Genomic DNA, 57,671 nt, shown 5'->3' on the forward strand with positions numbered 1-57,671 from the left:
CATGTGCGCGTGCGGGGCGAGATCTCGGGCTATCGCGGCCCCCACTCCTCCGGACACTGCTATTTCTCGATCAAGGACGAGGGCGCGAAGCTCGACGCGGTAATCTGGCGCGGCAGCTTCGGGCGCCTGCGCTCCAAGATGCAGGAGGGGCTGGAGGTCGTCGTCACCGGCAAGATCACCTCCTATCCGCTCAAGTCCGCCTACCAGATCATTATTGAGTCGATCGAGCCCGCCGGTGCCGGCGCGCTGATGGCGCTGCTGGAGGAGCGGAAGAAGAAGCTCACGGCGGAAGGCCTGTTCGATGCGGCGCGGAAGCGCCCCATCCCTTATTTGCCCACGGTGATCGGCATCGTCACCTCGCCCACGGGAGCCGTGATCCGCGACATTCTGCACCGTCTCAATGAGCGTTTCCCGCGCCATGTCATGGTCTGGCCGGTGCGCGTGCAGGGCGAGACCTGCGCGGCAGAGGTCGCCGCCGCCATCGCCGGTTTCAACGGCATGGCGCGGAAGCCCGACGTCATCATCGTGGCGCGCGGCGGCGGATCGCTCGAGGACCTGTGGGGCTTCAATGAGGAGATCGTGGTGCGCGCCGCCGCGGCGAGCGCCATCCCGGTCATCTCCGCGGTGGGCCATGAGACGGATACGACGCTCATCGATTATGCTGCTGACCTGCGTGCGCCCACCCCCACGGCCGCCGCCGAGAAGGCCGTTCCGGTGCGCGCTGACCTCGTGGCTGAGGTGGCCCGTCTCGATGCCCGCATGAAGGGCGGCCTCAGCCGCGGCATGGATGAGCGCTTAACGCGCGTCCGCTCCGCCGCCCGTGCCCTGCCGCGCCCGGATGAAATCCTCGCTCTCGTGCGCCAGCGTTTCGATTCTGCCTCGGGCCGCCTCGTACTGGCGCTGAAGGCCAATACGCGCGAGCAGGCCGCCCGCCTCAACCGCGTTGCGCCGCGCCTCACGCCCGCCCCCATGCGCGCCATGATCGCCAATGAGCGCCGCTCGCTCGATCTTTCGGGCCGCCGTGCCGCGCAGGCCCTGTCGCGCCTCGTCGCCTTCCAGCGCCAGCGCTTCGATGGCGTGGCGAAGCTCGCGGACTCGCTCTCCTACAGATCCGTACTTCGGCGCGGCTTCGCGTTGGTGCGGGACGAGACGGGCAGGCCGGTGCGCGCCGCGGCCGGCGTCAGTCAGTGGGAAGCTCTTCGCCTTGAGTTCGCCGATGGCGAGGTGAAGGTGCGCGAAGACAGCCCCAGGCAGGGCCGACTTCTTTAGCGCATCAGACCGCCCACTCGCCCTTGCGCATCAGCGGTTCGGCGGAGCCATCCGCCATGATGCCGTCGACGTCCAACTCGCCCGAGCCGATCATCCAGTCCACATGCACGAGGCTCGCATTGGCGCCCAGCGCCGCAAGCTCATCCTTGGAGCGTTTGGAGCCTTCGCGGATGTTCTCGGTGTAGGACTGGCCCACCGCGATGTGGCTCGCCGCATTCTCGTCGAACAGCGTGTTGTTGAAGATGAGGCCGCTCTTCGAGATCGGCGACGAATGCGGCACGAGTGCTACTTCGCCCAGACGCGCCGCCCCTTCATCCGTGTCGATGAGATTGCGAAAGGCATCCTGCCCCTTCTCCGCCGTCATCTCCACGATCTTTCCGCGCTCGAAGCGCACGCGGATGCCGTCGATCAGCGAACCCTGATAGGACAGTGGCTTCGAGGAACACACCACGCCGTCCACCATGTCCTTGTGGGGTGCGGTGAACACCTCCTCGGTCGGGATGTTGGCATTGCAGAACACGCCGTTCAGCGCCTTGCCGCCGCCGCCCTTCCAGTTGTGCTCCCCGGCGAGACCCAGCATGAGATCGGTCCCGGGCCCCTTGTATTTCAACGCGCGGTAGCGCCGGTTGTTGAGGAACGCGGTGCGCCGGCGCAGGTCATTGTTGTGCTTTTCCCATGCCGCGATCGGGTCCGGCAGGTCGGCCTTGGTGCAGGCGAAAATCGCCCGCCACAGCCGGTCCATGGCTTCGGCCTCGGGAATTCCGGGAAACACCGACTGGGCCCACGCAGGCGTTGCCGCCGCGATGACGCACCAGTTGATGGCGAAGCCGGTGATCAGCTCGAGAGCCGGGCGATAGGCCTTTGACCGCGCCTTGTTGGCGCGTGACAGCTTGTCCGGGTCTTGCCCCGCCAGCAGGGCCGGGTTTTCGCCGGCGATGGCCAGCCGCGCGGCGCCGCCGCGGAAGGCCTCTGCCATGCCGTTGAACAGCCAGCCGGGCGCCACGTCGAAGGCTTCCTTTGGGGCATGCCGATAGCGGGCAAGAGTCGTCTCTTCATCGGCGTAGACCGTGGTCACGAGGCTCGCCCCAGCCTCATAGGCGTGCTCGGTGATGCGGCGCACCAATGCCACCGCATCGAGTGGCGCCGTGATCACCAGCTGCTGCCCTCTCTGAAGGTTGAGGCCGGTCCGAACGGCGAGTTTGGCGTAGATGTCGAGAAGCTGTTCGTGGGTGGATGTTTCGCTCATGGCAGTGAATCTAACCGCATCCGATCAGCATTGTCCAAAGTTTCGGCGTCTTCAAATGGGCACAAAACCAGCTAGACTGTCAGCCATGAATTTTCTCGACACGAAGCAACCTCGCCGGGAGGCCGTGATCCGTTACCTCGATGCCGATTTCCAGATCCTGCGGGAGGGGGATTTCGTGCGCTGCGCCGTAACGGGCGATCCTATTCCGCTTGCCAGCCTTCGCTACTGGAACGTCGGCCTGCAGCAGCCCTTTTGCTCGGCAGAGGCCGCCTTTTCGGAACTCCTCAAAACCGTTTCGCAAAGGTTGTCAGATAGTTCTGCACGTCCTGCTGGTAGAGGACGATAATGTTGGCGCCCAGTGCGGCAAGCTGGACCAACAGGGCGGCGGCTGCCGGCATAGGCCGGGCGCCGGAGGCCTTACGGATGGCAAAAATGGCGAGAAATATCGCGTTCAGTACCAGCAGACGGACGAACATGGGCGGAGAGCCGGCGGCAAGGACGTTATATGCTTGGTCTCATCTCGCATGATAAAGATATTCCAGCATCGCCTGTTCGGACCATCCACGCGGGCTGGAATCCTACCGCCAAGCCGTGTATAGGCCAAGCCGATTTTAGAGTTGGAAAGGGTCAATCCCCTTTTGGAGTAAACGAGATGTCGATAAACTGGACGCCTGCGACCTGGCGCAATTTCCCGGCCGTGCAGGTGCCGGATTACGAGGACCAGGCCAAGCTCCAGTCGGTTGAGGAGCAGCTGGCCGGTTACCCACCACTGGTCTTCGCGGGGGAGGCCCGGAAGCTAAAGCGCAAGCTCGCCCGCGTGGCGGAGGGCAAGGGCTTCCTGCTGCAGGGGGGCGATTGCGCGGAAAGCTTCGCCGAGCATTCGGCCGATAACATCCGCGACTTTTTCCGCGTCTTCCTGCAAATGTCGGTTGTGCTCACCTTCGCCGGCGGCCAGCCGGTGGTGAAGGTCGGCCGTATTGCCGGCCAGTTCGCCAAGCCGCGCTCTTCGCCCACCGAAACGATCGGCGGAGTGGAATTGCCGATCTACCGGGGTGACATCGTCAATGGCGCCGAGGCGACGATCGAGGCGCGCCGGCCGGACCCAGAGCGCCAGATCATGGCTTACCGCCAGTCGGCGGCCACCCTCAACCTGCTCCGCGCCTTTGCCCAGGGCGGCTATGCGAACCTCGAGCACGTCCACAAATGGACCCTCGATTTCCTGAAGGATTCGCCCGCCTACGAGCGCTACCAGGAACTCTCTGACCGTATCACCGAGGCGGTGGGCTTCATGCGCGCCTGCGGCATCAACGCCGATACCGCGCCGCAACTGCGCACCACCGATTTCTTCACCAGCCATGAGGCGCTCTTGCTGGGTTATGAGCAGGCCTTGACCCGTGTCGATTCGACAAGCGGGGATTGGTACGCCACATCGGGTCACATGCTGTGGATCGGCGACCGCACCCGCCAGCCTGACCATGCCCACGTCGAGTTCATGCGCGGGGTGAAGAATCCGATCGGCCTCAAATGCGGCCCGTCGCTTAAGGCGGACGAACTGATGCGCCTGATCGACGCGCTGAACCCGGAAAATGAGCCAGGACGCCTGACGTTGATCGCCCGGTTTGGCGCGGACAAGGTCGAAAAACATCTGCCCGACCTGATCCGCGCAGTGAAGCGCGAGGGCAAAGTCGTGGTCTGGTCCTGCGATCCGATGCACGGCAACACGGTGAAGTCGACAAGCGGCTACAAGACACGTCCCTTCGAGGCGGTTCTGGGCGAGGTTCGCCGGTTCATGGGCGTGCACCAAGCCGAAGGCACCCATGCCGGCGGCATCCATGTCGAGATGACCGGCAAGGACGTGACCGAATGCACCGGGGGCCTGCGCGCGCTGCGCGACGAGGACCTGAACGACCGCTACCACACCTTCTGCGACCCCCGCCTCAACGCCGCCCAGGCGCTGGAGCTGTCGTTCTTGGTGGCGGAAGAAATCAAGAAGGAAATGGCCTCCCGCCCCAAGCCGGACGATGAGGATATGGTTGAGGCGGCGGAGTAGGCGATGATCGAGCTCTATCACTGGCCAACCCCCAACGGTCACAAGATCACGATCTTCCTTGAGGAGGCGGGGCTTGCCTACAATCTCCACCCCGTCGATATCGGCAAGGGTGACCAGTTCAAGCCGGAGTTCCTGGCGATTTCGCCGAACAACCGTATTCCGGCCATCATCGACACCGCCCCCGCCGATGGCGGCAAGCCCGTTTCGGTTTTCGAGTCTGGCGCCATTCTCCTCTATCTTGCGGAAAAGACCGGGCTCTTCATCCCGAAGGACTTGCGCGGCCGGGTCGAAGTCCTGCAGTGGCTGTTCTGGCAGATGGGCGGTCTTGGCCCCATGTCCGGCCAGGCCGGGCATTTTGCCATCTATGCGCCGGAGAAGATCCAGTACGGCATCGAGCGCTATACCAAGGAAGTGAACCGCCTTTATGGCGTCATGAACAAGCGACTCGCCGGCCGGCCTTATCTCGCCGGCGAGTATTCCATCGCCGACATGGCTTCCTACCCCTGGGTTGTTCCTCATGAGCGCTACAGCCAGAACCTCGACGATTTCCCCAATCTCAAGCGCTGGTTCGAGGCGATCAAGGCGCGCCCCGCCGTGGCCAAGGTCTATGCCGCGGTGAACCCGTCCTACCAGAAGCCGATGACGGATGAGGAGAAGAAAGTCCTCTTCGGCCAGATGGCCCGCGCATGATTTGGAAGGCTGTTTTCGGCCATGTGTTCGCTCCTGGCTGGAACATACGCTGACCACGGCTTTGCCTGCACCAATCGGCTGGAGACTATGGCACGTCTGTGCTTGCCCACGCTCTTGACCTTGCCGGGCACCTGACGCATGCTGCAGCGCAGAATGATGTTATTCCCCGCCACCGCCACCCTCTGCGGCCTTATCATTTGCTGCTAGTCGATATCAGCTGGCAGGGCGCCGCTTGACCTCATCCAAGATAAAGCGATCCCGGGCCGGCAAGCCTTGAGGACCGACATGCCTTTGCGCCTCTACAACACCCTGACCCGCACCAAGGAGGAGTTCCGCCCGTTGGACTCGAACAACGTGCGCATGTATGTCTGCGGGCCGACGGTGTGGGACTACGCCCATATCGGCAATGCCCGGCCGGTCATCGTCTTCGACCTGCTGTTCCGCCTGCTTCGCCAGCTCTATGGAGAGACCCGCGTCACCTATGTCCGCAACATCACGGATGTGGACGACAAGATCAACGCCAAGGCCCGGGAGGAGGGCGTCTCCATCAGAGATTTGACGGAACGCACGGTGCAGCAGTTCCATGCGGATATCGCCGCCCTTGGCGTCCTGCCCCCAACGGTCGAGCCCCGCGCCACCGAGCATATCGCCGAGATGATCGCCATCATCGAGCGCCTCATCGCCGCGGGCCACGCTTATGCGGCGGACGGCCATGTGCTGTTCGATGTGCCCTCCATGAAGGACTATGGCCAGCTTTCCCGCCGCTCGCTGGACGAGATGATGGCGGGTGCCCGCGTCGATGTCGCGCCCTACAAGCGCGGCGACATGGACTTCGTGTTGTGGAAGCCCTCGGACGCGGAGACGCCCGGCTGGGACAGCCCCTGGGGCCGCGGCCGCCCCGGCTGGCACATCGAATGCTCGGCCATGAGCTGGAAGCATTTGGGCGAAATCTTCGACATCCACGGCGGGGGCATCGACCTCGTCTTCCCCCATCATGAGAACGAGATAGCGCAGACGCGCTGCGCCTTTGGCCACGATGTGATGGCCAACGTCTGGATGCACAACGGCTTCCTGCAGGTGGAAGGCCAGAAGATGTCGAAGAGCCTGGGGAATTTCGTGACCATCAACGAGCTACTCAAGGATTGGCCGGGCGATGTGCTGCGCTTCAATATGCTGCGCACGCACTATCGCCAGCCCATCGACTGGACGTTTCAGTCTCTTCAGGAGACTCGCCGTATTCTTCTTAGCTTCCAGAAGCATTTCGTCCCAGACCTTGACCCAACATATGGCGATGAAGAGCCGGTGGAAGTCTTGGCTGCATTGTCCGATGATCTGAACACGCCTGCCGCGATTGCCGCTTTACACGAAATGGTCTCTGCAATCACAAAACTTGAGCGTGCATGGGACCCTGAGCAGCATCGCATTCGCAGCCGTTTCTCGAATGCTCTGAGATTTCTTGGGTTCGAGCGGCTGGATAAGTTTCATCATCGCGGCATGGGAAATCTTGATGAGGCGGACAAGACAAAAATCGAGGAAATCGAAGCCCTCATCACCGCGCGGCTCGATGCCCGAAAGGCCAAGAACTGGGCCGAGAGCGACCGCATCCGTGATGAGCTCGCCTCCATGGGCATCGCCATCAAGGACAATAAGGACGGCACCACGGGCTGGGAGGTGAAGCGGTGACCCCCGCAGGCTCCCCCAATGTTCCGTCATCCCTGTGAAGGAGTGCATCTGATGGCCCGCGACCGCATCTATCTTTTCGACACCACGCTGCGCGACGGCCAGCAGACGCCGGGCATCGACTTTTCCCTCGAGGATAAGCTCGTCGTCATGGGCCTCTTGGACGAGATGGGGGTGGACTACATCGAGGGCGGCTATCCGGGCGGAAACCCGACCGACACCGCGCTCTTCGCCGCTGAGCGCAACACCCGCGCCACCTTCACCGCCTTCGGCATGACCAAGCGGGCCGGGCGCTCCGTCTCCAATGACGCGGGCCTCCAGCAGCTCCTGCAGGCCAAGTCGAAGGCCGCCTGCTTCGTCGCCAAGTCCTGGGACTATCACGTGCGCGTGGCGCTTGGCTGCACCAACGAGGAGAACCTCGAGTCGATCCGCCAGACCGTCGAGGCGGCACGCGCCGCCGGCAAGGAAGTCTTGATCGACTGCGAGCACTTCTTCGACGGCTTCAAAGCCAACCCCACCTATGCGCTGGCCTGCGCGGAGGAAGCCTACAAGGCCGGCGCCCGCTGGGTCGTGCTGTGCGACACCAACGGCGGCACGCTGCCCTCGGAGGTCGCCGCCATCGTGCGCCATGTGAAGAACCATGTGCCCGGCAGCCATCTCGGCATCCATGCGCACAATGACACCGAACAGGCGGTGGCCAATTCGCTGGCCGCCGTCGATGCAGGCGTGCGCCACATTCAGGGCACGCTTAACGGCATCGGCGAGCGCTGCGGCAATGCCAACCTCGTCTCCATCATCCCGACGCTGGCGTTGAAACCGCATTTTGCCGAGCGCTTCGAAACCGGCATCGACGCCGGGCGCCTGCAGCGCCTCACCCACGTCTCTCGCGCCTTCGACGAGCTCCTCAACCGTTCGCCCAACAAGCAGTCGCCTTACGTTGGCAAAAGTGCCTTTGCCACCAAGGCCGGCATCCATGCCTCGGCGCTGATGAAGGAGCCCGAGACCTATGAGCACGTGCCGCCGGAGTCGGTCGGCAACCGCCGACAGGTGCTGGTGTCGGATCAGGCCGGCAAGTCCAACCTCGTCGCCGCCCTGCAGCGCACCGGGCTCGAAGTCTCCAGGGACGATCCGCGCCTCGACGGGTTGCTGCGCGAGGTGAAGGAGCGCGAGGCTCTGGGCTATGCCTATGACGGGGCGGATGCCTCCTTCGAACTCCTCGCGCGGCGCGCGCTGGGCAGCGTGCCGAAATATTTCGACGTGCTCTCCTTCCGCGTCATCGTCGAGGAGCGCGACAAGGAGATGATTTCCGAAGCCGTGGTCAAGGTTAAGGTGGACGGCCAGGTCTATCTCAACGCCGGCGAAGGCAACGGCCCGGTCAACGCGCTCGACGTGGCTCTGAGAAAGGATCTCGGCAAGTACCAGCGCTTCATCGACGATATGGAGCTCTCGGACTTCAAGGTCCGTATCCTCAACGGCGGCACGGGCGCCACCACCCGCGTGCTGATCGAGAGCCGCGACAGCAAGGGCAACCGCTGGTTCACGGTGGGTGTTTCCCCCAATATCGTGGACGCCTCCTTCCAGGCGCTCTCCGACGCGCTGGTCTACAAGCTGGTACGCGAGGGCGTCTCGAGCACTTGAGTCATGCGCCCTGCACATGTGGCCAAGGCCCCGCCGGGGTTTGTGCCGCATGGGGGGAGGGGTCTAAACGGCCCCGATGGCCGTTATCCACGAGAAGCACGCCGCCCGCTCGTTGAGCAGCGCCGAAATCGGCGTGCTGCTGGCCATTGGCGCGCATCTCGTCTGGGGCGGCATGGCGGTTTACTTCGGCCATATCCGTTACATTTCGCCAATGGAGATTGCCGTCAATCGCGGCGTCTGGGCGCTGCCGATCGCCGCCGCCGTGGTCTGGTACATGGGCCAGTGGGGTGACGTCTGGCGCGCGGTGAAGAACCCCAGGCACCTCGCCATCCTCACCCTCACGGCGGGTCTCATCGTCTTTAACTGGGGCTTCTATGTCTGGTCCATCCAGGTGGGCCGCACGCTGGAATCGAGCTTGGGCTATTTCATCAACCCGCTCCTCAACGTGGTGATGGGCTATCTCTTCCTGGGCGAACGCTTCACCATGCCCCAGAAGGTGGCGCTTGCCCTCGCCACCGTCGCAGTGCTGATCCAGACCTGGGCCCTGGGCCACGTGCCGTGGCTGGGCCTCATGCTGGCCGCCACTTTCTGCCTTTACGGCTTCTTGCGGAAGACGATTCCCGTAGGTCCCACCCAGGGCTTCCTGGTCGAGACCGCCATCGTCACGCCGCCATTGCTGATCGCCGAATGGTATCTCGTGTCGAAGGGCCAGGCCTATTTCGGCACCTCGGCCTATTCGACGCTGATGCTGATGGGCTGCGGCGCCATGACGGCGGCGGCGCTGATCCTGTTCACCGCCTCGATCCGCAGGATCCGCTATTCGACGGCGGGCCTGCTGCAATATATTTCGCCCTCGCTGGTCTTCCTCACGGCCGTCTTCATCTTCCACGAGCCGATGAGCCCTGTGAAGCTCGTGTCCTTCGTCATCATCTGGGTGGCGCTCGCCATCTTTTCGGCCGCCGCGATCCGGGACGACCTTGCGCGGCGCAGGAAGGCCTGAGACCTACATCTTGTTGAGCAGCGGCTGCTCCGGCACCAGCTCCGTCGTGGCCTTTAGGCGGTGCTCGAAGGCCGGCACCACGTCCTCGGCGCGCTTCACCACGTCCATGCCGAATTCGAGTCCCTCGCGGATGAAGCGCTCGGCCCGCATGTGGTCGAACAGCGTGACGAGCGGTTGCCAGTAGTTCTCGATGTTGCACAGGATAATCGGCTTCTTGTGCTGGCCAAGCTGCGCCCAAGTGGAGATCTCCGCCAGCTCCTCCAGCGTGCCCAGCCCGCCGGGCAGCGCGACGAAACCCGAGGAGCGGGCGAACATGGCCATCTTGCGCTCATGCATGTCAGCGGTGACGACGAGGTCGTTGACGTCTGTCAGCATCCGCTCGCGGTTGGCCAGGAATTCGGGGATGATGCCGGTGACGTGGCCGCTGTTCTCCAGCACCGATCGGGCGACCTCGCCCATCAGTCCCAGGCTGCCGCCGCCATAGACGAGGCCGATCCCGGCCTCCGCCATGGCCTTCCCCAGCGTCCGCGCGGCGGCCATATAGGCCGGGTTCCGGCCGTTGCCGGATCCGCAGTAGACGCAAAGTTTACGGGCGGGGCTCATTGATGATCTCCTGACAGGGTCCGAATCGCGGCGGGCCATACCGCCATGCGCTGATTGTTCCCTTCGCAAATCTTTGCGTAAATTGGAACAGCGGCTTATGAAGGGCAAGGAAACCTCCCCGTGAGGGCGAAAAACCGCCCCGGGCGAAACTTGAGTGGGAACGGCAGACGCATGCAAAACAAGACCCCCATCGTGGTGCTTATCGGCCTTGCCATCGTGGTGGCGGCAGCGGTCGCGTGGCTGGCGCGCGGCCAGTGGATGGCCCTAAAGACCGAGACCGTGGCCACCGCCCCCGCGCCGGAAGCCCCCAAGGCACCCGCCCAGCCCGCCACCACGACAGCCGAGGCAACCCAGCCCGCGGCGACCGGCGCGGCCACCTCCGGGCAGGCTGCGTCCACCACCGCCCCCGCGGCGACCGGACAGCCAGCGACGGCCGCCCCGGCCACCCCCGCGACTCCGGAGCAGCCTGCCACTGACACAGCCGGCACGGCCGCGCAGCCGGACTCCATGGCGGCGGCCACCACCGAACAACCCGCCACCGAAGCGCCCAAGAACGCCAGCACCGGCCAGCAGACGGCTGCAACCCAGCCTGAAGCGCAGCCAGAGCAGCCGGCGGCGGGCGCCGCCGCCGCTGCCAAGGTTCCCGCCTTCGACACTGTTCGGGTGGAAAAAACCGGCGAGGCCGTGATCGCCGGAACGGCAGCGCCCGGAGCCGATGTGGTGGTGAAGCTCGACGGCAAGGTGATCGGCGAGACCACCGCCAACAGCGACGGCGCCTTCGTGGTTGTGCCCACGGCCCCGCTTCCCGCCGGCAGCGGCGCCCTGACGCTCGAGTCCAAGGCGCCTGGCGCTGCGGAAGCGACAGTTTCGCAGCAGAGCGTTGCCGTTATCGTGCCCGCCACCGGCACACCGCGCGAAGCGCTCGTGGCCTTGGTCAGCCCGAACCAGCCCACCCGCGTGCTGCAGAAGCCCGAGCCGAAGCAGGACGCCGCCGCGCCCGAGACGCCCGAGCCGAAGCAGGACGCCGCCGCGCCGGAGACGCCCGCCAAGCTCGTCTCCATCGATGCGGTGGACTATGACCCCGCCGGCAACATCGTGTTCTCGGGCCAGGGCAATGCGGGCAACACGGCCCGCGTCTACATCGACAATAATTTTCTGGGCGATGCGCCGGTGGGGACGGACGGCCACTGGACCTTCTCGGCCACTGCCCAGGTAACGCCCGGTGTCCACACGCTCCGTGTTGACGGGCTCGATTCCGCTGGCAAGGTGCTGAACCGTGTCGAAGTGCCCTTCGTGCGCGAGGAGCAGAAGAAGGTGGCGGACGCCAACCAGCAGCAGGCCCAGTCCGGCAGTTCCACCAAAACCGATTCGGAGAACACCCAGCAGCCTGCCACCCAGCAGCAAGCCGCCAACACTCCCGTCAAGCCCAAGGACGGCCGTGTGGTGATCCAGCCGGGCAACAACCTCTGGACGATCGCCCGAGTGCTCTATGGCAGTGGCGCCAAGTTCACTATGCTTTACGAGGCCAACAAGGACCAGATCCGGGACCCTGATCGCATCTATCCGGGCCAGATCTTCAAGACACCGGACGTTGCGGCGAAGCTCGAGTCGATCGATCCGAAGCGCCGCGCACCGCTGAAGCCCGAGGAAAACGCCGTCACGGACCAGTAGCCGCAGCGCAGTTTCCGCTTCGCAAGGGCGCTCCGGCTACCTATATGCTGCTCCCATGAGCCGCCGGACGCCCCCCGCCCAAGACAAGCCCCTCAACGTGGATGGAAACGAATGGTCCATCCTGCGTGACATGTTTCCTTATCTTTGGCCCAAGGGCCAACCGGGGCTCAAGGCGCGGGTGGTCTTCGCACTGGTGGCGCTGGTGCTTTCCAAGGCCGTCACCGTGGCGACGCCCTATGCGTTCAAGTATGCGACCGACGCGCTGACGGGCAAGGCGGATGCCGCGGCCACCGCGGCCACCGTCATCGTGTTCCTAGTGCTCGCCTATGGCGTTGGCCGCATCATGATGGTGGTGCTGGCGCAGATCCGTGACGCGATCTTCGCCAAGGTCAGCCAGCGCGCGGTGAAGGAACTCGCTGTCCGCACCTTCCGCCACCTGCACGCGCTCTCGCTCAAGTTCCATCTCGAGCGCCGCACCGGCGGGCTGTCGCGTATTGTGTCACGCGGCACCATGGGCATCGACACGGTGTTGCGTTTTTCGCTGTTCAACACCTTCCCCACCATTCTCGAGATCGCCCTCGTCGCCGGCATCCTCGCCTGGTCCTATGGTTGGGCCTATGCGGCGGTGATCCTCGGCACCGTGGTCGCCTATATCTGGTTCACCTATGCCGCCACCGAATGGCGCATCAACATCCGGCGCGACATGAACGCCGCCGATACCGAGGCCAACACCAAGGCGGTCGACAGCCTGCTCAACTTCGAGACGGTGAAGTATTTCGGCAACGAGGAGCATGAGGCGAAGCGCTACGCCCGCTCGATGGAGACTTACGAGCAGGCGGCGATCAAGACCTGGGTGTCGCTCGCCGTGCTCAACTCCGGCCAGGCGGTGGTCTATTCGATCGGCCTCACCATCGTCATGATCATGTCGGCGCTCTCGGTCAGGGCGGGGCATTCCTCCGTCGGCGACTTCGTGATGATCAATGCGCTGATGATCCAGCTCTACATGCCCTTGAACTTCATCGGCTCCTCCTACCGCGAGATCAAGCAGGGCCTGATCGACGTCGAGCAGATGTTTACGCTGCTGAAGGTGAATGCCGAAATCGAGGACAGGCCCGGTGCGAAGCCGCTCAAGGTTGGTCCGGCGGAGGTCGTCTTCGAAAACGTCTCCTTCGCCTATGATCCGGAGCGCCCGATCCTCAAGAACCTGTCGCTGCGCGTGCCGCCGGGCAAGACGGTCGCCATCGTCGGTCCCTCGGGTGCGGGCAAGTCGACGATCTCGCGGCTCCTCTACCGCTTTTATGACGTAGACGGCGGCCGCATCCTGATCGACGGCCAGGACATTGCAGACGTGACGCAAAAGTCGCTGCGCGCCGCCGTCGGCATGGTGCCGCAGGATACCGTGCTGTTCAACGACACCATCCGCTACAACATCCGTTACGGCCGCCCCGATGCGACGGATGCCGAGGTGGCCGAGGCCGCCCGCATGGCGCAGATCGACGGTTTCGTGATGAGCCTGCCCAAGGGCTATGACTCGCTTGTCGGCGAGCGCGGCCTCAAGCTCTCGGGCGGCGAGAAGCAGCGCGTCTCCATCGCCCGGACGATCTTGAAAAGCCCCCCCATCCTCATCCTCGACGAGGCGACCTCGGCCCTGGACAGCTTCACCGAGCACCAGATCCAGGCCGCACTCCGCAAGGTTTCCGAGAACCGCACCACGCTGGTCATTGCGCATCGCCTGTCCACCGTGGTCGATGCCGACGAGATCATCGTGCTGGAGCACGGCCAAGTGGCCGAGCGGGGCACCCATGAGCAGCTCTTGGCCGAGAACGGCATCTATGCCGCCATGTGGAACCGCCAGCGCCAAGTGGAACAGGCCCGCGAAATCCTCAAGGAAGCCGAACAGGAAGGCCATCACGTCATCGAACTGAAGGAGGAGGCTGCCAGCAAGGCCGCCATCCTCATGCCGTGACAAAGCCACGTTAACCCGCTAGACGAATGCCCATGTCGATAGCCAAATCCGTTTCCGAAGTCCTGGTCCCCATCCACCGCGAGGGCTATCGCTTTATCGCCATCTTCGGCGGCGTGACGCTGGTGCTGTTCTGGTTACATGCCGGGCCGCTCTTCTGGGTGGGCGTCATCCTAACCCTGTGGTGCGCCTATTTCTTCCGCGATCCTGAGCGCGTGACGCCGGTTCGCGACGGCCTTGTGATCTCCCCCGCCGACGGCCGCATCAGCTCCATCGAGGAGGTCATCCCGCCGGTGGAGCTCGATCTCCCGCGGGAACCCGTCACCCGCATCTCGGTTTTCATGAACGTCTTCGACGTGCATGTGAACCGTTCGCCGCTCGATACCACGATCCGGCGCATCGCATATGTGCCGGGCCTCTTCGTCAATGCCGATCTGGACAAGGCCTCGCTGGACAACGAGCGCCAGGCCTTCACGCTGGAGCGCGCCAATGGCCAGCGCATCGGCGTCGTGCAGATCGCCGGCCTCGTCGCCCGCCGCATCGTGAAGTTCGTCAACGAGGGCGAGCATCTCTCCACCGGCCAGCGCTTGGGCTTGATCCGCTTCGGCAGCCGGGTGGACGTCTACCTGCCCAAGGGGGTGAAGGCGCTCGCCTGCCTCGGCCAGCGCGCCATCGCAGGCGAGACAGTGCTGGCCGATCTCGATTCGCACGAGCCAGAACGCCAGGGGCGCACCGGCTGATGGAACAGGCGCCGGACGGCATGGACAGGGCATTGGCCCCTGGCGGGAACCAGCGCCGCTTCCGCATGGTGCCGGTGCGCTTCCTGCTGCCCAACATGATCACGCTGCTCGCCCTGTGCAGCGGCGTCACCGCGATCCGTTTCGCCTTCGAGGGCCGCTACGAGCTCGCCGTGGCCAGCGTCATGCTCGCCGTCATCCTCGATGCGGTGGATGGCCGCCTGGCGCGCCTGCTCAAGGGCACCTCGCGCTTCGGCGCCGAACTCGACTCGCTCGCCGACTTCGTGAATTTCGGCGTGGCTCCCGCCATCCTGCTCTATGTCTGGTCTCTCAACTCGCTGCACACGCTGGGCTGGGTCATCGCCCTGGTGCTTGCGATCTGCTGCGCGCTGCGGCTGGCGCGCTTCAACGTGGCCCTCGACGATCCGAACAAGCCTGCCTGGGTCAACCGCTTCTTCACCGGCGCGCCGGCGCCAGCCGGTGCCGGGCTTGCGCTGCTGCCCTTCTACCTCGGCTTCCTCGGCATCATCGACGAGGGCCATGGCTGGGCGCTGGTCATCGGGCCCTATGTCGTCTGCATCGCGCTGCTGATGATCAGCCGCGTGCCCACCTTCTCGGGCAAGCACATGGGCCGCATCCGGGGTGACATGGTGCTCCCGGTCCTTGGCCTCGCCGTGCTGGCGGTTGTGATGCTGATGTCCTACCCTTGGGAATTCCTGTCTATCATGAGTGTCGCCTATCTGGCGCTGCTACCGATCAGCGTGCGTTCCTACCGCAAGTTACGCGCGGCGGACAACCGCGGCAGGGAACCCGTCACTCGATAACAAAATGGCGTCAAACGGATGCCGGCACATGACTGCGGAGTTTAGCGACCGTCATGCCGACGGGCGAAATTTCAAGCCTCTGGCGCTAGCGGCCTGCGCTGGCTTTGGCATTCGTCCGGAATGTTGCCGACAGGTTGATGTCGCCTCTCACGGTAAAACTGCAGGTCTGCTTCGGACCCTGACAATAACCTCCCCAGCCCACGAATTCGGAACCGCTTGCGGCAACGGCCGAAACAGATAGTCTGGTTCCATCCGCGATTGTGTTCGTGCAGCTGTCGGTGCAGTTCATCGCGCCGGAACCGCCGTCGGTAACGACGCCGCTGCCAGTGCCTTCTTTGGTGTAGGTGAGAGTATGGATCGGCAGCCTCTCGAAGACCGCCGTCACATTCTTGGCTCTGCCCAGCCGCACCGAGCAATAGGTCTTCGGCCCGCGGCACGTGCCGGACCATCCCTTGAAATAGGACCCCGGGTCCGGCTGTGCGCTGAGCATGATCGTGGCATTCTTCCAGTAGGTCTGGGTACACGTGTCAGAGCAGGTGGCTGTTGAACCCTCTACTGAGAAGCCCACGCTCCCGGTTCCTGCTCCGGCCTTGGTATAAGTCAGAGACAGCGGGTCTCCGATGTAGAAGCTGGCAGTCACGTTACGCTGCTGCGACATCGTGACGGTGCACGTTCCGGAACCTGAGCAGTCGCCGTTCCAGCCAAAAAACTTCACGCCGGAATCCGGGGTTGCGGTAAGCGTCACTGTCGTACCTGGCGCAAACCGGTTGACGCAGTCCTTACGGCAGTTCGCTACGGTGCCCGATGGCGAGAACGATACAGTGCCCTTCGCGGGGCCAGCCTTCACATAGGAAATGGCGCGGCGACCGTCGCTGAACTGCGTCAGGGCCGCGGCTACATTGATGCGCGGTATGGTGATGCCGCTACGATAATCGGTCACGCCCTTGCCAGTCGTCTGCAGGGCGGTAAGGACGTCGTCCACCGTGGCATTCGGCGCCTTCTCCCTTAGGATTGCCCATGCTCCCGCCACATGCGGTGCGGCCATGGAGGTTCCATGTTTGTCGGCGAACTTCCGGTTTGGCACGAGGATGTGATCAGCGAGCCCGGCGCCAGCAGCGACAGGAAATCGGAAGAGTTCGAATAGCACGCCACCTTGTCCACCGCTGCGGGATCACCTGAGCATGCGCCCCATGCGGAATCGGACACCGAACCCACGCTCACTGCCGAAGAGATGCATGCGGGGGCGGAAATGGCATCGGTATAGCCGTCATTGCCGCTGGAGATTACGGTGGCGATGCCGGCCGCCCGCAGGTTGTCGATGATGTCCTTCCGGATGTCGCCGTCGCAATAATCGGTGTAGCGGCCGCTGCCCAGACTCATGTTCACTGCTGCGATGTGGTAGGTGTTCCGCAGCTCATACACGCGTTGCAGCCCGGCGATAATGTCGGAGACATAGGCGCGGGTTTTATTGTCCACCGGGCTGAACACCTGGATGGCGATGAAGCTGGAGTCCTTGGCAACGCCGGAGAATTTCGTGCCCTGGCCAGCCGCGATGCCCGCCACATGGGTGCCGTGATCGCAGTCGGAGCCTGGGCAGGGGCGGCCCGAGCCCGGAGCGGTTGAGCTCATGCTGCCGCCAGGGCACCAGCGTCCGGTCGAGTAGCACGCCTCGGACACCACCTTGCCGAAAAGGAAAGGATGCGCCTTATCAACTCCCGTGTCGATGATTGCAACAGTCTGGCCCAGTCCGCGGTAGCCGGCACTCCAGGCTGCGGTGCCACCGATGAGCGGCACCGACTCCTCGAGCATGGGCTTGTTGAGCTGGTCTTCCTGCACGCTCAGCACATTGGGATCGGAAGCAAGCCTGTCGAGATCATCGAGGGTCACGTCCATGGCCACCAGCGGAAGGGCGTCGAAGGTGCGGATGCGCGCGTCCCCACGGAGGGCGAGTTTGGCGAGAACCGAGGCGCGGGTCCCGGAGATGTCGCTGCGCTGCTGGCGCGCCTCCTGGTCGCTCAGCTTACCTTCAGCCGCGTATGGCACCCGGAGTTCGACGATGATCCGGACCTTGCCTGACTCATCCGCCGTTTTCCGCAACTGCTGAAAGGCTGTTGCGGCTGCCGCACTGGACTTGATGGATTGGGCAAATGGTAGCTTTGCCGGCAGGCGGCGCTCGCCAGCCATCGAGCTGGTGGCAGAAATACCCAGAAGCAAGAGGCAAGCGAGAAGCCCGGGAATTCGACGCACGATATCCACCTCAGGTAATCTTGTCTTCCACTTCGTAATCCATTCATCAGCCTGCGACAAGTCGAAAACTGAGATTATTTCGTTAACCTTATGTTAAAAAACGAAAAGTCCTGTTCCTACAGCACCCGGCTGAGGTCCGCGATGAGGTCGTCCGGGTTCTCGATCCCGACGGAGAGGCGGAACACCCCGTCGCCCGCATAGTCGCGATACCGGCGCAACTGCGTTGCGTCGTGGCGATACGTCGAGGCCTGAATATCGTCCGTGCCGATCCAGTAGACGAGGCTGCGGTGGTGCCCGAGCGACACAGCGTAGTGGATGATCTCGAGCCTTCTCACCATGTCGGCGGCAAGTTCCGGCCCCGGCCGCCTTGTCTGGAAGGTCATCATGCCGGAGAAGTTCCGCATTTGCCGCCGCGCCAGCGCATGTTGCGGGTGGGAGGGAAGGCCGGGGTAAAACACGCGCGACACCGCCGGGTGCTCCTCCAGAAAGCGCGCCACCTTGAAGGCAGCCTCCTCATGGGCCCGCATACGGATGGGCAGAGTGGCAGCACCCCGCAGGATCAGCCACGCGTTGAAGGGCGACAGAACGCCGCCGAAATGAACCGTGGCCTCGAGGTTGAGGGCATCGATATCCGCCTTGCGGCCGATCACCGCGCCCCCCATGGCGTCACCATGGCCGCCAATGTATTTCGTGAGCGAATGCACCACGAAATCCGCCGCCAGCTGCAGGGGCCGGGTGGCGATCGGCGTGGCATAGGTGGAATCGACTGCCACGTCGCGCACGCCGCGCTCATGTGCCAGCTGCGCCAATGCTGCGATATCGCACAGTTTCATGGTCGGGTTGGCCGGCGTCTCCAGCCACAGCATGCGGGTGGCCGGGCGAATGGCCGCTGCCACCTCCTCCGGCCGCGACATATCCACGAAGGATACCTCGATCCCGAAGCGCGGCAGCGTGTCGCGCGTCAGCTCCGCGATGCCGACATAGTTTGCATCCGGTACGATCAGGTGATCGCCGCGGCCGAGCCGGCCGCAAATGAGGGCATGCGCGGCGGCGACGCCTGAGGCGAAACACAGCGCCGCTTCGCCGCCCTCGAGCGCCGCAAGCTTGGCTTCGAGCTGCGCCACGGTGGGACTGCCCACGCGGCTATATATGAAGCCTTCGTAGCCCTGCTCGTCGCGTGCCGAGAAGCCGGTCACCGCCTCGGGCGCGAAGGTAACAGACATGACAAGGTTGGGCGATGACGCGCGGGTTGCCGGATCGACGGACTCACCGGCGTGAACCGCCGTCGTTTCGGTATGCCAGCCGCTGTTGCCACTCGCTTTGCGAGACATGATGCGGTTTTTCCTTTCGCGCGAATTTCGCCTATGATGCGGTTGGTTCGCCGAATCCGCAACTGCCGCTGGGGAGACCTGCAAGACTCGACATGAAGTGGGATCAGCCCCATTGGAGCGGCAAGCCGCAACCAGGCGCCGGGCCGCGGCAAAAGCTGCGCCCCAATGTCTTTGCGCGCGTCGCCCGCGTCTGCGCCGCCTGGCGTCTTGCGGTGGTTGCCGCCGCCGTGCTCCTGGCGGCCGGCTTGTCGGTTTTCGCCGCCACCCGCCTGTCGATCGATCCTGAGCAGCGGCCGCGCATCGGGCTGGACCAGGGCACGGCCAGCCTCCAGGCAGAGCTTGATGCGAAGTTCCCGGGGGTCGAGCAGACGTTCCTTGCGGTAGTCTCCAGCGGCGACCCCGAAACCTCGCGGCAGCAGGCCGAGGCGCTGGCGGCCATGCTGCGGCGGCGCCAGGATTTGTTTCTCTCGGCTTTCGTGCCCGGCACGGGCCCATTCTATGACAGCTACGCTCTGCTCTACCGCGACACCTCCACGGTGCGCGCCCGCGTCGACTCCCTGCTGCAGCTGGAGCCCCTCTACCATGCCATGGCGGCCGCGCCCGATATGGGTGGCTTTGCGGCCCTCGTCACCGAGATCGGCAAGGCTGTGGATCAGGGGCGCTCGCCGCCCGGCCTCGCCACGCTGCTGCTCGCCGCTTCCACCACCATCGAGGCCGAGGTCAAGGGCAAGCCGCGCCCGCTCGACTGGCTGGCGCTTGCCGGCCCCGATGCCGGGACGCAGGCCAGCCGCTGGTATGTCATCGCAGCGCCTGCGCCGGGCCATGAACCGGCCGCCGCTGCTGCAGCCCGCCAGGCCTCGGCCGGAATGGACGGCGTCAGCTGGCTGTGGCCGCGCCGCGCGCTGGCTTCCTCGCCGAGCGAGTTGCGGGACTTCGTGGTCCCGGCCCTGCTGTCGGTCCTCCTCACGCTGGTGCTGCTCCTGGCGGCGCTGGGTTCGCTGCGCCAGGCGCTCGCCGTGCTGCTTACCGGCGCCGTGACGCTGTCGGCGGCCGGGGCCGCGGCCGCCGCCCTCGGACCGCCGCTCGATGGCGCAACATGGTCCTTCGCCCCCGCGGTGCTGTCGCCCGTCATCGTGGCGGGCGGCGTCGTTTGCGTGGCCTTCGGCCGGGGCCGCAGCCGCGGCCTGCCGCCCATGCAGGCCGTCATGCTGGCGTGTCACCGCCAGGGTGGGTACGTCACTGCCGTCATCCTGATCTTCGCCGTGTTCTGGGGCGCCTGGCTGTGTCGTCACCTGCCGTCGCTCAGCCAGTTCGCGATCATCGCGTTGGCGGGCTGCCTTGCCGCATGGATCGCGGCTCTCACAGTGCTTCCGGCGGCGCTCATGCTCACCGCACCGCGCCGCGCCGAAGAGCCTCTTCACTGGCTTGACGAGGCGATGGGGAAGGGGAGAAGCCCCACCGCACGGGGAGCGCTCGATGTGGCCGCAATGGTGCTGCTCGCGGCTGCCGTGTTTTCGGCCGTCTTCCTGCCTGCCATGCGCTTTGGCGAGCGGCAGTTGCCCTCCGCGCCTCCACCGCTCCTCGAAACGCCGGACGCGCGCGGCGCCGTCCACATTCTCTCGCCTGAGTCAGGGGTGAAGGAAATTGTCACGCGGCTCACCGCCCTGCCCGAAGTGGGCGCCATCCGCACTGCCCAGCAATTCCTGCCCCCCGATGTTGCCGGCAAAATCGTCGAGCTGCGCCGCCTTGTGCCGCTCACTGCCTTCAGGCCCGATTTTCAACCCCCGGCCGGCGATGTAAGCCTGCAGCTGGAATTTGCCGGCCTCCAATCGCAGCTCACCTCGATTGCCGCCGCCGCAGCGTCTGCTCCGCAGCTGCGCAGCGCCGCCCTTCGGTTGCGCCGGGCCCTTGAGCTCTTCGTCGCCCCCGAGCCGCCCGATGCGCAGCGCGTGGCCGGGCTGGAAAAGTCGCTGTTCGGGGGGCTCGGGGCCGTTTCGGCCCTAGCCCAGCGTCTGGCGATCATGGCGCCGCCCTCGGTTGGCGATCTTGAGCCGCAGCTGCTGCGCCGTTTCGTGGCGGCGGATGGCACCTGGCGCATCGAAGTCATGCCGCGGTCCGGCAGCGGGGAGTTGTCCTTTGCCGCGGCTCTTCGGCGGGCCGTTCCGCAGGCGGCGGGCGAGCCCGTCGTATCGCTGGTCCGCAACGAAATGATGCACCACGAGGCGATCCTGGCGCTTGCCACCGCGCTGCTTGCGGCGGCGGCTCTGGTGCTGATAGCCTTGCGCAGCCTGCGCGGGGTGCTGCTGTCCATGGCCCCGGCTGCGGCCTTCATCACCCTCACCGCCGGGGTGACAGCGATGCTCGGCATCAGCCTCAACGCCGCCATGCTGTCCGGCATCAGCGCGGCGATTGCGCTGCTTATCGCCTGCTCGATGCTGGTCGCGGTCCGGCTGCGCGGCGGTGGCGCCTATCCGCAGGCCCACATTCTGCCGCTCCGCGCGGTTCTTCTGCCACCCATCACACTGGCGGGAGCCGCGTCCCCTCTGCTTATCTCCTCGCGTCCGGCGGTGGCTGAACTTGGCGCGTCGCTGGCCATGCTGTTCCTGATCGTGGCGCTGCTGATCGCGCTGCTCGTGCCCGCCTTCGCCCGCTGGCTGGACCTTTTGGCCGAGCCGGCGCCCCGGCCCGTTCACCCCCGGGATTGACGTAGCCGACGACAAGCGGAATGCGCGGTGGTAACCTCTTTGGCAGGTGTCACGGCGCGAACACCCCGAAGCAAGTAAATCAGGGAGAACACAATTATGGTATTCCAAGTCAAATTCAGATCCTGGCTCGCCGGCTGCAGCCTGCTGGCGATGACGGCCACCGGGGCCTTCGCCGAAGTGGTCTATAACCGCGGCAATTCGGCCGACCCGGAATCGCTCGATCCGCACAAGACCGCGACCACCTATGAAGCCCACATCCTGCGCGACCTGTTCATGGGCCTCATGATCCAGGACGCGAAGGCGCAAGTGCAGCCGGGTGCGGCTGAGAGCTATACCGTCTCGGCCGATGGCAAGACTTACAGCTTCAAGCTGCGCAAGGGCGCGCTGTGGTCCGACGGCGCGCCGGTGACGGCGGATGACTTCGTCTTCTCCTGGCGCCGCCTGGTCGACCCTGCCACCGCCTCCGAATATGCCTATATGCTGGCCCCGGTGGTCAACGCCGAGGACATCACCGCCGGCAAGATGAAGCCCGACCAGCTCGCGGTGAAGGCCATCGACCCCGGGACCTTCGAGGTGACGCTCAAGGCGCCCACACCCTATTTCCTCGAAATGCTCACCCATCAGTCCACCTATCCGGTGAGCAAGGCCAGTATCGACAAGCTGGGCGCCGACTTCGTGAAGCCCGGCAACCTCGTCTCCAACGGCGCCTTCGTGCTCAAGGAGTTCGTGCCGAACGATCACATCAAGCTCGCCAAGAGCGATACGTTCTACGATGCGGCCAATGTGAAGATCGACACGGTCAACTTCATTCCCACCGAGGACCGCTCTACCGCGATGAAGCGCTTCGAGGCTGGCGAACTCGACTCGAACGACGACCTGCCGACCGAGCAGCTCGCCGACCTCAAGGCCAAGTTCGGCGACCAGATCCGCATCGGACCCTACCTCGGCGCCTACTACTACGCCTTCAAGACCGACAAGAAGCCGTGGGACAACGTCAAGCTCCGCGCCGCGATCTCGGAAGCGATCGACCGCGACTATCTGGCCGAGAAGGTTTGGCAGAACACCATGATCCCGGCCTATTCCTTCGTGCCGCCGGGAATCGCCGGTTATGAGACGCGCGTCACGGACTATGCCGGGAAGTCGCAGCTTGACCGCGAGGACGAGGCCAGGAAGGTGCTGGCCGAACTGGGCTACGGCCCGGAAACGCCGCTGAAGATGGAGATCCGCTTCAACACCTCCGAGAACCACAAGAACACGGCGGTCGCCATCCAGGAACAGTTGAAGCCGCTCGGAATCGAGGTGTCGCTTGTCAACACCGACACCAAGACGCATTACGGGCTCCTCGAGCAGCACGGCGACTTCGACATCGCGCGCGCCGGCTGGATCGCCGACTACAAGGACCCGGAAAATTTCCTGGCCCTGTGCAAGACCGGCACCGGCAACAACTATGCCCTCTATTCCAACAAAGACTATGATGACCTGATGGCCAGGGCTGCTGCCGCTGCCACGCCCGAGGAGCGCATGAAGCTGCTCTCCGACGCGGAGGCCATCGGCGTGGCGCGCGACCATTGCGTGGTGCCGCTGCTCTATTACAGCTATCACAACCTCGTCTCGAACAAGCTCAAGGGCTGGGAGGACAACGTCATGGACGTCCATCCGACCCGCTTCCTCTCCAAGGAATAACCCGCAACAGTGACGGGCCGCCTCGCTCCGCGCGGGGCAGGGCGGCCGCCCACCCTAAGCCCCGAGTTGCGGACCAATGCTGCGTTATGTCCTGAGGCGTTTCCTCACTGCGATCCCGACCTTGTTCGTGATCGTAACCATTTCCTTCTTCTTGATGCGCGTTGCCCCCGGCGGCCCCTTCAACCAGGAAAAGGGCCTGAATCCCGTAATCAAGGCCAATCTCGAGCGGGTCTTCCACTTGGACCAGCCGCTGTGGAAGCAATATCTGCTCTACTTGAACAACCTCCTCCACGGTGACTTCGGCCCCAGCTACAACCTGCCGGACTTCACGGTCGCCGAACTCTTCGCCGACGGTCTGCCGATCTCGATCCAGCTCGGCGGTTCCGCGTTGACCCTCGCGCTTCTCCTCGGCGGCCTTCTCGGCATTATCGCCGCCCTCTACCAGAACAAGCCCGCCGACTATGCCGTGATCGCCACCGCGACGGCAGGCTCGACGATCCCGGCTTTCGTCATCGCACCCCTTTTCCAGCTGTTCTTCGCGCTCACCCTCAAATGGGTCCCGGTCGGCGGCTGGGGCGATGGCGCGCTCATCAACAAGGTGGGTCCGGTGCTCACCCTCATGCTGCCGCAGCTCGCCATCGTGGCCCGCCTGATGCGCGGCTCGATGATCGAGTCGCTGCGCTCGCACCACATCCGCACCGCGCGGGCGCTGGGCCTCTCCGACTATTCCGTCGTCGTCAAGCACGCGCTGAGGGGCGCGCTGCTGCCCATCATTTCCTATGCCGGCCCCGCCGCGGCGGGATTGCTCACCGGGTCCATCATCGTCGAATCCATCTTCTCCATCCCCGGTGTGGGCCGTTACTTCGTCGAGGCGGCGCTGAACCGCGACTATACGCTGGTGATGGGCACGGTCGTCGTGATCGCCCTCTTCACCATCGTCTTCAACCTCGTCGTCGACATTCTCTATGCCGTTGTCGATCCGCGGGTGCGCTATGACTGATGCAACGTTCCCGGCCGCCGCCACCAAGGGCCGCTCGCTGTGGGCCGATGCCTGGAACCGTCTCAAGGCCAACAAGGCCGCCATGGTGAGCATCTGGTATCTTGCCTTCATGGCGCTGATCTGCGCCGTGGGTCCCTGGTTCACGCCGCATGACTTCACCACGATCTACCAAGACTATACCCGCGTGCCGCCCAGCCTCGAGGCCTATCCCAAGCCCGATGCCATCGGCCTCGCGGTCAAGGATGCGGTGAAGCGTTCGCGCCTCAGCCTTGGAGGCTGGAAGGAGAAGGACGGCAAGATCTTCATCACTGTCACCTCGGCCAAGCCCATCGACGAGCGCGTGACGCGCTACATCGACCGCTCGGACGTCTTCAAGAACGCGCAGGTAGCCGATAAATCGCCCGACGGCCTGAAAATGACCATGAGCGCCGATATCAAGCATGAGTATTTCTTCTTCGGCACCGACAATGTCGGCCGCGACCTGCTGACCCGCACGCTGATCGCCGGCCGTGTGTCGCTGGCCATCGGCCTTCTCGCTGGCGTCGTTGCCGTGGTGATCGGCGTGCTCTATGGGGCGATTTCCGGCTTCACCGGCGGCCGCACCGACGAGATCATGATGCGGATTGTCGACGTTCTCTATTCGCTGCCCTTCATCTTCTTCGTCATCATGCTGGTGGTGTTCTTCGGGCGCAACTTCGTGCTGATGTTCCTGGCCGTCGGCGCGGTGCTGTGGCTCGACATGGCGCGCATCGTGCGCGGCCAGGCGCTGTCCTTGAAACGCCAGGAATATGTGCAGGCCGCCGAGGCGCTGGGCGTCTCGCCCTGCGGCATACTGCTCCGCCACGTGGTGCCGAACTTGCTTGGCCCCGTCGTCATCTACATGACGCTGCTCGTTCCGCAGGTCATCATCCTCGAGAGTTTCCTGTCCTTCCTGGGGCTGGGCGTGCAGGAGCCGATGTCGAGCTGGGGCGTGCTCATCAGCCAGGGTGCGAAGAACATTCCCAGCGCCACTTGGCTGCTGATTTTTCCGTCATTCTTCCTCACCACCACGCTTTTCGCGCTGAACTTCATCGGCGACGGCCTGCGTGACGCGCTCGACCCGAAGGACCGTTGACATGAGCGGGCGCATCCTCGACATCCAGAACGTGAAGGTAAGCTTCGCCACTCCCGACGGCGCCGTCGAGGCGGTCAAGGGCGTGGACTTGCATGTGAACGCGGGCGAGACCGTCGCCATCGTCGGCGAATCGGGCTCCGGCAAGAGCCAGCTGATGATGGCCGCGATGGGCCTTCTCGCGTCCAACGGCAAGGCCACCGGCGCGGTCGATTATCGCGGGACCAATTTGCTGGCGATCTCGAAATCCCAGCTGAACGACATCCGCGGCGCCAAGATCACCATGATCTTCCAGGAGCCGATGACCTCGCTCGACCCGCTCTACGCCATCGGCGGCCAGTTGATCGAGCCGATCCGCAAGCACCGGCGGCTGGGTGCAGCGGAGGCCCGGGCGCGGGCCATCGAGATGCTGCGCATGGTGCACATCCCGGAGCCGGAGCGCCGCATGGGCTCCTACCCGCATGAGATGTCCGGCGGCCAGCGCCAGCGGGTGATGATCGCCATGGCGCTTGCCAACAACCCGGACCTGCTGATCGCCGACGAGCCGACGACGGCTCTCGACGTCACCATCCAGGCTGAGATCCTGGAGCTGATGGCGAACCTGCAGCAGCGCCTCGGCATGGGAATGGTCTTCATCACCCATGACCTCAACATCGTGAAGCGCATCGCGCACCGGGTCTATGTTATGCGCCGCGGCGAGGTGGTGGAGGAGGGCGAGACGGCCGAGCTCTTCGCGAACCCGAAGCATCCTTACACCAAGGCGCTGCTTGAGGCCGAGCCCACGGGCCGCAAACTGCCGGTTGCGCCCAATGCCCGCAAGATGATCGACGCCACCGACGTGCGCGTCACCTTCAGGATCGGCGGCGGATTCCTGTCCGGCCCGCCGCTCGAACTGCGCGCGGTGGACCGCGTGTCGATGACGCTGCGCCAGGGCCAGACTATCGGCATCGTCGGCGAATCTGGCTCCGGCAAGTCCACCTTTGCGCGCGCCGTGCTGCGGCTTCTCCCCAGCGAGGGCGCCATCGCCTTCGAGAACCGCTCGATCCAGAACCTCCCGCGCGAGGAGATGCGGCCCCTGCGCCGCGAATTGCAAGTCGTGCTGCAGGACCCCTTCGGGTCTCTGAGCCCGCGCATGACGGCGGGCCAGATCGTCACCGAGGGGCTGCTGGTGCACGAGCCCTCCATGTCCCGCGCCGAACGGGACCGGCGTGCCGCCCGGGCGCTGGAGGAGGTGCAGCTCGATCCAGGCCTGCGCAACCGCTACCCGCATGAATTCTCGGGCGGCCAGCGCCAGCGCATCGCCATCGCGCGCGCCATCATCCTCAAACCAAAAGTGGTGGTGCTGGACGAGCCGACCTCGGCGCTGGACCGCCAGGTGCAGAAGCAGATCGTGGATTTGCTCAGGGACCTGCAGCAGGCCAACAACCTCTCCTACCTCTTCATCAGCCACGACCTCGCCGTGGTGCGCGCCATGGCCGACCACATCATGGTGATGAAGGATGGCAGTGTAGTGGAACAGGGGAGTCCCGGCGAGGTGATGGAACGCCCGCGGGAAGATTATACGAGGCGGCTGATGGCGGCGGCCTTCGCGGGGTGATGCAAGGTTCGCCCGCCTGTTCCTTGCCAAGGGACGGCGGAAATGGCATAAGCGCCGCATGTGTTTCCACGCGACCATATCAGGGGCGATTTTGCCCATCTGGTCAAAGACCGCGTATGATGAAGTCATGCTTCATTGCGCGCGCATCGGATTCAAGCCGTAAGTATTCCGCATTTTATCTGATTGCCTGCCCCGCCGGCGCCGGCTTGGGGCCATTCACTGTATTCAGTTTGGAGAGTGCCATGAACGTCCTGAACAAGAACATCGACATCGCCGAAGTCATCCGCAACGACATCGCGCATCACTTCCACCCCTTCACCGATCACAAGTCCTTCCATGCCGAGGGCGGGCCGCGGGTGATGACCCAGGCGGACGGCATCTGGATTTGGGACGGCAATGGCCACAAGCTCCTGGACGGCATGTCGGGCCTGTGGTGCGTGAATGTGGGCTATGGCCGCAAGGAACTGGCCGAGGCTGCCTACAAGCAGATGCTCGACCTGCCCTACTACAACACCTTCTTCAAGACGACGACGGTTCCGGCGACGGAGCTCGCCGCCAAGATCTCCTCGGTGATGCCGAAGCGCTTCAAGCACATCTTCTTCACCAATTCGGGCTCGGAATCGAACGACACCATCGTGCGTTTCGTGCGCCATTACTGGAAGCTGAAGGGCAAGCCTTACCGCCAGCACTTCATCGCCCGCACCCGCGGCTATCACGGCTCCACCATGGTGGCGGCCAATCTCGGCGGCTTCCAGGGCATGCATGACCAGGTGGGCACCGAGTTCCCCGGCTTCCACCACGTGCAGCAGCCGCACTGGTTCGATTTCGGCGGCGACAAGACGCCGGAGGAATTCGGCGTCGAGGCTGCGGCCGAGGTCGAGAAGAAGATCCTCGAGGTTGGCCCCGACAACGTCGCCGCCTTCATCGGTGAGCCGATCCAGGGTGCGGGCGGCGTGCTGATCCCGCCGCCGACCTATTGGCCGGAGGTTCAGCGCATCTGCCGGAAGCATGGCGTGCTGATCATTTCCGACGAAGTCATCTGCGGCTTCGGGCGCACCGGCAACTGGTGGGGCTTTGAGACCATGGGCTTCGAGCCCGACATCGTGCCGATGGCCAAGGGCCTGTCGTCAGGTTACCTGCCGATTGGCGCGGTGGCCTTCGCCGACCACCTGATCAAGGACTTTTTCGAATTGGGCGGCGAGTTCTACCACGGCATGACCTATGCCGGTCACCCGGTGGCGGCCGCTGTGGCGCTGAAGAACATCGAGATCATCGAGCGCGAGAACCTGGTGGGCAACACCCGCGACATCGGCCCCTATTTCGCCGGGGCGCTGGCCTCGCTGCGCGACCATCCGATCGTCGGCGAGACGCGCTCGGTGGGCCTCATCGGCGCCATCGAGCTCTCCAACGACAAGGCCAGGCGCGGCCGTTTCGCCAGCCCGGGCCGGGTAGGCGCCATGTGCCGCGACAATTGCTTCAAGAACGGCCTGATCATGCGCGCCTGCTGGGACACCATGGTGCTGGCGCCGCCGCTGGTCATCGCCAGGAAGGAGATCGATGAGCTGGTCCGCCTTGCCCGGGCCGCCCTGGACGCGACCTATGCCCAGGTCAAGGCTGAAGTCGTTCGAGATTAAAAAAGCTTAAGTAGATTCAGATTGGCCGGGGGGTGAGGGAACGCTAAGTTCTCTCACCAGAATGGGGCCGCTGTCTGCACCGGGCGGTCGAAGCTTGCGGTGCCCAAAACAAACGAACGAAAGGATTTACGAGAATGCCCACTTTCCGTCCGCGGTTCCGTCCCAACCGCCGCGCTGTCCTGCGGGGCACAGGCGCGCTGTTTGCTGGCCTCACCTTCCTTCCGCGCTTTTCCATGGCCGAGGAAGAGAAGAAGCTGAACTTCTACAACTGGGATACTTATATCGGCGAGAACACGCTCGCCGAGTTCACCGATGCCACCGGCATCGAGGTGAAGATGGATCTCTATGCCGACAATGACGAGCTCTTCGCCAAGCTCAAGGGCGGCAACCCCGGCTATGACGTGATCGTGCCGACCAATGACTATCTCGAGCGCATGATCAAGGCGGACATGCTGATCCCGCTCGATCACTCCAAGATCCCCAACATGACCAACATCGACACGCTGTTCCAGGACGCGCAGTTCGACCCGGGCCGCAAGTACTCGATCCCCTACATGTGGGGCACCATCGGCATCGGTTACCGCAAGTCGGCCGTCAGTGCGGCGCCCGACAGCTGGAAGGTGCTCCTCGACTCAGACGAATATGCGGGCGCCATCTCGATGCTCGCCGACCAGCAGAACGTGCTGGGCGCCGGCCTCAAGTATCTCGGCTATTCGTGGAACTCGACCAATGCGGACGAGCTAAAGAAGGTCGAAGACCTGCTGATCGCGCAGAAGAAGAACATCAAGGTCTTCGCGCCCGACAACGGACAGGACCTGCTGGCCTCGGGCGAGGTCAAGCTTTGCCAGGAGTGGAATGGCGACATCAAGCAAGTGATGACCGAGGACACGGACCTCGACTACGTGGTGCCGAAGGAAGGCTCGCTGGTGTGGCAGGACACCATGGCCGTGCCGAAGGGCGCGCCGCACCCAGGGAACGCCATGGCCTTCCTCAACTTCATTCTCGACGCAAAGGAGGGTGCGGGCATCGCCACCACCATCCAATATGCCACAACCAACAAGGCGGCGAGAGACCTGATGCCGACGGACTACCAGAACAATCCCGTCATCTTCCCGCCCGCCAGCGCGCTGGCCAAGTGCGAGCCGAACCTTTATCTCGGCGAGGAAGCCATCAAGCAGCGCGACCAGATCTGGACGCGTATCCGCGCCTCTTAACCGGGGCCATCTCGGGGCGGTCCCGCAAGGGCCGCCCCTTTTCGTTCCAACGTCCGGAGCATCATGCTCGATACGCTGAGACCGCCCGCCCTGCCTCTCGACCTGCTCCAGGCTTTCGCACTGGAGTATTACGGACTGAGCGGGGCATGGTCAGCGCTGGAAGGCGAGCGTGACCAGAATTACCGGATCAAGAACAGCGATGGCCGTAGCACTGTATTCAAGGTCTGCCACCCGGCGGAAGGGGATGCGGTGCTGCAATGCCAGGCCGCCGCGCTGGAGCACATCGCCGCAGCTGATCCCGCACTCACCGTGCCGCGCCTTATCCGCACGCGTGACGGCGTCTTGCTTGGCGGACTCACGCATGGCGCCAGCAGTTACCCCATTATGGCGCTCTCCTGGCTCGAAGGCCGTGTGCTGGGCGGCGAGACGCTGGCGCGCGAGGCCTTGTTCGAAATGGGGCAGCTGCTGGCGCGCCTTGGGCTGGCGCTGCGCGGCTTCATCCATGGCGCACCGGCCGAGCGTGATCTCGTCTGGGACACCCGCAACATCCGGAGGCTCGCCCCCGAAGTTGGGAACCTCGCCCCCGAAGACCGCGCGCTGGCCGCCGAGATCCTGGCGCGGCACGAGGCCGTCACCGCGCCCGCGCTGCGCTGCATGCGGGCCCAGATCATCCACGGCGACGTGCACCCGCACAATGTGCTCGTCGATGCGCAGGGGCGCGTCACCGGCATCATCGACTTCGGCGACATGGTGCATGGGCCGCTCGTTCTCGATCTCGCAAATGCCGCGGGCGATTTCCTGACGCCTGACATGAATGCCGCCGGCACCATCTTCGAACTGGTGCGCGGCTATCGCAGCGTGACGCCGCTGGAAGAGGCGGAGGCCGATGCGCTCGTGGACCTGATCGAGGCCCGCCTGCTGATGACGCCGCTGGTCGATGCGCTGAAGGCCTCGAACGGCATTGCCTCGCAGGATTATTTCCAGGCCTTCAATAGCCGCAGCATGCCGATGATCCGCGAGCTGCGGAGGATCGGGCATGACGAAGTCCGGGCGCTCATCCGCCGCGCCGCGGCCTTCCCGGGCGCGCCTCCGCAGCACCCGAAGACGGCGGAGGAGGCGATTGCGCGCCGCCGCCGGGTGATGGGCGAGAAGCTCTATGTCTTCTACGATCCGCCCCTGCACATCGTGAAGGGCGAGGGCGTGTGGCTCACCGCGTCCGATGGCCGGCGCTATCTCGACTGCTACAACAACGTGCCGCATGTGGGCCACGCGCACCCCTACGTGGCCGAGGCCATCGCGCGGCAGGCGCGCACGCTCAACACCAACACCCGCTACATCACCGACCAGGCGCTGGAATATGCCGAGCGGCTGACCGAACTTGCGGGCGAGGGCCTGACCGCCGTCACCTTCGTCAATTCCGGCAGCGAGGCGAATGATCTCGCCTGGCGCATGGCCAAGGCCTTTACCGGCCATACCGGCGGCCTGTGCATGGACTTCGCCTATCACGGCGTGAGCGAGGCGATCGACGCCTTCTCGCCCTCCAACGCGCCTGCGCACTGGAATGCGCCGCATATCCGCCTGCTCCCGGCGCCCGATGTTTATCGCGGCCCCTATGGCGCGCAGGACGCTGACGTGGGCGAGTGTTATGCCGCGCTGGCCGGTCCGCTCATTGCAGAATTGCGGGAGAAGGGCTTCGGCGTTGCCGCAGTCATGGTCGACTCGGCCTTCATGACCAACGGCATCCTCGATGCGCCGGCGGGGTATCTGCAGGGCATTGCCGGGCGCGTACGCCAAGCGGGCGGGCTGTTCATTGCGGACGAGGTCCAGTCCGGCTTCGGCCGCATGGGCCCTTCCTTCTGGGGCCACCGCCACCATGGCGTGACACCCGATTTCATCACCATCGGCAAGCCGGCCGGCAATGGCTATCCGCTGGGCGCCGTCATCACCAGGCCTGAGATCCTGTCGCATTTCCTGCAGTTCGGGCCCTTCTTCTCCACCTTCGGGGGCAACAATGTTGCAGGTGCCGCCGGAATGGCCGTGCTGGACGTGATCCGCGACGAGAACCTGCTGGAGAATGCGCGCGACACCGGCGCCTATTTCCGCCGGGGCTTGTCAGGCCTCATGCAGAAGCATTCCCTGATCGGCGACGTGCGCGGCGTGGGCCTCGCAACAGGCGTGGAACTGGTGCATAACCGGGCGTCAAAGGCGCCCGCCGGAGGTGTCATGCACCGGCTTCTGAACCTCATCCGTGACGAAGGGGCGCTGGTGGGCGGTGAGGGAAAATCGGGCAATGTGCTGAAGATCAGGCCGCCCATCGTGTTTAGCCGGGCCGATGCCGATTTTGCGGTTGCCGCCATCGGCCGGGCGTTCGCAAGGTTATAGCCGGGGTTGCCGTGCCGTGCCGTGCTGGGCTAGCTTCAAAGAAAACGGCTAAAGGGGGAGTGAACGCATCTTGGAGAACTGGAAACAGAATCCGCGGGTCTTCTGGACCCTAGGGATGCCGCCATCGTTGTGGCTTCTGGCCTTCTTTATCATCCCGCTCGGCTTCCTCTTCGTCATGTCATTCAGCGACAAGGCGATTGTCGATGGCCAGGTGTCGATCACCGGCTATGATTACCTCACTGGCTTTAGCAATTATATCCGCGCTTTCGATCCGCTGTATCTCGGCATTATGTGGAAGTCGGTGTGGATCTCGGCACTGGCCACCGCGCTGTGCCTGCTCACGGCCTATCCCATCGCCTTCGGCATCTGCTTCGCCAAGGACAAGTGGAAGCCGCTCTTGCTTCTGCTCGTCGTGCTGCCCTTTTGGATCAACCTCCTCATCCGCACCTACGCGCTGATCGCGGTGTTCCGCACCCAGGGATACGTCAACAAGATCCTGGGCTGGGTGGGCCTCGGCCCCTACGAGATGCTCTACAATAATTTCGCGGTCATCTTCGGGCTCGTCTATGTCTATATGCCCTTCATGGTGCTGCCGCTTTATGCCACCATCGAAAGGCTCGACAAATCCTATCTCGAAGCCAGTCTCGATCTCGGCGGCTCGCAGTTCCAGACCTTCATGCGCGTCACCGTGCCGCTCACCATGCCGGGAATCGTCTCCGGCATCATCCTCGTGTTCATCCCGTGTCTCGGCTCCTTCCTCACGCCGGACCTCTTGGGCGGCGCCAATGCGCTGATGATCGGCAATGTCATCGAGCGCCAGTTCAAGGCGGCCAATGACTGGCCCTTCGGCGCGGCGCTGTCCTTCCTGCTGATGTACGCCACTTTTGGCGCGCTGGCGCTGCGCTATCTCTTCACCCTTCGCAGCAAGGGAGTGGACGTCTGATGGCCGCCCAGCTGAAACCGGGGCAGGGACCCCTCGACTACGGCAGCCGCACCTGGCTCAAGGCGCTGTTCGGTGTGAACTTTTTCGTGCTCTATGCGCCTATCATCACGCTCGTCGCCTTTTCCTTCAACACCGATAAGCGCGGTGTGGTGTGGCGCGGCTTCACGCTCGACAATTACGCCAAGGCCTGGAACAACGCCTCGCTGATCGAGGCGCTCACCAACTCGCTGGTGATCGCCGTTATTGCGACGGTGATCGCCACCGTGCTGGGAGCGCTCACCGCGCTGCTGATGTGGCGCTTCCGTTTTCCCTTGAAGGGCGCCTATGAGGGCTTCATGGCGCTGCCCATCGTGATCCCCGAAATCTGCATGGGCGTGGCGCTGCTGCTGTTCTTCGTCAATTCAGGCTTGATGGAGTTCTTCGTCCACATGCCGTGGCCCCTGAACCTCGGCAACATCATCTTCGCGCATGTCACCTTCTGCTTTCCCTTCGTGGCGGTGGTCGTGCGCTCGCGCCTCGTGGGCTTCAACCGCCAGCTCGAGGAAGCCTCGAAGGACCTGGGTGCCTCCGAATGGCAGACCTTCTGGTCGATCATCGTGCCCTACATGAAGCCCGGCCTCATCGCCGGAGCACTTCTGGCCTTCACGCTGTCGCTCGATGACTTTGTCATCACCTTCTTCACCTCTGGGCCTGAAACGGTCACCTTCCCGGTCAAGGTCTATTCGCTGGTGCGCCGCGGCGTCTCGCCGGAGATCAACGCGGCCTCGACCGTGCTGATCGTCATCACCGTGGTTGCCACCGTCCTCGCAATGAAGCTCCAGGCGCCGCCCAAGGCGGACAAGGGTTGAACATCATGTCAGACGCCATCGTTTCCATCCGCAACGTCACCAAGGCCTTTCCGGGCGGCGTCACCGCCGTCGACAATGTTTCGCTTGATATTGCGCAGAACGAGTTCTTCGCGCTCCTTGGTCCATCTGGCTGCGGCAAGACCACGCTCCTGCGCATGATCTCCGGCCTTGAAACGCCCACCTCCGGCCAGATCATCATCGGCGGCGAGGACATGGCCTTCACGCCGCCCAACAAGCGGCCCACCAACATGGTGTTCCAGTCCTATGCGGTGTTTCCCCACATGACGGTGGAGCAGAATGTGGCCTATGGCCTGAAGGTGACGGGCGTTGCCCCGGACGAGATCAAGCGCCGCGCCGGTGAAGCCCTCGACATGGTGAAGCTCACCGCACTCGCCACCCGCAAGCCGGACCAGATGTCGGGCGGCCAGCGCCAGCGCGTGGCGCTCGCCCGGGCCCTCGTCAAGCGCCCCAAGGTGCTGCTGCTGGACGAGCCGCTCTCGGCCCTCGACGCCAAGCTGCGCGACGACATGCGCATGGAATTGACGCGGCTGCAGGAAACCGTCGGCATCACCTTCATCATCGTGACGCATGACCAGGACGAGGCGCTGTCCATGGCGAGCCGCATCGCCGTCATGGACAAGGGCGCGGTCCAGCAGGTGGCGACGCCCGGCGAGCTCTACGAGCATCCGAAAAGCCGCTTCGTTGCCGACTTCATCGGCAAGGTGAATCTCATCGATGCCCGCGTGCACCGCCAGATCGGCCGCAAGATCGACTGCGAGCTGAAAGGCGTTGGCCGCATGGAACTGGCAAGCGACGGGCTGGTGGGCGGCACGGTGGCCGTCGCGGTGCGGCCTGAAAAGCTCAAGATCGCCACAACGGAACCGGCCAGCGCCATCCGGGTTCAGGGCAAGGTGCGTGACGTCGCATATTACGGCGACACGAGTCACGTCGTCATCGAGGCGGCGGACGGGCTCGACCTCTCGGTCAATGTCCAGAACGATACGCGGCTCGGCGGCTCCGGAGTTGAGCGCGGCCAGACCGTTTGGGTGTCCTGGGCTCCCGAAGATTCGATTGTCCTGACAGAGTAGGCGAATGTCGCTGGAGATGAACCCTGACGGCCCTTTCCCGGGCGACAGTGCCTTCCGCCGCGAACAGCTTAAGGGCACGCAGTGGGAGCCCACCTATGCCGGCGCACTCTCCTTCATGCGCCGCAAGTACTCGCGCGATCTCAAGGGCGTGGACATCGCCGTCACCGGCATTCCCTTCGACCAGGCCGTGTCGCACCGCTCCGGCACGCGCATGGGGCCGGAGGGCATCCGCAAGGCCTCCGCCGAGAATGCCTGGGGCCCGTTCTGGCCGTGGAACTTCGATCCCTTCGACACGCTCGCCGTCGTCGATTATGGCGACTGTTTCTTCGATTGGGGCCGCAAGGAGAATTTTCCGCAGCGGCTGGAGGACCACGCCACGGAGATCATTTCATCCGGCGCCGAGATGATCTCGCTCGGCGGCGACCACTACGTCACCTATCCGCTGCTGAAGGCACACGCCAGGAAGCACGGCCCTTTGTCGCTCGTTCATTTCGATGCGCACCGCGACGTCGAACCCGATGACGGCGGCCGGATCGACCATGGCACCATGTTCGGCTACGCGGTGAAGGAAGGCCTGATCGACCCGAAGAAATCGGTCCAGATCGGCATCCGCACGGTCTTCGCCGGCGAGCGGACCTACGGCTTCAGGATCGTCTATGCCGACGAAGTGCATGAATCGACGCCGGCTCAGATGGCCGGCATTATCCGGAAGGTGGTGGGCGCCAACAAGGCCTACCTCACCTTCGACATCGACTGCCTCGATCCCTCTGTGGCGCCCGGAACGGGAACGCCCATCCCCGGCGGCCTCAGCTATCACCAGGCGGCCTCGATCATCCGCAGGCTGACGGACGTGAACTTCGTCGCCATGGACGTTGTGGAAGTGTCGCCGCCCTACGATCACGCCGAGATCACGTCGCTCGCGGCCTCCTCGCTGATCATGGAATACCTCTGCCTCAAGGCTTGGCAGAGGGGCGCGAGGGCCGTGCCCATCGCGGAATAGGGGCTACTTCGCCAGCCCCAGCGCCCGGTCCTTGTTGCGCACGGCATAGCCCGCCTGCTGGGGCCAGTTCCCGTATGTGTCCCCGGGGAGCAGTTCGCGCATCGCATGCAGCGGCCAGTTCGGGTCATCCAGCGCCTGGCGGGCCAGTGCGATCAGGTCGGCCTGGCCCTTTTCGAGAATGCTCTCGGCCTCCTCAGCCTTGGAGATCAGGCCCACTGCTGCGGCCGGCACATCCGCACCTTTCCGGACCGCCTCGGCCAGCGGCGCCTGATACAACGGCCCGACGGGAATCTTCGCGCCATCGAAGCCCCCGGACGAGCAGTGCACGAGGTCATAGCCGATGGCCTTCAGCTCCTTGGCATAAGCCACACTCTCCTCCACCGTCACGCCGCCCTCGATCCAGTCGGTCACCGAGATGCGCACGAAGGCGGGCTTGTCCTTGGGCCATGCCGCGCGCACCGCGCGGGCCACTTCAAGGGGAAAGCGCATGCGGTTCCCGAGGCTGCCGCCATAATCATCGTCACGCTTGTTGGCGACGGGCGAGAGGAACTGGTTGAGCAGATAGCCATGGGCGGAATGGAGTTCGATCATGTCGAAGCCCGCGGCTTCGGCCCGCCGGGCGGCCCCCACGAAGCCGTCGCGAAGGCGGGCGAGGCCCGCAGCATCGAGGGCTGCCGGAACCGGATAGGATGCGGTGTGCCGCTCTGCCGAGGGCGCAACGGACGTCCAGGATTCAAAGCCCAGCGTTTGCTTTTCGGCGTCCGTCTCGTTGAAGCTGCCCCGCCACGGGATGGGCGCATTTGCCTTGCGCCCCGCATGCGCGAGTTGGATGCCGGCCTTGGCGTCATTCTGGTGCAGGAATTCGACGATGCGCCTGAGCGGCGCGATCTGCGCATCCTCCCACAGGCCGAGACAGCCATAGGAGATGCGGCCTTCCGGCGTCACACCGGTGGCCTCGACGATGACAAGGCTGAAGCTGCCCAGCGCGAAGCGGCCGAGATGCACGAGGTGCCAGTCATTGGCAAAGCCATGCTGTGCGGAATACTGGCACATGGGCGCGACGATCACCCGGTTCTTAAGGGTCATGCCGCGATAAGTGACGGGGGAGAACAGCTTGCTCATCAGCCCAGGGCATCCTTGATACGGTAAAACAACATGGCGGCGGCAAGCAGCGGCACGCGCACGGGTCCGCCGGGGAAGGGGATATGCCGCACCCGCGACAGCAAATCGAAGCGCTCCGCCGTGCCGCGGACGGCTTCGGCGATCAGCTTGCCATAGATGCCCGCCAGCGCTACGCCCTGGCCGGAATAGCCATGGGCATAATAGGCGGTGGGGCTCAGGCGCCCGCAGTCCGGAATGCGGTTGTGGGTGATGGCGATGTAGCCGCCCCAGGCAAAATCCACCTTCGCATCGCGCAGCTGCGGGAAGATCTTCACCATCGACTCCCGCATCTCGGGCGCCAGGTGTGAGGGCTCGCGGGTCGTGTAGCTCGCCTTGCCGCCGAACAGCATGCGCGTGTCGGAGGTGATGCGGAAATAGTCGACGATGAAATTGGTGTCCGCCACCGCCTCGCCGTCGCGGATCAGCGCGCGGGCGCGGTTTTCGCCCAGGGGCTCGGTGGCGATGATATAGCTCGTCACCGGCAGCACCTTGCCATAAAGCTGCGGCACGAGGCGCCCCAGATAGCCATTGCAGGCGACGATCACGAAGCGTGCATTGACCTTGCCATGAGCCGTGCGCACGAACGGCTTCGAACTCGTATCGACCTCGACAGCCGGCGAATGCTCATGGATGACGGCACCCGCTTCCGTTGCGGCACGTGCAAGCCCCAGGCAATAGTTCAGCGGATGGAAATGCCCCGCCCCGCCCTCGCGCAGCGCGCCGTGATAGGCGCGCGTGCCGAGCTTCTCCGCAAGCTGGGAAGCGTCTAGGATCTGGGTGTCGGTGTAACCGAGCGCGTCCCACTCGTCCTTCCACTCTTTCAGCCCGTCCATGCGGTTGGGCTTGGGCAGCACGTGGAGATAGCCCCAGCGCAGGTTGCAATCGATGTTGTATCGCTTGATCCGATCCACCAGCAGGCGCTTTGACTCTTCGGCGATGTCGAAGCACTTGCGGGCGTCATCGCGGCCCAGCTGGCCGGCGATCTTGTCCTGGCCTGAGGAAAAGCCGGTGCAGATCTGCCCCCCATTGCGCCCCGAGGCGCCGTGGCCGGCTGTCTCCGCTTCCACGACCACCACCCTGTAACCCGCCTCCGCCAGCTCCACGGCGGCCGAAAGCCCTGTATAGCCCGCTCCCACAATGCACACATCCGCGGATATTTCGCCCGCCAGTGCGGCATAGGCGGGCGAGGGCGTTGCGGTGGCCTGGTAATAGCTCGGGGCGAAAATGGAGTTCGGCATGATAATGAGGGTTTAGCGGCCCCCCTTTTGTTCGGTCAAGCTTCCGCGCTACAGTGGGCCGTTGCAACAATACTTGGACAATCATGACCCAATCGCGATTTGAGGAATGGCTGAGCGAGCACAAGATCAGCGAGGTTGAATGCCTCGTGGCCGACATGAACGGCACGGCGCGCGGCAAGATTCTTCCGCCTAAGAAATTTCTTTCCGGCAACCGCTCCCGCGGGCTTCGCATCCCCGAGGAAGTCTTCACGCTGACGATCAACGGCCGCTACACGCAGGATACGCGCGCCGTCTCCGACAGCGCCATCGACATCTACATGAAGCCCGACGCTGACACGATCCGCTTCGTGCCCTGGTACCAGGAGCCGACCGCGCAGGTGATCTGCGATGCCTTTCACCTCGACGACGAGCCGGTGCTGATTTCGCCGCGTCACGTGCTGAAGCGCGTGCTGCAGGCCTATAAGGACAAGGGCTGGAAGCCCGTCGTGGCGCCAGAGCTCGAGTTCTACCTCGTCAAGAAGAATATCGATCCCGACTATCCGCTCGATGCAGCCATCGGGCGTTCTGGCCGAAAGGAGCCGGGCGGCCAGGCCTATGGCATTGATGCCGCCAACGACTTCGACCCGATCGTTGAAGACATCTACGATTACTGCGAGGCGCAGGAACTTGACGTCGATACGCTGAGCCACGAAAGCGGCCCCGCCCAGCTCGAGATCAACTTCAACCACGGCGACCCTCTGGAACTGGCCGACCAGGTCTTCCTGTTCAAGCGCACGGTGCGCCAGGCGGCGCTGAAGCACGACATGTATGCGACCTTCATGGCCAAGCCGCACGAGAATGAGCCCGGTTCCTCCATGCACATCCACCAGTCGGTGATGGACCTGAAGACCGGAAAGAACATTTTTGCCAACAAGGACGGTTCGCCCTCGAAGCAGTTCCTCAACCACATCGGCGGCCTGCAGCGCTACCTCGCGGCGGCGCTGTCGCTGTGCGCGCCGAATGTCAATTCCTACCGCCGCCTGGTGCCTGATTCGGATGCGCCCACCAATGTCCACTGGGCCATCGACAATCGCACCGTCTCGCTGCGCGTGCCGTCGTCGGATCCCAACAACACCCGCGTCGAGAATCGCGTGCCGGGGGCGGATGCCAATCCCTACCTCGCCTTCGCCGCCTCGCTCGCCTGCGGCTATCTCGGCATGGTGGAGCGCATCAAGCCGTCGGACCCGGTTGAGGGCTCGGCCTACCGCTATGCCCATACCCTGCCCATCAGCCTCGACGAGAGTCTCGACAAGCTGAATTATACGAAAGCCTTGAAGCAGGTGCTGGGCGAAAAGTTCTGCGAAGCCTATAATGACGTGAAGTACCAGGAGATGCAGAACTACCGGAGGGTCATCAGCTCGTGGGAGCGCGAGTACCTCCTGCTGAACGTGTGAGGGTGGACGATTGATGCGGACGGCGACGAGACTTCTCCTTGCAATGCTGGTGTGCGCATATCTTGCCGCCGGCGCCCATGCCAAGCCCACGACGGCAGCCCCGCCGCCGGCGGAGGTTCAGACGGCGATCGCCGACGTGCTGAACGGGCCGGATCGTCTGCCATTGCCACTGGAGCGCATCCGGCCGGCGCTGATCGCGCATTATATCCGCGACCAGGCGCCCATCTACTGGGTGGGCACCGGGCGCATGACGCCCTTCTTGCAGCGGCTGGCCGATGCCGGTGACGACGGGCTCAACCCCGCCGACTATCCCATCGACGCGCTGATCCAGCTGCGTGACACGATCGATCCGAACGATGCCGATAGCGCGGCGCTGGCCGAACTGTTCTTCACCGCCTTCTTCGTCAACTATGCGACTGACCTGAAGATCGGCCGGCTGACGCCCACCAAGGTTGACCCGAAGAATTACCGCAATCGCAAGACGGTGGATGTGCTGGCGATCATGACGGGCTTCTCGAAGCAGAATGACCCCGGCGACTTCCTCGACGCGTTCGAGCCGCACAACCCGCATTACCAGGCGCTGAAAAAGATTCTCGCGCTCTACCGCGCCATGTCGGAGTCGGTCGACTGGGACGCGATCCCGATGGGCGCCGACATCAAGCCGGGTGACAGCGATCCGCGCATCCCTGACATCCGCGAGAAGCTGATGCTGACCGGAGATCATCCGGGCGGCGGAGCCGGCCAGGGCGACCTTTACGATTCCTCCACCGTGCTGGCCGTGCGCAGTTTCCAGCTGCGCAACGGGCTGGAGCCCAGGGGCATCATCGGCAAGCAGACGATTCTCGCACTCAATGTGCCGCCGGCCAACCGTGCCCGCCAGGTCATGCTCAACATGGAGCGCTGGCGCTGGATGCCGGAAGACCTCGGCGCACACCACTATATGGTGAACCTCGCCGCCTTCGAGCTGAGCGAAATCCAGAACGAGGACATCGTCGACCGCATGGACGTTGTGGTGGGCGCTGTCGCCACCCAGACGCCGGAGTTTTCCGACGAGCTTGAGTATGTCGAGATCAACCCCACCTGGACGGTGCCCTATTCCATCGCGACGGGCGAGATGCTGCCGAAGCTGCGGCGCAATCCTTCCGCCTATGCGGGCGACTTCGAAGTCTTCATGAACGGCAAGCTGGCCTCTTGGGGCGGCATCAACTGGAATGCCTATGGCAAGGGCAATTTCCCCTTCACCTTCCGTCAGAAGCCGGGACCCAGGAACGCGCTGGGCAAAGTGAAGTTCATGCTGCCCAACCCTTACAACATCTATCTCCACGATACGCCGGCGAAGGACAAGTTCCTCGCCATCACACGCGCTTTCAGCCATGGCTGCATCCGCCTGTCGCGGCCGATTGACCTCGCCAATCGCCTGGTGGGCGGCTTTGCCGGCTGGCCGAAGCCGAAGATCGACCAGGCCTTCGCAAGCGGCAAGACCACGCGCGTGCCGCTGCCCCAGCACATCCCGGTCCACCTGATTTATGCCACCGCCTTCGAGGGCGATGGCGGCTCGATCGAATTCCGGCCGGACATTTATGGCCGCGACCGCAAGCTCGATGCGGCACTGAGCGGCAAGCCATCGAGCTGATCGGTGTGCTGCTGTCTGGCTCAGCGCTGCGAAATTGGCAAGTAGGCGCGGGCTTCCGGGCCGTTGCAGGGCGTCAGCAAGCGGATGAGGAGGTTGTTCCGCAGCCGCCCGGGGCATTGCACCGTCCAGCTCGGCGCGCGGCCCGCGGCGAAAACCGGCACGAACAGACCGGGCCTGACCGCGTTCGGGTGGTGGACGACGCCGGAGCAGAAATCGACGTTCACATTCACGCCGAAAGTTGCGCCAGCTTTTGAATCTGGAGCGTCTTTCGCTTCGCAAGCGATTCCACTTGCCCGCACGATGCTTCTAGAGCAGCTCCTTTACGCCGCGCGCGATGGCGAGTTCCTCGTTGGCTGGGACGACATAGACGTTCCCGGGCCCAATTCCCAGCCACTCTAGACGCGACATGATCCGTTCACGGACGGTTTCCGCATTCTCGCCCACGCCGCCGGTGAAGGCCATGGCATCGACCCCGCCCAGGGCCGGCACGAGAGACGCGGCATGCCGCGCGGCGGAATAGCAGTAATGGTCCACCGCCTCGCTCGCCTCGGTGCGGCCGCTCGCCAGCAGCACGCGCATGTCGGCCGAGATGCCCGAAAGGCCCAAAAGCCCGCTTCTGCGGTAGAGCAGGTCCTCAAGCTGCCCGGGGTCCATGTGCTCGTCGCGCATCAGCGCCACCAGAACGCCGGGGTCGATCGAGCCGGTGCGCGTGCCCATGACGAGGCCGTCGGCGGTCGAGAAGCCCATGGTGGTGGCCACGCTCTTGCCGTCGAAAATCGCGCACATCGATGCGCCGGAGCCAAGGTGTGCCGCGAGCAACCGGCGGGGCAGGGGCTTGCCCGAAATCCGCGGCAGCGCCTCCACGACGTGCTGGTAGTTGAGCCCGTGAAAGCCGTAGCGCCGGTAGCCCTTGTCGAAATAGTTGCGCGGCAACGGAAGGCGGGTGGCCAGTTCCGGCTGCGTGGCGTGGAATGCGGTATCGAAGCAGGCGATATTCGGCACCTCCGGAGCCACCCGGCGCATCTCGCGCAGCACGCCGAGGCCGAAGGGCAGGTGCAAGGGCGCCAGCATGCGCAGCGCGTCAAGATCGCGCTGCACCTGGTCGTCCACCACCACGGGCGACACATATTGCGTGCCGCCATGCACGATGCGGTGGCCGATACCGATGAATTGGCCGGGTTCATGGCCATTATCGGCCAGCCATTCCGCCGCCACCAGCAAGCCTTCGCCGGGGCTCGTCACATGCGGCACCTCGCGGCTGGAATGGCCGTCGGCTTCCAACCGCGGCTTCGATCCGATGCCGGAGACCTGGCCTTTCATCAGCAGTTTCAGCCCGCCGTCGAAGACGGCGAATTTGAGGGAGGAGGAACCCGCATTGAGGACGAGAATGTTCACTTCAGCTCGATCTCGATGAAGGCATATTCGGTATCATTTGCGTTGATCACGTCATGCTCCACTCCGGCATGGCGGAAATAGGGAACACCCGCCTTCATCTCGGCGTGCGCCGGGCCGGTGGGCGTCTCGAGCCGCACCTTGCCGTCCATCAGGGGAACGACCACATAGTCGTGGCCGTGCTTGTGCCAGCCGGTGTTGGCGCCCGGCGCGAAGCGCCATTCGGTGACGATGACCCGGTCATTCTCCACGAAAACCGTCGATGTGGCAGACCCGTGGCTGTGTTGGGACATGGCGGAACTCCTGATTTTCAAGGCCATGGTGGATGGAACTGGAACTTCCCGCAAGCATGTAATATTATAACGTCCATGTCCTTCCCGGCGCCCCACCACAACCATGCCACCTGCACCGCCGAGATCCTCTCGCGGGCCGAGCGCACCTGCGAGCGGCGCGGCTCCCGCCTTACTGGCCAGCGCCGCGAGGTGCTGAACTGCGTGGCCGAAAGCCATTCGGCGGTCGGCGCCTATGACATCATCGAGCGCATGGCGGGCCATGGGCCGCGTCCGGCGCCCATCACCGTCTACCGCGCGCTCGACTTCCTCGAGGCGCATGGCCTCGTCCACAAGATCGAGAGCCGCAACGCCTTCATCGCCTGCACCCACCCGCACGAGGGCCAGCCCGCCGCCCTGTTGGTCTGCGAAAGCTGCGGTCTCGTCGCCGAGCTCGATGCGCCTGAGACGTTCGCGGCGCTTCAGTCCGCCGCCAGGGCGCAGGGCTTCGAGGTCCACCGCAGCGTGGTGGAGCTCACCGGCCTCTGCGCCACCTGCCATGAGGCCCGCTGATGCTGAAGGTCGCCAACGCCATTCTCAGCGCGCGCGATGCCACCCTCGCCATCGGCGGCCGCACCATCCTCGACCAGGTCAATCTCGACGTGCGGTCCAACGAGATTGTCACCGTCATCGGCCCCAATGGCGCCGGCAAGTCGACCCTCGTGCGCTGCCTGCTCGGCCTCCAGCCTTTGACCTCGGGCGAAATCATCCGGCCGAAAGACCTGCGGGTGGGCTATGTGCCGCAGCGCTTTCCGCTCACCGCCAATGTGCCGCTCGACGTGCGCCGCCTCCTCTCGCTCACCCTCAAGCCCAGCGACAGCGAGATCGACGAGGCCCTCGCCGAGACGGGCATCTCGTACTTGAAGAATGCGACCGTCTCCCGCCTCTCGGGCGGCGAGCTGCAGCGCGCGCTGCTCGCCCGCGCGCTTCTCAGAAAGCCGCAGCTTCTCGTGCTGGACGAACCGGTGCAGGCCGTCGACTTCATGGGCGAGGCGCGCATGTATGAGCTGATCTCCGAAGTGCGCAAGCGCCACGGCTGCGGCATCCTGATGGTCAGCCACGATCTTCACATGGTGATGGCGGAAAGCGACCATGTCATCTGCCTCAACGGCCATGTCTGCTGCGAGGGCGGCCCCATCAAGGTCCAGCAGGACCCGGAATTCGCCAAGCTCTTCGGCCCCGCCGCGGCGCGCATGATCGCCGCCTATACCCACCACCACGATCATGACCATGAGAGCCACGGCTGCGGGCATGACCATCTCCATCACGATCACCGGCACTGACCCTCGTGCTTGACATCCTCACCCAGCCCTTCTTCCAGCGCGCGCTGCTCGCCGGCCTCGCCATCGCCTCGGTGGCGGGCCCCGTCGGCTGTTTCATCGTGTGGCGGCGCATGGCCTATTTCGGCGAGACGCTGGCGCATTCGGGCCTGTTCGGTGTGGGCCTGGGCCTACTGCTGGGCTTCAGCCTCACGCTGGGTGCTGTCGCCACCGCTGTCGCCGTGGCGCTGCTGCTGATGCTGATGAAGAGCCAGCGGATCCTCGCCACTGACACGCTGCTCGGCATTCTGTCGCATTCCTCCCTCGCCCTCGGCATCGTCACTGTTGGCCTCGTCACGGGCTCGGCGGGAGACCACATGGACCTCTTGTTCGGCGACATCCTGACGGTGAACTGGAAGGACGTTTCCGTCGTCTGGGCGGGTGGTGCGGCCGTGCTGCTGATCCTTGGATTCTTGTGGCGCGACCTCATCGCCATATCGGTGCATGAGGAACTGGCCCAGGCCGAGGGCATCAGCGTGAAACGCGTAGAACTGGGCTTCGTGCTCCTGATCGCGCTAATGACGGCGATCTCTATGAAGATCGTCGGGCTGCTGCTGATCACCGCCCTGCTGGTGATCCCCGCCGCCGCTGCCCGCCGGCTGACCAATAGCCCGGAAGCGATGGCGCTGGCCGCCGCCGCCATTGCCTGCGTGGTGGTGGTCATGGGCCTGATGCTGTCCGCCTTCGCCAATGCCATCACCGGCCCCGCCATCGTCCTTGCGGCGGGCCTGCTCTTCGTCTTGACCTTGCTTCGTCCTCAGGCCAGTTAACACCCATGAGCTATTCCGCGATCAGCAACCGCCGCAAATCGGTCCCCGTGAAGGTGGGCCACGTCACCGTGGGCGGCGGCGCCCCCGTCGCCGTCCAGTCCATGACCAATACCGACACGGCGGACGCGGAGGCGACCGCCCAGCAGACCGCCGCACTGGCCCGCGCGGGCTCGGAACTCGTCCGCATCACGGTCGACCGCGAGGAGTCGGCCAGGGCCGTGCCGCATATCCGCGAGAAGCTCGATCGCATGGGCGTCAACGTGCCGCTCGTCGGCGACTTCCACTACAACGGCCACACGCTTTTGAACGAGCACCCCGCCTGCGCCGAGGCGCTGGCCAAGTACCGCATCAACCCCGGCAATGTCGGCTTCCGCGAGAAGAAGGACCGTAACTTCTCCATGATGGTCGAGACGGCGATGAAGTTCGACCGCCCGGTGCGCATCGGCGTCAACTGGGGCTCGCTCGATCAGGCGCTGCTCACAGAGTTGATGGACCAGAACGCCAAGTCGGCCGACCCGATGGACGTGCGCGACGTGATGCACGAGGCCGTGGTGCAGTCAGGCCTCATGTCGGCCGAACGCGCCGTGGAACTGGGCCTGCCCAAGGACAAGATCGTCATCTCCGCAAAATGCTCCGAGGTGCAGGACCTGATCGCGGTCTACCGATCGCTGGCCCGCCGCTGTGATTACGCCCTGCATCTGGGCCTCACCGAGGCCGGCATGGGCTCCAAGGGCATCGTGGCCTCCACGGCCGCACTCGCCGTGCTGCTGCAGGAAGGGATCGGCGACACCATCCGCATCTCGCTCACGCCGGAACCGGGCGGCGACCGCACGCGCGAGGTGATCGTGGCGCAGGAAATCCTGCAGACCATGGGCATCCGCAATTTTGCCCCCATGGTCATCGCTTGCCCGGGCTGCGGCCGCACCACGTCCACGACCTTCCAGGAGCTGGCGCAGGACATCCAGGCTTACGTCCGCACCCGCATGCCCGACTGGCGGCGCGACTACCCCGGCTTCGAGACCCTGCAGCTCGCCGTCATGGGCTGCATCGTCAATGGCCCCGGCGAGTCGAAGCACGCCGACATCGGCATCTCGCTCCCCGGCACCGGTGAGCTTCCGGCAGCCCCGATCTTCATCGACGGCAAGAAGGCGATGACGCTCAGGGGCGAGAACCTCTCGCTGCAGTTCAAGGGGATCGTCGAGGATTACGTGAAGGGCCGATGGGGTCGGTAAACGTTTTCTCCCGCTTTGGAGGGAGAAGACGAAGTGCTACTTCCTTCTCTCCACGATGAACCTTGCCGCCTCGTTCAGTACCCGCGCTTTCTCTCCGTACACTGACAGGCTCTGTTCCGCCTCGTCCACCAGCGCCGCGGCCCGCCTCTTCGCCTCGTCCATCCCGAGCAGGTCCACGAAGGTGGCCTTGCCCATGGCCTTGTCCTTCTGCGTCGCCTTGCCCAGCGTTTCCGGCGTGGACTCGACGTCGAGAATGTCATCGGCAATCTGGAAGGCGAGCCCGATCTTCTGCGCGTAGCGGATGAGCGGGGCAGGATCCGCGCCCCCGAGGATCGCCCCCGCCTCGCAGGCATAGCGGAACAAGGCCCCGGTCTTTAGCGACTGGATCAATCCGATGTGCGCCAGCACGGCGGCGCTCGCCGTTTCCGCCTCGATGTCCAGCATCTGGCCTCCCACCATGCCGGCCACACCAGCGGCCTTGGCGAGCTTCGACACCAGCGCCACGCGCACGTTTGCGGCGGGGTGCGTGGCCTCGTCCGCTAGGATTTCGAAAGCAAAGGTCAGCAGCGCATCCCCGGCGAGGATGGCGGTCGCCTCGTCGAAGGCCTTGTGGGCGGTGGGCTTGCCGCGGCGCAGGTCGTCGTCGTCCATCGCGGGCAGGTCATCGTGCACCAGCGAATAACAATGCACGCATTCGAGTGCGGCGCCGGTCCTGAGCGCGCGCTCCCGCGGCACGCCGAACAGCGCGGCCGATTCCACCACCAGGAAGGGCCTGAGCCGCTTGCCCTGGCCCAGTGCCGCATAGCGCATCGCCTCCGTCACCCGCGGGGCGGGGAAGGCGTCGACGGGCAGCAGCCGGTTCAGCAGATCATCGGTGTCGGCGGCGCAGCGGGCGAGGGCATCCTGGAAGGACAAGGCGAAATTCCTGTGCTAAGGCCGCTTCTGATTAGGGTCATGGCAGAAGAAACTCAACCAGCCGCCGTCCTCGCGCGCGAACCGCTCCACCCCTTGGAGGCGGAGCCCGCAGCGTCGGACGAGCCGGAGACGGCCCCGCCCATGCGCCGCTCGCTCCGCAGCCGCCTGCAGAAGAACCGCTTCCTCCGCTGGGGACTCTATCTCCTCGCCTTTCTGGTGGCCTGGCCGATCGTGGGCACGATCATCTACACCGTGGTGCCGCCGCCCATCACCAACATCATGATCCTCCGCACCCTCTCGGGGAACGGCATCGACAAGCACTGGGTCAGCCTCGACGACATGTCGCCCTGGCTGGCCCGCGCCGTCATTTCCTCCGAGGATGCCCGCTTCTGCGATCACAATGGGGTGGACTGGATCGAGCTCCAGGGCATCATCGATGATGCCATGGACGATGGCGAGGCCCCCACCCGCGGCGCCTCGACGATTCCCATGCAGACCGCCAAGAACCTGTTCCTGTGGGACGGCAGGCTCGCCATCCGCAAGGTGATCGAGATCCCCCTCGCCATGTGGATCGACCTGATCTGGTCCAAGCGCCGCATCATCGAGGTCTACCTCAACATCGTGGAATGGGCCCCGGGCGTCTACGGGGCTGAGGCCGCAGCCCAGCACCATTTCCATAAACCTGCGAAAAACCTCACGAAAAAGGAGGCAGCCCTGCTGGCGGCGGTGCTTCCGAACCCGATCAAACGCAATGCCGGCAAGCCGTCCAGGGGGGTCAGGGCGGTGGCCAGCCGGATTCTCGTCCGCATGGCCGGAATGGGTGCCTATCTGACTTGCCTTGAGCCCTAGACTGGGTTAAGAGCGCGCGTAAATGACGGGCGCGGGTCCTTCGCCGCGCCTTTTCCTATGGAGTTTCAAATGGCCGTTCCACGCAAGAAAATGTCCAGGAGCCGCATCGGCATGCGCCGCTCGGGCCACCAGGAGCAGACCGTGACCTGGGTCGAAGACAAGAAGTCGGGCGAGCTCCGCCGCCCCCACCATATCGACCTCAAGACCGGCCTCTACAAGGGCCGTCAGGTCCTGACGGTGAAGTCGGAAGGCTAAGCCTTTCCGCCACCGCCGACGTGTTGAAGCCAGCCTCCGGGCTGGCTTTTTGCGTCTGGGAGTTTTCCGCACACCCCTTCATGCCGTGTGTTCCCGGCGAAAGCCTGGACCCCGCTTTCTCACTGTTCCCTGCGGCACGCCCCCCACCCCTCCCCCTCCCCACGAGGGGGAGGGGTGGGGGCGGGCCTGCAGGTGATGCCTAACGTGTGCATCACTCCCGGGGGCAGAAGGAGAGACCCGGAGGCACTATGACCTTCGCGCCCTAAGGGCAAGGGGGGCAATCTGGGATCGTTGCGCAAGCTCTCTCCCCAAGGCCTAAGACCTGTCAGATGCGGGCGCTGCTCAGCGCCATTCCGTCGGCCTCACAAGCTGGCACACCGCGCCGGGCAGCGCCCGCGCCTCCCACCTTCTCCGAGAGGGACAAATGCCATCCTCGCCAAGGATGCCCCATGGCCATTTGCGCAGCGCGCTCATTCGCCCAAACGAATACGCCCGGCTTGCACCGGCCGTATCGGTCGTCAGATCGTCAGTCCGGCTCAGGCCAGGACCTTCTCCGCCGGGACATAGGCGTAGCCGAGGTCGTCCGCGACTGCCTTGTAGGTCACCTGGCCGTCGGCCACGTTGAGGCCGTTCCTCAGGTGGGCGTCGTCGAGCAGCGCCTTCTTCCAGCCCTTGTTGGCGATGGCAAGCGCGAAGGGCAGGGTGACGTTGTTCAGTGCGAAGGTGGAGGTGCGGGCAACGCCACCCGGCATGTTGGCCACGCAATAGTGGATGACGTTGTCGACCACATAGGTTGGCTCTGCATGGGTGGTGGCCTTGGAGGTTTCGGCGCAGCCGCCCTGGTCGATGGCGACGTCGACCAGCACCGAGCCGGGCTTCCAGTCCTTCAGCATCGCCTTGGTGACGAGCTTGGGGGCCGCCGCACCCGGGATCAGCACGCCGCCGATCACCAGGTCGGCCGCGGCGCATTCGTCTTCCACCGCTCCTTGCGTGGAGTAAATGGTCTTCACTGCGGTGCCGAAGCGCGCGACCAGCTCTTCCATCCGGTCGACGTTCTTCTCGAGGATGGTCACGTCAGCGCCCATGCCCAGCGCCACGACGGCAGCATTGGTGCCGACGACGCCGCCGCCGAGGATCACGACCTTGCCCGGCGCAACGCCCGGAACGCCGCCGATCAGAACGCCGCGGCCGCCCTGTGCCTTCTCGAGGCAGTGCGCGCCGGACTGCACCGACATGCGCCCGGCGACCTGGCTCATGGGAGCCAGCAACGGCAGGCCGCCGCGCGGCGAGGTGACGGTCTCGTAGGCGATGCAGATCGCACCCGAGGCCACGAGGTCCTTGGTCTGCTCCGGATCGGGCGCGAGGTGCAGGTAGGTGTAGAGGATCTGGCCGGGGCGCAGCATCTTGCGCTCAATAGCCTGCGGCTCCTTCACCTTCACGATCATGCCCGCCTTGCCGAAAATCTCGGCCGCGGTGGCGATGATCTTGGCGCCGGCGGCGGTGTAGTCGGCATCGGTGGCGCCGATGCCCGAACCGGCATTGGCCTGCACCCAGACGTCGTGGCCGTGGCGCACGGCTTCCTTCACCGAGGTGGGCGTCATGCCCACGCGGTATTCGTGATTCTTGATTTCCTTCGGAACGCCGATCAGCATTGAAATGTCCTCCCTCGATGATGGGCTCAACCTACCAAATCTCGCTTGAAATGATTTTCCGAAGAGGCTTCCGGAGCACTGCAGCATTGAAACCTGGTTCGAGGATATGCTATGAAATTCGAATGAAATCCCAAGAACTCGACAAGACGGACAAGATCATCCTGTCCGAACTGCAGAAGAACGCCCAGCGCCCGATCGCCGACCTAGCGCAGAAGGCCGGTCTCTCGGCCTCCTCCTGCCACCGCCGGGTGAAGCTGCTGGAAGAGGCGGGCGTGATCCAGGGGTATACCGCTAATCTCGACCGCGCGGCGCTGGGTCTTGCCAACGAGTTCTTCGTGGAGGTCTCGCTCTCCGCCCAGACCGAGGAGGCCTTCGAGAAATTCGAGAAAGCTGTGCAGCGGGTGCCGGAGATTCTTGAATGCCACCTGATGAGCGGCCAGTTCGACTATCTGCTCCGCGTTGCCGCCACCGATGCGGCGGATTATGAGCGAATCCACCGCTCGCGAATCTCGCGCCTTCCCGGCGTGCAGCGCATCCAGTCCTCATTGGCGCTCCGCACGGTGAAGGGCTGGGCGGGCTATCCGATCTGAGGTGATCATGAGGCTGAAGCAGCTTCCCGTCCACATGCTCTGGGTCTCTGGCGAACTCTCGCGCCTCGCCCGCCTGAGCCTCGCCAGCTTCCTGGCGCAGGGCTATCGGGTGATGGTGTGGAGCTATGATCCCGATCACCTGCGTGCCGAATTCGCCGGCGTGCAGGATGCTTCGACGCTGCTGCCGATGCCTGAAGGCGATGCTGCGAACATGGCCTATCTCACCAGTCTGTTCCGCTATCGCGTGCTCGCCGAGCAGGGCGGCATCTGGGCCGATCTCGACGTGGTGGCGCTCATTGATGACCCCAGGATCGAGGCGCGCCCGTTGATCGCCTCCGAGAAGCGCCGCCCCTTCCGCCATGCGGAGCCCACCGCCACGGGCGAGAGCCTTACCCAGGTCACCAACTGCTTCATGGCCGATCCAAGCCCACGCGCCGGCGACCTCTGGCACCTGGCGCTCGACCGCGTCGCGGCGCTCAACCCGGAAGACCGCAGCTGGGAAAACGTCGGGCCTCACATGCTCTCGGGCCTCATGCTGCGCCACCCCGATCTCGAGATCGACATCCTGCCGCCCGAGGCCGTCGACCCCGTCGCCTGGTGGAACGTGCCCGCCTATTTCCTCGAGGAGCGCGACCCGCCGCCATCGCCCTTCATGCACATGTATGCGACGATTTGGAAGAGGCGCGGTGTCGATGCCGAGATGCCGTTTCCGCCCAATAGTCTCGCAGGCCGTCTCTGGAAGCGCTTCGGCCTCTAGGCCAGTGACCGGTCCAGCGCCCGGTCTCGCAGGATCATCAGGATGCCCGCCGTGATCACGATGCCCGCGCCAAGCCAGTTGTAGACATCGGGGAAGTCGCCGAACAGCAGGATGCCGTAGAACACCGCCCAGATCATCGCCGAATACTCGAAGGGCGCCACGAAGTTTGTTTCCGCCAGCCGGTAGGCATTGATGAACAGGATCATCGCTGTGCCCGCGAAGATGCCGTGGCCGAACAGCAGCATGGCATCGAAGGCCGAGGGCCACACCGGCGGCCGCGACAGGAACACCAGGCTCGGATGCGTGAAGTGCCCAAAGTCGAACGTATTGAATATGATCCCGATGGTGAGCGCCATGCCTGCGTAAATGAAGTTCTGCCATGTCGCGATCACGATCGGCGAAACACGCTGCGAAAGCGGCCGCCCCAGCATTTGTCCCACGGCGTAGCCCATGGCGGAGCCGAGTGCGAGCAGCGATGCCGGTTCGAAGACGCCAGCACCCGGCCGCACCATGATGAGCACTCCGATGAATCCGGCGATGATGGCGAGCCAGCGGTGCAGCCGCACCCGCTCATGCAGCAGTGGTCCGGCAAGTCCCGCCACGAAGAAGGGCATGGTGAAATAGATCGCCACCGCATTGGCGATCGGGATCGCCGCGATGGCCAGCACGAAGCAGACATAGGCCGCCGCGAGGATCAGCCCACGCAGGCACACGCGCGGCCACAGCGGCGTGGCGATGGACCAGCCGCGCCCCTGTTTCCACAGCACGAAGGCGATGACGGGGAGCGAGCCCACGCATCGGAACAGCAGCGTCTCATAGGCCGGGTAGCCCGACGACATGTATTTCACCACCGCATCCTGCGCCGAAGCAAGGCCGACACCCGCCAGCACACAGGCCATAGCCATCGCCCGGTTGTCGGTGGCAAGCTTCATGGCTTAGCGCCGCACCAGATCCGACAGGATCCGGATGCCCGGCTCGATCTTCTGCTCGGCGATGGACGAGAAAGCGAGGCGATAGAAATTGCGCGGTGCCTCGGCCGCTCCGAAGGTAATGCGCCCGGGTTCGATCAGCACGCCCTTGGCGGCGGCCTGTTTGCCCAACTCGTCACTGTCCAGTCCCTGCGGTCCCTTCACCCAGAAGCTGGTGCCGCCGAAGCTCGGCACGCGGCTCGCGTCCGGCAAGCTCTGCTTCAGCGCATCGCCCATGATCTCCCAGCGCGTGCGATAGGCGCGGTGCAGGCGGCGGATCAGCGTGTCGTGGTGCCCGAGCGACAGGAACAGCGCCGCCGTGCGCTGGTTGTTGTTCGGCGCGTGCCGCACCATCAGGCGCCGCAGCGCACGGGCCTCCGCCACGATGTTCTTCGGCGCCACTAGGAAGCCCAGCCGAAGCCCCGGGAACAGCGTCTTCGACAGCGAACCCACGTAGATGACCCGCCCGTCGTCATCCAGCGACTTCAAGGCCGGACAGGGCTCGTTCACGTAATTGGTCTCGAACTCGTAGTCGTCCTCGATGATCACCACATCGTGCTTCGCCGCGCGCTTCAGGAGTTCCATGCGGCGTTCGAGCGGCATGGTCACCGTGGTGGGGAACTGATGGCTCGGCGTGGTGAAAACGAGGTCGCAATCGTCGAAGGCCTCGGAAGGGACCAGGCCCCTTTCGTCCACCGGCAGCAGCGCCACGTTGGCGGTGCGCAGGTTGAAGATGTTGCGCACATCCGGATAGCCCGGCTCCTCCATGCCCACGCGGGTCTGCGCGCCGACCAGCAGTGTCGTCAGCAGGTAGAGCGCGTTCTGGGCGCCCAATGTGATGAGTATCTCGTCGTCATTGGCCATGATGCCGCGGCGGGGCAAAATGCGGCGGCGGATCTGTTCGACCAGCAGCGGGTCGTCATGGGCCCAGGTGTCGTTGGTCCAGGAGCCGAGCCACTTCTTGCCCAGCGCCTGCCGGGAGCAATCGCGCCATTCGGCGAGCGGGAACAGCGTGTGGTCCACTTGGCCATAGATGAAGGGGTAGGGGTAGGACTGCCAGTCCAAGGGCTTCGAGACATTGGTCTGCTCGGCGGGCTGCATGGTGAGGCGGCTGGCCCAGTCAATGCCGGTGCCGGGCGCCGCCTGCTTCGGTGGCTGCTTAGGTGGAGAGCCGCTGTCCAGCGCTTTTTCTGAGACGAAGTAGCCGGAACGCTCCCTAGCCACGAGATAGCCATCATCCAGCAGGCCCTGATAAGCTAGGACCACGGTATTCCTTGAAACGCCGAGGCTCTTCGCCATCTTGCGGGTGGAGGGAATGGGCTCCTCCCGAGCCAGCTGCCCGTCAAGGATGGCCGCGACCAGCGCCTCGCGGATCTGGGTTTGGAGGCTGGCGTGTTCGTTCCGCCGGATATGGACGAGCCAGTCGCGCAAGTTTGGTACCTGTGAACAGTCCTTCTGGACCTATCATAGGGCCAATAGAGCCGGTAGAGTAGAAAAGATTGGACCCTTTGACCGGACCCGCATGACCCAGCCCGCCGTAAACACCTCGCCGAAGACCTGGGACGAGGTGAAGACCACCACCTGCTACATGTGCGCCTGCCGCTGCGGCATCAGGGTGCATCTGAAGGACGGGCGCGTCACCTATATCGACGGCAACCCGGAACACCCAGTCAACAAGGGCGTGATCTGCGGCAAAGGCGCCGCCGGTATCATGCAGCACTATTCTCCGGGCCGCCTGTCGAAGCCGCTGCTGCGCGTGGGTGAGCGTGGTGCGGGCGAATTCAAGGAAATCGAGTGGGGCGAGGCGCTGGGCCTGGCCACGCAATGGCTCTCCGAGGTTCGCGCCAAGGACCCCAAGAAACTCGCCTTCTTCACCGGGCGTGACCAGAGCCAGGGCCTCACCGGCTGGTGGGCCACCCAGTTCGGCACGCCCAACTATGCCGCTCATGGCGGCTTCTGCTCGGTGAACATGGCGGCGGCCGGGCTCTACACCTTCGGCGGCGCCTTTTGGGAGTTCGGCGAGCCCGACTGGAAGCATACGAAATACTTCCTGCTCTTCGGCGTGGCCGAGGACCATGGCTCCAACCCGATCAAGAAGGGCTTGGGCCAGCTCAAGGCGCGCGGCGCCAAGATCGTATCGATCAACCCGATCCGCACCGGCTATTCCGCGATCGCGGACGAGTGGATCGGCATCCGCCCGGGCGCCGACGGGCTGTTCGTGGGCGCGCTGATCCATGAGCTGCTCACCGCCCAGAAGATCGATGGCGACTATGTGCTGCGCTACACCAATTCACCCTGGCTGATCATCGAGAACCCGGGCCACGCCGATGACGGCCTTTTCGCCCGCGCCCCGCAGGGCTCGGCCCTAGTGTGGGACAGCCATTCCAATTCGCCCATGCCGGCCCTCTCGCCCGATGCGGCGCCGAAATTGATGGGCCGTTTCAAACTGCCGGACGGCCGCCGCGCCGTCACCGCCTTCACGCTCATCGCCGAACGCTTCCTCGATCCCGAATGGGCGCCGGAGAAGGTGGCGGAGCGCTGCGGCGTTCCGGCCGAAACGATCAAGCGCATCGCCGCCGAACTGGCCCGCACCGCCTTCGAGGAGGAGATTGCGCTCGACGTTCCGTGGACGGATCATCTGGGCCGTTATCACGAGAGGATGGTGGGCCGCCCCGTTTCCATGCACGCGATGCGTGGAATCTCCGCCCATGCCAATGGCTTCCAGACCTGCCGCACCATCCACCTCCTCCAGATTCTTCTTGGCACGATCGATGTGCCCGGCGGCTTCCGCTACAAGGCGCCGTTCCCCAAGCCCGCACCGCCCGGCGTGAAGCCGGCCGGAAAGCCCGGCCAGGTGAAGCCCAACACGCCGCTGCCCGGCCCGCCGCTCGGCTTCGTCGCCGCGCCGGAGGACCTCCTCGTCGATGCGGAAGGAACCCCGCAGCGCATCGACAAGGCCTATAGCTGGGATGCGCCGCTCGCTGCCCATGGCATGATGCACATGGTCATCACCAATGCCGCGAAGAAGGACCCCTATGGCATCGACGTCCTGTTCATGTACATGGCCAACATGAGCTGGAACTCGGCGATGAACGTGCCGGACACCATCCGCTACCTCACCCAGAAGGAGCCAGACGGAAGCTACACCATCCCCAAGATCATCTATTCCGATGCCTATGCCTCCGAGATGGTGCACTACGCCGATCTGATTTTGCCGGACACCACCTATCTCGAGCGCTGGGACTGCATCTCGCTGCTCGACCGCCCGATCTCCGAGGCCGATGGCCCGGCCGACTCGATCCGCCAGCCGGTCGTCGAACCCGACCGCGACGTGCGCCCCTTCCAGACGGTGCTGCTCGACCTCGGCGCCAGGCTCGGCCTTCCCGGCATGACGCGTACCGATGGCTCGCCGCGTTATCCCGGCGGCTATCCGGACTATATCGTCAACCACGAGCGTGCGCCCGGCATCGGCCCGCTGGCGGGCTTTCGCGGGCCCAACGGCCGGTCGCAGGGCAGAGGCGCTCCCAATCCGGAGCAGCTCCTGCGTTACATCGCCAATGGCTGCCATTGGTTCTACGAATTGCCCGAGCACATGAAATACTACCGCCATGTGAATTGGGCCTATCTCGACTGGGCCACCTTCTTCGGCTTCATCGGCAAGCCGGAGCCGGTGATCCACCAGCTCTATTGCGAGCCGCTGCAGAAGTTCCGCCTCTCCGCGCAGGGCCACGGCAAGGTGGTGGCGCCGGAGCAGCATCGCCAGCGCATCGCCAGCCACTTCGACCCGATCCCCTTCTGGTATCCGCCCTTCGAGGGCGAGATGGTGCCGGAGGCTGAGTTCCCCTTGCATGCCGTGACCCAGCGCCCCATGGCCATGTATCATTCCTGGGGCTCGCAGAATGCCTGGCTCCGCCAGATCCTCGGCCGCAACTGGCTCTACATGGCGCGCGGGATGGCGGCGAAATTGAAGATCGCCGATGGCGACTGGGTCACCGTCACCTCGCACCATGGGGTCATCAAGGCGCAGGCCAAGCTGATGGATGGCGTGAACCCCGACACGGTTTGGACGTGGAACGCCATCGGCAAGCGCTCCGGCACCTGGGGGCTCGATCCCGGTGCGGACGAGGCGAAGAAGGGCTTCCTTCTCAATCACCTCATCTCCGAACTCCTGCCGGAACGCGAAGGCGGCTACCGCTATTCGAACAGCGATCCCGTCACCGGCCAGGCGGCGTGGTACGACCTGCGCGTCCGCGTCGAGAAGGCCGCCGGCCAGTCTGACATGAGCGAACCGCAATTCGCCACGCTGAAGCCGCTTGCGAGGGCCGAATGACCTCTCTCCCGCCTCCCACCGCGAGGAAGCTGGGTCTCGTCATCGACCTCGATACCTGTGTCGGCTGCCAGGCCTGCGTGACCTCCTGCAAGGAATGGAACACGCAGGGCTATTCGGCGCCGCTCACCGACGAGCATACCCAGGGTGCGGAGGCGACCGGCGTCTGGCTCAACCGCGTGCACGGCTATGAGGTGCGGGAAGCGGGGCAGGACCAGTCGCGCATCGTCCATTTCCCGCGATCCTGCCTCCATTGCGAGGAGCCCGCCTGCGTTACCGTTTGCCCCACGGGTGCGAGCTACAAGCGCGCCGAGGACGGCATCGTGCTGGTGAACCCCGAAACCTGCATCGGCTGCAAGCTTTGCTCCTGGGCCTGCCCCTATGGCGCGCGTGAATACGACCAGTCGCATGGCGTGATGAAGAAGTGCACGCTCTGCGTCGACCGCATCTACAACGACAATCTCGGGGAGGACGACCGCTTGCCCGCCTGCGTGAAGGCCTGTCCCACCAGTGCGCGGCATTTCGGCGATCTCGGTGACTCCTCCTCCAAGGTCTCGCAGCTCGTGGCCGAGCGCGGTGGCTATGACCTCTTGCCCGAGATGGGCTACAAGCCCGTCAACAAGTATCTCCCACCGCGCGCGCGGCGCGATGCCACCACCTCGCGCGCCGAAGCCCTGCCAAAGCCCGATGGCTCCGC

The 57,671-nt window shown here is 64.5% G+C and carries 49 protein-coding genes and 1 pseudogene (2 of these 50 only partly in view); 35 read left to right on the forward strand and 15 right to left on the reverse strand.

All coding sequences use genetic code 11. The features are described 5' to 3' along the window. Positions 1-1,269 carry the 3' portion of an exodeoxyribonuclease VII large subunit gene (gene xseA, locus IOC82_RS01570; protein WP_290544418.1) on the forward strand. Its footprint begins 129 nt before the window's first position, so 1,269 of the gene's 1,398 nt are visible here — the last part of the coding sequence; the start codon falls outside the window, past its left edge; its stop codon occupies positions 1,267-1,269. 4 nt (positions 1,270-1,273) lie between these two features. Here the strand turns inward: xseA and IOC82_RS01575 are convergent, their stop codons facing one another. After that, positions 1,274-2,515: an aminopeptidase gene (locus tag IOC82_RS01575; RefSeq protein WP_290544419.1), complete on the reverse strand. Its 1,242-nt coding sequence runs from the start codon at positions 2,513-2,515 to the stop codon at positions 1,274-1,276. 85 nt (positions 2,516-2,600) lie between these two features. On the opposite strand from IOC82_RS01575, the gene IOC82_RS01580 reads away from it, so the two are divergent. Then, positions 2,601-2,861: a DUF2093 domain-containing protein gene (locus IOC82_RS01580; protein WP_290544420.1), complete on the forward strand. Its 261-nt coding sequence runs from the start codon at positions 2,601-2,603 to the stop codon at positions 2,859-2,861. Here IOC82_RS01580 and IOC82_RS01585 read toward each other — a convergent pair. Then, complete coding sequence (locus tag IOC82_RS01585; RefSeq protein WP_290544714.1) at positions 2,800-2,991, reverse strand: hypothetical protein; 192 nt, start codon at positions 2,989-2,991, stop codon at positions 2,800-2,802. The genes IOC82_RS01580 and IOC82_RS01585 overlap by 62 nt on opposite strands. Before the next feature lie 176 nt (positions 2,992-3,167). Between IOC82_RS01585 and IOC82_RS01590 the strand changes: the two genes are divergently transcribed. The 5 genes from IOC82_RS01590 (at position 3,168) to rarD (ending at position 9,573) form a co-directional block, all read left to right on the forward strand. After that, on the forward strand, positions 3,168-4,565 hold the full coding sequence (locus IOC82_RS01590; RefSeq protein ID WP_290544421.1) for a class II 3-deoxy-7-phosphoheptulonate synthase: 1,398 nt from the start codon (positions 3,168-3,170) through the stop codon (positions 4,563-4,565). A gap of 3 nt (positions 4,566-4,568) precedes the next feature. Further along, positions 4,569-5,255 carry a glutathione binding-like protein gene (locus tag IOC82_RS01595; protein WP_290544422.1) on the forward strand — a complete coding sequence of 229 codons (687 nt, stop codon included), beginning with the start codon at positions 4,569-4,571 and terminating at the stop codon, positions 5,253-5,255. Between the two features lie 285 nt (positions 5,256-5,540). Continuing rightward, positions 5,541-6,938: a cysteine--tRNA ligase gene (gene cysS / locus IOC82_RS01600; RefSeq protein ID WP_290544423.1), complete on the forward strand. Its 1,398-nt coding sequence runs from the start codon at positions 5,541-5,543 to the stop codon at positions 6,936-6,938. A 51-nt stretch (positions 6,939-6,989) separates the two neighbouring features. Then, positions 6,990-8,573 carry a citramalate synthase gene (gene cimA / locus IOC82_RS01605; protein WP_290544424.1) on the forward strand — a complete coding sequence of 528 codons (1,584 nt, stop codon included), beginning with the start codon at positions 6,990-6,992 and terminating at the stop codon, positions 8,571-8,573. Between the two features lie 76 nt (positions 8,574-8,649). Next, a complete protein-coding gene (rarD, locus tag IOC82_RS01610; protein WP_290544425.1) occupies positions 8,650-9,573 on the forward strand; it encodes an EamA family transporter RarD in 924 nt (307 codons plus the stop codon). A 3-nt stretch (positions 9,574-9,576) separates the two neighbouring features. Here the strand turns inward: rarD and IOC82_RS01615 are convergent, their stop codons facing one another. Beyond that, complete coding sequence (locus IOC82_RS01615; RefSeq protein ID WP_290544426.1) at positions 9,577-10,176, reverse strand: TIGR00730 family Rossman fold protein; 600 nt, start codon at positions 10,174-10,176, stop codon at positions 9,577-9,579. Positions 10,177-10,347: 171 nt separating this feature from the next. Between IOC82_RS01615 and IOC82_RS01620 the strand changes: the two genes are divergently transcribed. The 4 genes from IOC82_RS01620 (at position 10,348) to IOC82_RS01635 (ending at position 15,371) form a co-directional block, all read left to right on the forward strand. Then, entirely contained in the window at positions 10,348-11,847 is a 1,500-nt protein-coding gene (locus tag IOC82_RS01620; RefSeq protein ID WP_290544427.1) for an Ig-like domain-containing protein, read from the forward strand. 130 nt (positions 11,848-11,977) lie between these two features. After that, positions 11,978-13,813, forward strand: a complete 1,836-nt coding sequence (locus tag IOC82_RS01625; RefSeq protein ID WP_290544699.1) for an ABC transporter ATP-binding protein/permease — start codon at positions 11,978-11,980, stop codon at positions 13,811-13,813. 32 nt (positions 13,814-13,845) lie between these two features. After that, positions 13,846-14,550, forward strand: a complete 705-nt coding sequence (locus IOC82_RS01630) for a phosphatidylserine decarboxylase (protein WP_290544428.1) — start codon at positions 13,846-13,848, stop codon at positions 14,548-14,550. Continuing rightward, entirely contained in the window at positions 14,550-15,371 is an 822-nt protein-coding gene (locus IOC82_RS01635) for a phosphatidylcholine/phosphatidylserine synthase (RefSeq protein ID WP_290544429.1), read from the forward strand. Before IOC82_RS01630 ends, IOC82_RS01635 begins: the two co-directional genes overlap by 1 nt. A gap of 85 nt (positions 15,372-15,456) precedes the next feature. On the opposite strand, the gene IOC82_RS01640 is transcribed toward IOC82_RS01635, so the two are convergent. The 3 genes and pseudogenes from IOC82_RS01640 to IOC82_RS01650 all read right to left on the reverse strand — a co-directional run bounded on the left by IOC82_RS01640 (position 15,457) and on the right by IOC82_RS01650 (position 18,949). Then, positions 15,457-16,029, reverse strand: coding sequence for a hypothetical protein (locus IOC82_RS01640; RefSeq protein ID WP_290544700.1), 573 nt, complete (start codon positions 16,027-16,029; stop codon positions 15,457-15,459). Further along, positions 16,009-17,555, reverse strand: a pseudogene (locus IOC82_RS01645) (S8 family serine peptidase); the annotation flags it as partial. The pseudogene IOC82_RS01645 and the gene IOC82_RS01640, both read right to left, overlap by 21 nt. 179 nt (positions 17,556-17,734) lie before the next feature. Next, a complete protein-coding gene (locus IOC82_RS01650) occupies positions 17,735-18,949 on the reverse strand; it encodes a PLP-dependent aspartate aminotransferase family protein (protein WP_290544430.1) in 1,215 nt (404 codons plus the stop codon). 92 nt (positions 18,950-19,041) lie between these two features. Between IOC82_RS01650 and IOC82_RS01655 the strand changes: the two genes are divergently transcribed. The 12 genes from IOC82_RS01655 to speB all read left to right on the forward strand — a co-directional run bounded on the left by IOC82_RS01655 (position 19,042) and on the right by speB (position 36,154). Next, positions 19,042-21,654, forward strand: a complete 2,613-nt coding sequence (locus tag IOC82_RS01655; RefSeq protein ID WP_290544431.1) for a hypothetical protein — start codon at positions 19,042-19,044, stop codon at positions 21,652-21,654. 96 nt (positions 21,655-21,750) lie between these two features. Continuing rightward, positions 21,751-23,337: a peptide ABC transporter substrate-binding protein gene (locus IOC82_RS01660; RefSeq protein WP_290544432.1), complete on the forward strand. Its 1,587-nt coding sequence runs from the start codon at positions 21,751-21,753 to the stop codon at positions 23,335-23,337. Positions 23,338-23,413: 76 nt separating this feature from the next. Further along, complete coding sequence (locus IOC82_RS01665; RefSeq protein ID WP_290544433.1) at positions 23,414-24,337, forward strand: ABC transporter permease subunit; 924 nt, start codon at positions 23,414-23,416, stop codon at positions 24,335-24,337. Then, entirely contained in the window at positions 24,330-25,451 is a 1,122-nt protein-coding gene (locus IOC82_RS01670) for an ABC transporter permease (RefSeq protein WP_290544434.1), read from the forward strand. Before IOC82_RS01665 ends, IOC82_RS01670 begins: the two co-directional genes overlap by 8 nt. 1 nt (position 25,452) lies before the next feature. Continuing rightward, a complete protein-coding gene (locus IOC82_RS01675) occupies positions 25,453-27,045 on the forward strand; it encodes an ABC transporter ATP-binding protein (RefSeq protein WP_290544435.1) in 1,593 nt (530 codons plus the stop codon). A gap of 242 nt (positions 27,046-27,287) precedes the next feature. Continuing rightward, positions 27,288-28,679, forward strand: a complete 1,392-nt coding sequence (locus tag IOC82_RS01680) for an aspartate aminotransferase family protein (RefSeq protein WP_290544436.1) — start codon at positions 27,288-27,290, stop codon at positions 28,677-28,679. Between the two features lie 134 nt (positions 28,680-28,813). Continuing rightward, the gene (locus IOC82_RS01685; RefSeq protein WP_290544437.1) at positions 28,814-29,893 is read left to right on the forward strand and encodes a spermidine/putrescine ABC transporter substrate-binding protein; all 1,080 of its coding nucleotides are present in this window, start codon (positions 28,814-28,816) and stop codon (positions 29,891-29,893) included. Between the two features lie 63 nt (positions 29,894-29,956). Then, positions 29,957-32,275 (forward strand): aminotransferase class III-fold pyridoxal phosphate-dependent enzyme, encoded by a 2,319-nt coding sequence (locus IOC82_RS01690; protein ID WP_290544438.1) that lies wholly within the window; start codon positions 29,957-29,959, stop codon positions 32,273-32,275. A gap of 115 nt (positions 32,276-32,390) precedes the next feature. Continuing rightward, positions 32,391-33,218, forward strand: a complete 828-nt coding sequence (locus IOC82_RS01695; RefSeq protein ID WP_290544439.1) for an ABC transporter permease — start codon at positions 32,391-32,393, stop codon at positions 33,216-33,218. Then, complete coding sequence (locus tag IOC82_RS01700; protein ID WP_290544440.1) at positions 33,218-34,066, forward strand: ABC transporter permease; 849 nt, start codon at positions 33,218-33,220, stop codon at positions 34,064-34,066. The genes IOC82_RS01695 and IOC82_RS01700 overlap by 1 nt, the downstream gene beginning before the upstream one ends. Before the next feature lie 5 nt (positions 34,067-34,071). Further along, the gene (locus tag IOC82_RS01705) at positions 34,072-35,154 is read left to right on the forward strand and encodes an ABC transporter ATP-binding protein (RefSeq protein WP_290544441.1); all 1,083 of its coding nucleotides are present in this window, start codon (positions 34,072-34,074) and stop codon (positions 35,152-35,154) included. 4 nt (positions 35,155-35,158) lie between these two features. Further along, positions 35,159-36,154: an agmatinase gene (gene speB, locus IOC82_RS01710; RefSeq protein ID WP_290544442.1), complete on the forward strand. Its 996-nt coding sequence runs from the start codon at positions 35,159-35,161 to the stop codon at positions 36,152-36,154. Positions 36,155-36,157: 3 nt separating this feature from the next. Here speB and IOC82_RS01715 read toward each other — a convergent pair whose 3' ends face one another. Together IOC82_RS01715 and IOC82_RS01720 are read right to left on the reverse strand one after the other, a co-directional pair. Further along, positions 36,158-37,276, reverse strand: coding sequence for an NADH:flavin oxidoreductase/NADH oxidase (locus IOC82_RS01715; RefSeq protein ID WP_290544443.1), 1,119 nt, complete (start codon positions 37,274-37,276; stop codon positions 36,158-36,160). Beyond that, a complete protein-coding gene (locus IOC82_RS01720) occupies positions 37,276-38,553 on the reverse strand; it encodes an FAD-binding oxidoreductase (protein WP_290544444.1) in 1,278 nt (425 codons plus the stop codon). The genes IOC82_RS01715 and IOC82_RS01720 overlap by 1 nt, the downstream gene beginning before the upstream one ends. An 83-nt stretch (positions 38,554-38,636) precedes the next feature. Between IOC82_RS01720 and IOC82_RS01725 the strand changes: the two genes are divergently transcribed. Beyond that, positions 38,637-39,986 (forward strand): glutamine synthetase family protein, encoded by a 1,350-nt coding sequence (locus tag IOC82_RS01725; protein ID WP_290544445.1) that lies wholly within the window; start codon positions 38,637-38,639, stop codon positions 39,984-39,986. Between the two features lie 43 nt (positions 39,987-40,029). Further along, a complete protein-coding gene (locus tag IOC82_RS01730) occupies positions 40,030-41,619 on the forward strand; it encodes a L,D-transpeptidase family protein (RefSeq protein WP_290544446.1) in 1,590 nt (529 codons plus the stop codon). Between the two features lie 20 nt (positions 41,620-41,639). Here the strand turns inward: IOC82_RS01730 and IOC82_RS01735 are convergent, their stop codons facing one another. From IOC82_RS01735 to IOC82_RS01745, 3 genes are all read right to left on the reverse strand, one after another. Beyond that, positions 41,640-41,843, reverse strand: coding sequence for a citrate/2-methylcitrate synthase (locus IOC82_RS01735; protein WP_290544447.1), 204 nt, complete (start codon positions 41,841-41,843; stop codon positions 41,640-41,642). Between the two features lie 82 nt (positions 41,844-41,925). After that, entirely contained in the window at positions 41,926-43,014 is a 1,089-nt protein-coding gene (locus IOC82_RS01740; RefSeq protein ID WP_290544448.1) for an acetate kinase, read from the reverse strand. Further along, positions 43,011-43,304: a cupin domain-containing protein gene (locus IOC82_RS01745; RefSeq protein WP_290544449.1), complete on the reverse strand. Its 294-nt coding sequence runs from the start codon at positions 43,302-43,304 to the stop codon at positions 43,011-43,013. The genes IOC82_RS01740 and IOC82_RS01745 overlap by 4 nt, the downstream gene beginning before the upstream one ends. Before the next feature lie 75 nt (positions 43,305-43,379). Between IOC82_RS01745 and IOC82_RS01750 the strand changes: the two genes are divergently transcribed. From IOC82_RS01750 to ispG, 4 genes are read left to right on the forward strand one after another with little or no spacing between them, the layout of a single operon-like run. Then, positions 43,380-43,853, forward strand: coding sequence for a transcriptional repressor (locus IOC82_RS01750; RefSeq protein ID WP_290544450.1), 474 nt, complete (start codon positions 43,380-43,382; stop codon positions 43,851-43,853). After that, complete coding sequence (locus IOC82_RS01755; protein WP_290544451.1) at positions 43,853-44,623, forward strand: metal ABC transporter ATP-binding protein; 771 nt, start codon at positions 43,853-43,855, stop codon at positions 44,621-44,623. Before IOC82_RS01750 ends, IOC82_RS01755 begins: the two co-directional genes overlap by 1 nt. Positions 44,624-44,628: 5 nt before the next feature. Next, positions 44,629-45,429 (forward strand): iron chelate uptake ABC transporter family permease subunit, encoded by an 801-nt coding sequence (locus IOC82_RS01760; RefSeq protein ID WP_290544452.1) that lies wholly within the window; start codon positions 44,629-44,631, stop codon positions 45,427-45,429. Between the two features lie 5 nt (positions 45,430-45,434). Further along, positions 45,435-46,661, forward strand: a complete 1,227-nt coding sequence (gene ispG / locus IOC82_RS01765) for a flavodoxin-dependent (E)-4-hydroxy-3-methylbut-2-enyl-diphosphate synthase (protein ID WP_290544453.1) — start codon at positions 45,435-45,437, stop codon at positions 46,659-46,661. Between the two features lie 36 nt (positions 46,662-46,697). Here ispG and IOC82_RS01770 read toward each other — a convergent pair whose 3' ends face one another. Next, a complete protein-coding gene (locus IOC82_RS01770) occupies positions 46,698-47,576 on the reverse strand; it encodes a polyprenyl synthetase family protein (protein ID WP_290544454.1) in 879 nt (292 codons plus the stop codon). Positions 47,577-47,615: 39 nt separating this feature from the next. Between IOC82_RS01770 and mtgA the strand changes: the two genes are divergently transcribed. Then, positions 47,616-48,425, forward strand: a complete 810-nt coding sequence (mtgA, locus tag IOC82_RS01775; protein ID WP_290544455.1) for a monofunctional biosynthetic peptidoglycan transglycosylase — start codon at positions 47,616-47,618, stop codon at positions 48,423-48,425. Between the two features lie 69 nt (positions 48,426-48,494). After that, complete coding sequence (gene rpmF, locus IOC82_RS01780) at positions 48,495-48,680, forward strand: 50S ribosomal protein L32 (RefSeq protein WP_290544456.1); 186 nt, start codon at positions 48,495-48,497, stop codon at positions 48,678-48,680. Between the two features lie 536 nt (positions 48,681-49,216). On the opposite strand, the gene ald is transcribed toward rpmF, so the two are convergent. Further along, the gene (ald, locus tag IOC82_RS01785; protein WP_290544457.1) at positions 49,217-50,332 is read right to left on the reverse strand and encodes an alanine dehydrogenase; all 1,116 of its coding nucleotides are present in this window, start codon (positions 50,330-50,332) and stop codon (positions 49,217-49,219) included. 122 nt (positions 50,333-50,454) lie between these two features. Between ald and IOC82_RS01790 the strand changes: the two genes are divergently transcribed. Then, positions 50,455-50,922, forward strand: a complete 468-nt coding sequence (locus tag IOC82_RS01790; RefSeq protein ID WP_290544458.1) for an Lrp/AsnC family transcriptional regulator — start codon at positions 50,455-50,457, stop codon at positions 50,920-50,922. A gap of 7 nt (positions 50,923-50,929) precedes the next feature. Continuing rightward, the gene (locus tag IOC82_RS01795) at positions 50,930-51,679 is read left to right on the forward strand and encodes a hypothetical protein (protein WP_290544459.1); all 750 of its coding nucleotides are present in this window, start codon (positions 50,930-50,932) and stop codon (positions 51,677-51,679) included. Here IOC82_RS01795 and IOC82_RS01800 read toward each other — a convergent pair. After that, positions 51,676-52,611: a DMT family transporter gene (locus IOC82_RS01800; RefSeq protein ID WP_290544460.1), complete on the reverse strand. Its 936-nt coding sequence runs from the start codon at positions 52,609-52,611 to the stop codon at positions 51,676-51,678. The genes IOC82_RS01795 and IOC82_RS01800 overlap by 4 nt on opposite strands. A gap of 3 nt (positions 52,612-52,614) precedes the next feature. Next, a complete protein-coding gene (locus tag IOC82_RS01805; protein WP_290544461.1) occupies positions 52,615-54,078 on the reverse strand; it encodes a PLP-dependent aminotransferase family protein in 1,464 nt (487 codons plus the stop codon). 91 nt (positions 54,079-54,169) lie between these two features. On the opposite strand from IOC82_RS01805, the gene IOC82_RS01810 reads away from it, so the two are divergent. Beyond that, positions 54,170-56,977 (forward strand): molybdopterin oxidoreductase family protein, encoded by a 2,808-nt coding sequence (locus IOC82_RS01810; protein WP_290544462.1) that lies wholly within the window; start codon positions 54,170-54,172, stop codon positions 56,975-56,977. Beyond that, positions 56,974-57,671: the 5' portion of a 4Fe-4S dicluster domain-containing protein gene (locus tag IOC82_RS01815; protein ID WP_290544463.1), read on the forward strand. The gene runs 100 nt beyond the window's last position; the window shows 698 of its 798 coding nt (coding positions 1-698); the start codon lies at positions 56,974-56,976; its stop codon lies off the right edge, out of view. Before IOC82_RS01810 ends, IOC82_RS01815 begins: the two co-directional genes overlap by 4 nt.

It is taken from the genome of Aestuariivirga sp. (genome assembly GCF_020252395.1).
Lineage (GTDB): Bacteria > Pseudomonadota > Alphaproteobacteria > Rhizobiales > Aestuariivirgaceae > Aestuariivirga.

Excerpts from the sequence above, each read along its gene's own strand:
- IOC82_RS01640 (WP_290544700.1), bottom strand. The coding sequence starts at position 16,029 with ATGTCGCAGCAGCGTAACGTGACTGCCAGCTTCTACATCGGAGACCCG.
- IOC82_RS01685 (WP_290544437.1), top strand. The coding sequence starts at position 28,814 with ATGCCCACTTTCCGTCCGCGGTTCCGTCCCAACCGCCGCGCTGTCCTG.
- IOC82_RS01630 (WP_290544428.1), top strand. The coding sequence starts at position 13,846 with ATGTCGATAGCCAAATCCGTTTCCGAAGTCCTGGTCCCCATCCACCGC.
- cysS (WP_290544423.1), top strand. The coding sequence starts at position 5,541 with ATGCCTTTGCGCCTCTACAACACCCTGACCCGCACCAAGGAGGAGTTC.
- IOC82_RS01660 (WP_290544432.1), top strand. The coding sequence starts at position 21,751 with ATGGTATTCCAAGTCAAATTCAGATCCTGGCTCGCCGGCTGCAGCCTG.
- IOC82_RS01665 (WP_290544433.1), top strand. The coding sequence starts at position 23,414 with ATGCTGCGTTATGTCCTGAGGCGTTTCCTCACTGCGATCCCGACCTTG.
- IOC82_RS01580 (WP_290544420.1), top strand. The coding sequence starts at position 2,601 with ATGAATTTTCTCGACACGAAGCAACCTCGCCGGGAGGCCGTGATCCGT.
- IOC82_RS01680 (WP_290544436.1), top strand. The coding sequence starts at position 27,288 with ATGAACGTCCTGAACAAGAACATCGACATCGCCGAAGTCATCCGCAAC.
- IOC82_RS01810 (WP_290544462.1), top strand. The coding sequence starts at position 54,170 with ATGACCCAGCCCGCCGTAAACACCTCGCCGAAGACCTGGGACGAGGTG.
- IOC82_RS01625 (WP_290544699.1), top strand. The coding sequence starts at position 11,978 with ATGTTTCCTTATCTTTGGCCCAAGGGCCAACCGGGGCTCAAGGCGCGG.
- IOC82_RS01725 (WP_290544445.1), top strand. The coding sequence starts at position 38,637 with ATGACCCAATCGCGATTTGAGGAATGGCTGAGCGAGCACAAGATCAGC.
- cimA (WP_290544424.1), top strand. The coding sequence starts at position 6,990 with ATGGCCCGCGACCGCATCTATCTTTTCGACACCACGCTGCGCGACGGC.
- IOC82_RS01730 (WP_290544446.1), top strand. The coding sequence starts at position 40,030 with ATGCTGGTGTGCGCATATCTTGCCGCCGGCGCCCATGCCAAGCCCACG.
- IOC82_RS01585 (WP_290544714.1), bottom strand. The coding sequence starts at position 2,991 with ATGTTCGTCCGTCTGCTGGTACTGAACGCGATATTTCTCGCCATTTTT.
- IOC82_RS01705 (WP_290544441.1), top strand. The coding sequence starts at position 34,072 with ATGTCAGACGCCATCGTTTCCATCCGCAACGTCACCAAGGCCTTTCCG.
- mtgA (WP_290544455.1), top strand. The coding sequence starts at position 47,616 with ATGGCAGAAGAAACTCAACCAGCCGCCGTCCTCGCGCGCGAACCGCTC.
- rpmF (WP_290544456.1), top strand. The coding sequence starts at position 48,495 with ATGGCCGTTCCACGCAAGAAAATGTCCAGGAGCCGCATCGGCATGCGC.
- IOC82_RS01670 (WP_290544434.1), top strand. The coding sequence starts at position 24,330 with ATGACTGATGCAACGTTCCCGGCCGCCGCCACCAAGGGCCGCTCGCTG.
- IOC82_RS01800 (WP_290544460.1), bottom strand. The coding sequence starts at position 52,611 with ATGAAGCTTGCCACCGACAACCGGGCGATGGCTATGGCCTGTGTGCTG.
- IOC82_RS01595 (WP_290544422.1), top strand. The coding sequence starts at position 4,569 with ATGATCGAGCTCTATCACTGGCCAACCCCCAACGGTCACAAGATCACG.
- speB (WP_290544442.1), top strand. The coding sequence starts at position 35,159 with ATGTCGCTGGAGATGAACCCTGACGGCCCTTTCCCGGGCGACAGTGCC.
- IOC82_RS01635 (WP_290544429.1), top strand. The coding sequence starts at position 14,550 with ATGGAACAGGCGCCGGACGGCATGGACAGGGCATTGGCCCCTGGCGGG.
- IOC82_RS01675 (WP_290544435.1), top strand. The coding sequence starts at position 25,453 with ATGAGCGGGCGCATCCTCGACATCCAGAACGTGAAGGTAAGCTTCGCC.
- IOC82_RS01695 (WP_290544439.1), top strand. The coding sequence starts at position 32,391 with ATGCCGCCATCGTTGTGGCTTCTGGCCTTCTTTATCATCCCGCTCGGC.
- IOC82_RS01615 (WP_290544426.1), bottom strand. The coding sequence starts at position 10,176 with ATGAGCCCCGCCCGTAAACTTTGCGTCTACTGCGGATCCGGCAACGGC.
- ispG (WP_290544453.1), top strand. The coding sequence starts at position 45,435 with ATGAGCTATTCCGCGATCAGCAACCGCCGCAAATCGGTCCCCGTGAAG.
- IOC82_RS01650 (WP_290544430.1), bottom strand. The coding sequence starts at position 18,949 with ATGTCTCGCAAAGCGAGTGGCAACAGCGGCTGGCATACCGAAACGACG.
- IOC82_RS01755 (WP_290544451.1), top strand. The coding sequence starts at position 43,853 with ATGCTGAAGGTCGCCAACGCCATTCTCAGCGCGCGCGATGCCACCCTC.
- IOC82_RS01590 (WP_290544421.1), top strand. The coding sequence starts at position 3,168 with ATGTCGATAAACTGGACGCCTGCGACCTGGCGCAATTTCCCGGCCGTG.
- rarD (WP_290544425.1), top strand. The coding sequence starts at position 8,650 with ATGGCCGTTATCCACGAGAAGCACGCCGCCCGCTCGTTGAGCAGCGCC.
- IOC82_RS01715 (WP_290544443.1), bottom strand. The coding sequence starts at position 37,276 with ATGAGCAAGCTGTTCTCCCCCGTCACTTATCGCGGCATGACCCTTAAG.
- ald (WP_290544457.1), bottom strand. The coding sequence starts at position 50,332 with ATGCTGATCGGCGTTCCGAAGGAAATCAAGAATCACGAATACCGCGTG.
- IOC82_RS01690 (WP_290544438.1), top strand. The coding sequence starts at position 29,957 with ATGCTCGATACGCTGAGACCGCCCGCCCTGCCTCTCGACCTGCTCCAG.
- IOC82_RS01750 (WP_290544450.1), top strand. The coding sequence starts at position 43,380 with ATGTCCTTCCCGGCGCCCCACCACAACCATGCCACCTGCACCGCCGAG.
- IOC82_RS01575 (WP_290544419.1), bottom strand. The coding sequence starts at position 2,515 with ATGAGCGAAACATCCACCCACGAACAGCTTCTCGACATCTACGCCAAA.
- IOC82_RS01655 (WP_290544431.1), top strand. The coding sequence starts at position 19,042 with ATGAAGTGGGATCAGCCCCATTGGAGCGGCAAGCCGCAACCAGGCGCC.
- IOC82_RS01620 (WP_290544427.1), top strand. The coding sequence starts at position 10,348 with ATGCAAAACAAGACCCCCATCGTGGTGCTTATCGGCCTTGCCATCGTG.
- IOC82_RS01700 (WP_290544440.1), top strand. The coding sequence starts at position 33,218 with ATGGCCGCCCAGCTGAAACCGGGGCAGGGACCCCTCGACTACGGCAGC.
- IOC82_RS01790 (WP_290544458.1), top strand. The coding sequence starts at position 50,455 with ATGAAATCCCAAGAACTCGACAAGACGGACAAGATCATCCTGTCCGAA.
- IOC82_RS01720 (WP_290544444.1), bottom strand. The coding sequence starts at position 38,553 with ATGCCGAACTCCATTTTCGCCCCGAGCTATTACCAGGCCACCGCAACG.
- IOC82_RS01745 (WP_290544449.1), bottom strand. The coding sequence starts at position 43,304 with ATGTCCCAACACAGCCACGGGTCTGCCACATCGACGGTTTTCGTGGAG.
- IOC82_RS01795 (WP_290544459.1), top strand. The coding sequence starts at position 50,930 with ATGAGGCTGAAGCAGCTTCCCGTCCACATGCTCTGGGTCTCTGGCGAA.